The sequence below is a fragment of the Pseudomonas sp. GOM6 genome, from assembly GCF_029537485.1.
In the GTDB taxonomy this organism is placed as follows: Bacteria; Pseudomonadota; Gammaproteobacteria; order Pseudomonadales; family Pseudomonadaceae; genus Aquipseudomonas.
In genome coordinates this window covers 57,672-114,894 of the sequence record NZ_JARPUS010000009.1, presented here as the reverse complement: position 1 = coordinate 114,894, position 57,223 = coordinate 57,672, and the positions used below count along the sequence as shown (strand labels likewise).

The window sequence follows — 57,223 nt, the reverse complement described above, 5'->3', positions numbered from 1 at the left end:
GGCGCTCATGGCGCGGCGTGTGCTCGCGCACATATTGGCGGCCACTGCCAGGCGGGGCTTCGAGGTACCAGCCCAGCGCGTTGTATTCATGGTTGCCCATGATGCACAGCGCCTGGCCGGCCTCGACCATGTCGTGCACCAGATGCAAGGCCTCGCGCACCCGAGGGCCGCGATCGATGATGTCGCCAAGAAACAGCGCCATGCGCTGCGCATGACGCCAGACCCCACCCTGCCGGTGATAGCCCATCTGTTCCAGCAGACGCTCCAGGCTGCGCGCGCAACCATGTATGTCGCCGATCAGATCGTAACCGCGGGCGGGATCGAGCAGCATGTCAGTCGTGCCCGCCGAGCCGGCTGCTCCAGCCAAGCTTGGTTCGGCAGGCCTCGTAGTAGTTGTGATCCAGCGGATGGATCAGACGCAGCTTCTGCGGTTTCTTGGCCACCGTGATGGTGTCGCCGGGCGCGCAGGTGAAGTGGTTCTGCCCGTCGCAGGACACCAGCGGGTAAACCGGCAGGTCATGCGCGACGACAATCTTCAGCTCGCTGTTGCCATCGACCACGATCGGCCGGCTGGACAGGGTATGCGGGTACATCGGCACGATGACGATGGCATCCAGTTTGGGATGCATGATCGGTCCGCCGGCGGACAGCGAATAGGCGGTGGAGCCGGTCGGCGTGGCGACGATCAGGCCGTCGGCCTTCTGACTGCTGACGAAGTGACCGTCGATATAGATCTCGAACTCGATCATCTTGGTCGACTTGCCCGGGTGCAGCACCACGTCGTTGAGTGCATCACCCTTGCCGATGGCTTCGCCATTGCGGCGTACTTCGGTTTCCAGCAGGAAGCGACTTTCCTCAAGGAAGCGCCCCTCCAGCACCTCGGCGACCTTGACCTCCAGCTCATCTGGCTTGATGTCGGTGAGAAAGCCCAGGCTGCCACGGTTGATGCCCAGTACCGGGATCTTGTGGCGGCACAGCGCTCGGGCGGCGCCGAGGATACTGCCGTCACCACCGACGACGATGACCAGGTCGCACACCTCACCGAGAATCTTGCGCGAACAGGTCTGTAAGCCATGGCCGGGCAACACTTCGGCAATGGTGTCTTCGAGAATCACATGCAGGTGGCGCTCGAGCAGGAAGGTCTTCAGGCGGCGAATGGTATCGAGCACCTGGGCGCTGCCCAGGCGGCCGATGACGCCGATATTGCGGAATTGCTCCATGGGGCGCTCTGCAACGGGGGAGAATTGCCCGAATTATGGGCGAAACGCCGCTACAGCGGCAAACCGAGCTATTGCCCCAGCGCCAGCGCGCACTATGCTCGGCCCATGCACAACCTCGATACCCTGCTCGATCAACTGCGCCAGCCCAGCGTCCGCGACTTGGCCTGGACGCTACTCTCCCCCGGACTGCTCAAGCACGGAGCCCTGCCCCTGCGCCACCCGCTGGCGGCCAGTCGCTGGTGGCATGAGCCGCCACTTCTGGTCGACTGGCTACTGCAGCAGGAGCACGACAGCACGCTGCTACGCCATTACCTTGCTCAGGGTTCCAGTCGCCTGGGCCGCTATTACGAGCGGCTCTGGCAATTTGCCCTGCACGCAGCGCCGGACATTGAGGTGCTGGCCGCCAACCTGCCGATACGTCAGGGCGGCCATACCCTGGGCGAACTGGATCTGCTGCTGCGCGACGCCGAGGGCTGCCATCATCTGGAACTGGCGATCAAGCTCTACCTGGGTCCCGCTGAGCAAGCTGGCGAAGATGCCGAACACTGGCTGGGACCCGCCAGCGAAGATCGCCTGGGGCTGAAACTGTCCCACCTGCGTAATCATCAGCTGCCACTCTCCAGCAGCCCTGCGGGCCAAACCACTCTGCCCCCCCTGGGTCGTGGCGCACCCAAGGCCGCCGGTTGGCTTGGCGGCTATCTCTTCTATCCCTGGCACATCGCCTGCGCCAGCCCAGCCGTCAGCGCAGCCGAACACTTACGCGGACGCTGGCTGCGGCATTCGGACTGGCATCGACTGGAGCCCCAGCACAACCATTGGCAGCCACTGCCGCGCCAGGCCTGGCTGGCGCCAGCCCGCATCGAGGAACAACAACGCTGGCCCACTGAACGGCTGAAGCTGTGGCGGCAGCAACTGGATGAGTGGGCGCCCGCTCAGTTGCTGGTCAGGTTACAACCGCGGGATAACGGTGACTGGTACGAGCGCGAGCGAGTCTTTCTGGTCAACGATCACTGGCCGCACGCTCCGCTCATGCGCCAGTCTCAGTGACTGCGTTCGGTACGCCCACCAGAGCGGGCCAGGTAACCCGGACCACTCTCGCTCAGCAGAGCGCCTCGCTGAACGGGCGGCAAGGCATCCAGACCATCGCGCAGGGCGTAAGCAGAGAAACCCAGCTGCGACAGCAGAAACACTGCGCTGGCGCTGCGCTTGCCACTGTCGCAATAGCACAGGTAAGTGCGCGCCTGATCCAGCAGACGCGTCTTCAATCGCAGCAGGTGCAAGGGCATGTTGAGTGCCTGCTGGGCATGGGCCTGCTCGTACTCCGCTTGTAGGCGCACATCCAGCCACTGGGCGCCGTTCGACAGCAGGCGTGCGGCCTCGCCGAACGACACTTCGTCGACCACCGGCGCCTTGAGCAAGGCAAAGAAGTCCTGGCGATCCAGGCGCAGCACTACCCCCTCTTCGATCAGCGTCACCGTGGCATTGCGTGGCTGGTCGGACAACAGGGCCTCCTCGCCAAAACAGGCACCCACTTCCAGCTCCGCCAATACCTGACGCCCATTGTCGGCGCCACGGAACACCTCGGCCCGGCCGCTTTTGAGAAAGTAGCAGCAGTCGCCTGCCTCGCCTTCAACCAGCACGCGACTACCCGCTGGCAGATCAATGGGACTCAGACGCTCGAGCATGGCCCGTACATTGGTCGGCGGAACCTTGGCAAACAGGGGGTTCTCCAGCAACCGCTCCAGCCACTCCACATCCTCACCACTGGCCTGCAGGTCGAGCAGCAGATCCTGGTAAGACAGGCGCCAGGTCAGCAGGCGATTGAGCGTTGCGCTATCCAGCGCCAGAACGCTGACATCCGTCAGCGCACGGGCCTCATGCAGGCGCGGCAGACTCGGTGATACGGGATGGCAGCTGGCCTCGCTGCCGGCGCTCAGGTGTATCTCGCCACCGGCCGCATCGCGTAACGAAAGCTCGCCGGACAGCAGGTAATAAGTGGTGCGGGCCTGGTCGCCCTGGCGAAACAACAGCTGCCCGGCGAGAAGAGGTTGCGGCACCAACTGGCTGCGCAACTCTTTCCACTGCTGCTCGGACAGCACGTTGAGCGGAGTAAAACTGCGCAGCTGTTCAGGATTCAGCGGCTCGGTCATCGCAACCAGTCCTTGCATTGTTCTTATGGGTTCAACCGGCGACAAGCGCCTGCAGACGCGGCGCCATAGCCCGGCATCCCTGCAACCCACCACTGTGCAAAAACAGCAGGCGGGTACCGGCAGCAAAGTAACCGGCCTCGACATGATCGCGCAATGCCAGCAGTGCCTTGCCGGTATACAGCGGATCAAGCGGCAACTGCCCGTGCTGTTCGCAGTCCACCATGAAACGCGCCAGCACGGTGTCCACCCGACCGAAGCCACCCCGACTCGCATCGAACAGGCGGTAGCCCGCATCGGCCCGCCCGGCCTCCTGCAGCAACCCAGCCAGTTGCCGCCCCACACCATGGCTGGCAGGTACGGCACTGGCCACATGCGCCAGTCGCTTCCCAGCCTCGGCCAGCACGATACCCGCCGCCGTGGTGCCAGTGCCAGCAGCCAGCCACCACCCGTGGAAATCATCCCAGCCCAGGTTGGCCAGTTGCTCGCGCGCCTGGCTGACTATCGCCCTGCAGCTCGATGCCGCCGCCAGCCCCAAACCGCCTTCTGCCACCGGGAGAAGATGCGGATACTGCGCCTGCCAGGGCGCCCAGAAACCGGCCTGCTGCCGCGCGCGGTAACCGCCGTAGCCAAGCCAGTGCAACTGCATGCCGAAGGCGTACAGATCACGCACCGTCGGCGTGTCGTGCGGTTCGCCACGCAGTAGCCCAACGGTTGGGAAGGAAAATCGCTGACCGGCAGCGGCCAGCGCATGCAAATGATTGGAGTGTGCGCCACCCAGGCTGATCAAACCCTCAGCCCCCTGCGCTGCTGCGGCTTCGATATGCGCTGTAAGCTTGAACCACTTGTTGCCGGACAGCAGCGGGTCGAGCAGGTCCAGACGCAGCACGGCCAGTTCGATACCGGCGCGCGTCAACCAGGGCAATGAGAGAAGCTGTAGAGGCGCACGAGGCTGCCAGTCGGGAAGAGAAATAGGCATTGCGGCCATAGCTGAACAAACAACGGACCGCACATCATAGCGGGCGTGGTTTCACTGCGCGCAGATGGTTAACCCACGGTCCGCAGACGTGCTCCCGCCCGATGCCGGGCGCAGCAGTTGGACTCGCCGACCACGAAGCGACTGGGTGTCTCGACCCTATCGATAGGCATGGCGCAACGCTCGCCGGACGGCAGACTGGCCTCACAGGTGGGCTGCTGGTAGTGAGCCAGCCACTGACGGTATTGCTCCTCGGAAACGAAGCATTTGGCCGCCGCATAACTCATGGGGTTGTCCTGGTAGCGAGCGATATCCTGCAAAGGGATGGTCAGGTGCCCAGCGCCAGGATGGTAGACGACAAATACCACGCCCAGCTTGGCCAGGCGCGCGAGGATCTGCTCACTATCCTCTGCAGTCAGGCGCTCACGCTCCTGTGCAAGGCGTTCCAGCTCACGCTGCAGCTGTGCTTCCTGCTCAGCGCGGTAGGCCAGCTCGACATCGCGAATGGCCACCTGCTCCTTGAACTCGGCCACGGCAGCGGCCACCTTGGCCTGTAACTCGGCATCAAACTGGGCACGCAGGATATCGGCCTCGGTGCGGCCATGCTTTTCCAGCTCCTGCAGCTGCCTGGAGAGTTCTTCACGGGTCTTCTGCACGCTGTCGGCCTGGGCATTGAGCTCGGCCTTGAGGCTGGCATTGAGCTCTTCCTGCTGGCGCAGCGCCTGGTGCAGGCCATGGATTTCCGCCTGCAGGACGCGCTTACCCTCTTCGGCAGCCAGCTTGGTGCGAGCCAGCTCCTCTTCGTATTGCTTGCCCAGAGTGCTGATGCGCAGACGCTGCTGCTTGATCAGCTGGGCCGTTTTCAGGCGGTGCTCCTGCTCTTTTTCTTCTGCCTGTTTGGCCGCAGCCTCGCGTGCAGGGTCGGGCGCCTTCCATTTTTCTTCATCGGCTACCTGCAGGCGTTCAGGCAGCACAACAGGTGCATCCTCTTCCACCAGCAGGCCCAGGCTGTTGCGTTTTATAAGATCGCGAATCAGCACCAGGTCATTCTTGCCCGGCGCCAGGCTCGGATCCCACAGGTGCATCTGATGCCAGGACACCGGGCACTGGCTGCGGCAGGCCAGACGAATCGGCCCCGCCCCCAGATCCGGCCCACGCCCGGCATTGTCGGCCAGATGGCGCAGAGGCAGGTTCCAACCCGGGTCAGCCGAGCCGCGCTCATCGAAATCGAGATAGAAGAACACCGCAGCTCGCACCATCAGTCGCGGATTGATCAGGACATAGACCAGGCGCATCTGCTCGTCGGCAAACTCGGGCATGTTCACCACGCTGTCGAGCAACGCCTCGAATTCAGGGAAAAGCATCTGCTTGCAGATGCCGCGCTCGTTAAAGAACAGCACGGCTTCGGTCATCTGCGCTTTGTTCTGCATGCTCATGAATTTCCCTCAGGCCATCAGGATCACAACCGGCACGCTGCGGGGTTGCCCCGCGCGGGCGCACAACCTGCCAGGCAGGCGCAATCCCTTGTTTCGAGCAAGTCTAGGGGAAAAAGCAACAGGGGCAATGTGACTGGGTTGGCAGCCGTTCCGTACCCTTGGCAAGTCCGGAACGGCAAGCGGATAAAACTGTGACACGGTTGGGCGAATCAGGCCTTGGCGGCAGCCAGGAAGGGCGCCAGACGCCGGCCCATTTCCTCGCCCAGAGCGGCCAGACCACTCATCGGGCGCACCATCACCTCGAACTCGACGATCTTGCCGTCCTCATCGAAGCGGATCATGTCGATGCCCTTGAGCTCACGCCCGCCCACCTTGGCGCTGAACTCCAGCACCACGTTGAGGCCGTCTGCCGTCGCCAGCTCACGGTGATAGGCGAAGTCCTGGAATACCTTGAGCACGGTATTGAGGATCAGGTTGACCACCTGTGCCCCCGGATAGGGGGTGTGCGCCATGGGCGAGCGGAACACCGCCTGCGGGTGCAGCAGTTCCGGCAGCGGGCTCAGGTCCTGGGCGGCGACGAACTGGTGCCAGCGCTGCAGGCTGGCGGCTGCGGCCGGTTGCAATTGAAGATTGGTGGACATGGGCTTCTCCTTATTGTTGTGAGCCACAAAGAAAACGCCCCGCACTGGGCGGGGCGTCTGTCGATCAGAGTTCGGCGGCGAGGCGCGAGCCCTGGTTGATCGCGCGCTTGGCGTCCAGCTCGGCGGCCACATCGGCACCGCCGATCAGGTGCACCTTCTGCCCGGCGGCCTCCAGGCCTTCCTGCAGCTCACGCAGCGGGTCCTGTCCGGCGCAGACGATCACGGTATCCACCGGCAGCACCTGCGGCTCGCCCTCGGCGATACGGATGTGCAGGCCGGCGTCGTCGACCTTGAGGTACTCGACCGAATTGAGCATCTGCACGTTCTTGTTCTTCAGGCCCGTGCGGTGAATCCAGCCGGTGGTCTTGCCCAGGCCATCGCCGACCTTGGACTTCTTGCGCTGCAGCAGGAACACCTCGCGCGCCGCCGGGTGTACCTGAGCCTTGATCCCGGCGATGCCGCCACGGGCATCCAGCGCGGTGTCGATGCCCCACTCCTTCCAGAAGGCTTCGCGGCTCTGGCTGGTGGCCTCGCCGGCATGGGTGATGAACTCGGAGACGTCGAAGCCGATGCCGCCGGCGCCGATCACCGCGACCTTCTGGCCAACCGGCTTGCGCTGCAGGATGGCGTCCAGATAGCTGATCACCTTGGCATTGTCGATGCCTTCGATGGCCGGGGTGCGCGGCACGATGCCGGTGGCCAGGATGATCTCGTCGAAGCCACCCTTGACCAGGTCGTCGACCGAGACGCGGGTGTTCAGGCGCAGGTCGACGCCAGTGGTTTCCAGCTTTTTCTTGAAGTAACGCAGGGTCTCGTAGAACTCTTCCTTGCCCGGCACGCGCTTGGCTACGTTGAACTGGCCGCCGATCTCGCCGGCGGCGTCGAACAGGGTCACGCTGTGGCCACGCTCGGCGGCCACGGTGGCGGCGGAAAGGCCGGCCGGGCCGGCGCCGACCACGGCGATCTTCTTCACCGTGGTGGTCGGGATGTAGTTCAGCTCGGTCTCATGGCAGGCACGCGGGTTGACCAGGCAGCTGGTCAGCTTGCCGCCGAAGGTGTGGTCCAGGCAGGCCTGGTTGCAGCCGATGCAGGTGTTGATCTCGTCGGCACGACCGGCGGCCGCCTTGTTGACGAAGTCCGGGTCGGCGAGGAACGGGCGGGCCATGGACACCATGTCGGCGTCACCTTCGGCCAGTACCTGCTCGGCGACTTCCGGCGTGTTGATACGGTTGGTGGTGCACAGCGGGATGCTCACTTCGCCCTTGAGCTTGGCGGTGACCTTGGTGAAGGCCGCACGCGGCACCTTGGTGGCGATGGTCGGGATGCGCGCCTCGTGCCAGCCGATGCCGGTATTGATGATGGTGGCGCCGGCCTTCTCGATGGCCTTGGCCAGGGTCACGATCTCGTCCCAGGTGCTGCCGCCCTCGACCAGGTCAAGCATGGACAGACGGTAGATGATGATGAAGTTCGGGCCGACGGCCTCGCGAATGCGGCTGACGATTTCCACCGGCAGGCGCATGCGATTCTCGTAGCTGCCACCCCAGCGGTCGGTACGGTGGTTGGTGTGGGCCACCAGGAACTGGTTGATGAAGTAGCCTTCCGAACCCATCACCTCGACGCCGTCATACTCGGCCTGCTGGGCCAGCTTGGCGCAGTTGACGAAGTCATTGATCTGCTTCTGGATGCCGTCCTCGTCCAGTTCGTTGGGCTTGAACGGGTTGATCGGCGCCTGGATGGCGCTGGGCGCGACCAGCTTCGGGCTGTAGGCGTAGCGACCGGCATGCAGGATCTGCATGGCGATCTTGCCGCCGGCCTCGTGCACCGCGCGGGTGACGATCTTGTGCTTCTCGGCCTCTTCCGGGGTGGTCAGCTTGGCCGCGCCGGAGTAGACACCGCCTTCCTCGTTCGGGCCGATGCCGCCGGTGACCATCAGGCCGACACCGCCACGGGCACGCTCGGCGAAGTAGGCCGCCATGCGTTCGAAGCCATTGGGCTTCTCTTCCAGACCGGTGTGCATGGAGCCCATCAGGGTACGGTTCTTGAGGGTGGTGAAACCCAGGTCCAGCGGGGCCAGCAGGTTCGGGTAGGCGTTGCTCATGATCATCTCCACGGCATCGGACTTGTCACGGAAGTCGCCGCACCTCGTTGGGCACGGTCGTTGTTGCGCCAGACGATAAATAGCTCGCCCAGCCGGCTCAATGATCAAAAATTACAACTTACTGATCATAACTAACAGAAGCACTGGGCAGCCGGGCACCTTTGCCCTAATCTGGACAGCATCATCCACTCTCGTATTCCGCCATGTCACGCCTGATCCGTCGCGGCCTGCTACTTGCTCTCGTCTTCGCCCTCACCGGCTACGCCGCCTGGACCCAGTGGCGGCCCGCCAGCCATTACCAGAGCGACCTGTACAGTGATCTAGCACTGAACCTGGGCAACGATCAGGGCCGCGGCAATCTGTTGGGCATCCAGCCCGAGTTGTTCGGCGCCGACTACCGCAGCGTCCTGCACCTGCAGCGCAAGCTGTCGGCCTATCTCGACCAGGCACGCCAGAACAGCCTGCTCAACACCAAGACCATTGTGATACTGCCCGAGCATATCGGTACCTGGCTGGTAGCCGCCGGCGAGAAGCCCGAAGTGTTTAGCGCCAGTCATCTGCAACAAGCCATGCTCTGGCTGGCACTCAGCCACCCGCTGGATCTGGGGTTGGCCTTGCTCCAGGCCCAGGGCGCAGAGCGCCTGAGCGACGCGCTGTTCCGCATGAAGGCCGAGCAGATGGCCGCCGACTACCAGAGCCTGTTTGGCGGCCTGGCCGAAAGCTACGGTGTGACCCTAGTGGCTGGCTCCATCGAGCTGCCCGAGCCGCGCGTAGAAGAAGGCGTACTGCACGCCGGAGAGGGCCCGCTGTACAACGTCAGTCTGGTATTCGGCCCGAATGGTCTGCCGCTTGGCCAGCCGCAGCGCAAGGCGTTCCCTATTCCCTCGGAAACCGGCTTCACCGCCGCAGCGCCCAGCTCGGCGCTGCGCGTGGTGGATACCCCGGCCGGACGCCTGGGCGTGCTGATCTGCGCCGACAGCTGGTACCCACAGAGCTATGCCGCGCTGGCCGAGCAAGGCGTGGAGTTGCTGGTCGTGCCAGCCTTTCTCACCGGCAACGGCCTGTGGCAACAGCCCTGGGGCGGCTACACCACATTCGCCGGCACACCCGCGGATGTCGCCACGCGCGCCGGCGAGCTGAGCGAGGGCGATGCCTGGCTGCGTCACTCGCTGCCTGGACGTCTGTCGAGTACCCAGGCCCGCGCCGGTATGACCGTGTTTATGCGAGGCCAGCTATGGGACCTGGGCAGCGATGGGCAAAGCGTGGTGGCGCAGCCCGAAGGGCACCACCTTATCAATGAAGGCCGCGGCGCCCGCCTGCTGAACCTGTGGCTGTGAGATGAAAGGTCCGCGCGTACGCCTGGGCGAGCTGTCTGTCGGCTTCGTCCACAGCCTGGCGGATGCCCTGCAGGAACGAGGCATCGCCGCCAGCGCATTGCTGGAGCAGTTCGGCCTGGACAGTGAACGCCTGGCCCAACCCCAGGGACGCCTGTCGATTCCGCGCTACATGCGCCTGGGGCACGCGGCCATTCAGCTGACCAGCAATCCTGCCCTGGGTCTGGAGATGGGCCACCTCAATCGCCTGAACCAGCTCGGCCTGGTCGGCGTCACCGCAGCCCAGGCGCCCAATCTGCGCGAAGCGGCACGGGTCATCACCCGCTTCGAGCCGCTCTACGCACAGAACTACCGTGGCCAGTCCAGTTTCCACGAGGACAGCCGCGGCGCCTGGCTGCGCTTCTACTCCATCAGCCCCTACAACGCCTACAACCGCTTTGTGGTGGATTCGGTGCTGGCCGGTTGGCACAGCCACCTCTGCCAACTGAGTGGCAACCGGGTGGCACTGGATAAAGTGGAGATCGAATTTCCCGCCCCGGACTACGCCGAGCGCTATGGCGCGGCCTTTGGCTGCACCGTGGAATTCGGTGCAACCACCAATCAGCTACGCCTGAGCCAGGCGACGCTGGCCATTCGCAATACCGCACACTGCCCGAGCACCTGGCATCAGCTGCTGGAGTTGTGTGAACGAGAACTGGAACAGCGCACCCGCACCCACAGTCTGCGCGAACGCATTACCCGCCTGCTGGGGCCGTTGCTGCACGGCCATGAGCCAGATCTGGAAGAAGTCGCAGCACGCCTGCAGCTACCGGTGTGGACACTGCGGCGCAAGCTGGCGGAAGAAGGCACACAGTACCGGGCGATCCTCAATGACACCCGCCACGACCTGGCCATGGCCTATATCCGCGATACCGAGCTGGCTTTTGGCGAGATCGCCTATCTGCTCGGCTTCGCCTCAGCGGAAGCCTTCCAACGCGCGTTCAAGCGCTGGAACGGCCAGACCCCGGGGGAATTCCGCCGCAGCCAGCGCCTGCAGAGGGGTTAAAGCTCTGTAGCGTCCTCGGCCGGATCGAGCGAATCCTGATCCAGAGCGTGCGCTTCCAACAGTTCTTCTACGTAGTCATCCATTGGGTCTTCCTCCTGTTGCTGAGCATGGTCTAAACAAAGACCGTGCCAGAATCCTGAAGATTCCCGATGACAACCCTGTGACAACCGATTTTTCCGGCCCATGCGAAAAGCCCCCAGCTCTTGCGAGCTGAGGGCTTCTCTTGATATGGCGCAGCGGACGGGACTCGAACCCGCGACCCCCGGCGTGACAGGCCGGTATTCTAACCGACTGAACTACCGCTGCGCGTCGGTTCTCGCAAGAGGCTTGGTGGGTGATGACGGGATCGAACCGCCGACCCTCTGCTTGTAAGGCAGATGCTCTCCCGGCTGAGCTAATCACCCGATGTAGCCTTGCGAGGTGGCGCAATTTACGCAGGCGCCTTTGCTAAGTCAACACCCGGCTTGGATTTTTTTACTGCAAGGTAATCTCCAGGGGAATACGGCAGTGCACGATTCGAAGGCACAAGCCTCTATTCGGTGCACCATGCCTAGTTGGAACTGAGCAACAAACGACTGTTGACCAGTCCCTGATCGCCACGCTCCAGCCCCGCTTCCGCCACGCGCACGCCCTGCTCCTCCAGACTCACCAGCCAGCGCAGCAGGCGGGCGAACTCCGTGGGTTGCAGGCTGACCTGCAGACTACCATCGCCCTGATTGTCCAAACGCTCGACGTTCAGGCCCTGACTGGCCGCACTGGCGGTCACCAGACCTTGCAGCCGCGCCGGGTCGAGACTGACCTGCGGCCGGCCCTGCATGGCCCGCACGTCGGCAGCATGGGCCTGCATGTAGCTGTTGAGCGTGCGCTGTTGCAGGAGAAAGCTGTGCGCCTGCTCCAGGTTCTGGCTAACCGGGCGCCAGGCCAGCAGGTAGAGCAGCACCACCAGCAGGAAACCGCCGAGCAGGCTCAGTGCCAGGCGGTCGCGCGGCGGCATGGCCTGCCAGCGGGTACCCAGCGGACTCTGTGCCAGGCGTTGCGACCATTGCATGTACAACTTGCTCATCCGTTGCCTCCAATCACCAAGCGGGCACTGACGCCATTATCCTCCCGGCTCGCCGAACCCATATCCACAGCCAACCCGGCCTCCTGTAGCTGGCCACGCAGGGTTTCCAGCGCGGCGAAGTCGCTGGCCAACAGGTTGAACGCCAGTTCTCCGCGCTGGGCACTGAAGTCCAGCTGCTCCACCTGCACCTGCGCGCCCTGCTGATTAAGCGCCGTCGCCGCCTGTTCGAGCAGCGCCAGCAACTGGCTCTGCCCGCCGCTTTCGGCCGCCCTTAGATGCTGATCGAACTGAGCCCGCAGGTTGATCAGCTTGCTGTCCTGAGGAAACAGCTCGCGGTAGAGCTCTCGATTGGCCTCGGCGTAGCGCTCGCCTTCGCGTTGCAGATGCCAGCCCCGAGCCAGGTCGAAGCCCCACTGCAAGACCACGCAGAATGCCAGCAGCGCCGCCAAAGGCCGCCAGCGCCGCCACTCGCCGGAAGGTTCACGTACGGCGAACGGCCCCTGCGCCAGGTTGCAGTCGGCCGTGCGCGCAGCCAGCCAGGGCAGTGCCCGGTCGATTTCGTGCACCTCGTCCATATCCGCAGGCACGGGCTGCCCCGCCTCGACAAGGGCCACCCGCGGCTGCGCACAAAGCGGCGCCAGCATCGCCCAATCGCCAGCACGCACAGCCATACGCGCCTCGCCGCTGCCGCCCAACAGCCAGCGCTCGCTGGCACAGAGCAATTGACTGCCCTCCCCCGTCAGCAGGTCGGCATCCACTTCGATACGCCGCGGTGGATTGACCTCGCACAGGGCCAGCCAGCGGCTCAGCCATTCGCGCTTGACCGCGTGCACCCGATGACGACCGTCAGCCAGCGGCGCGCCGACACACAGGTGAAACTGCTCGACGTCTTCCGCCAGCAGCTCTTCCACGGCAAACGGCAGGGCCTTGGCCAACCAGCGCGCCTTGGTGGTCGGTAGCTGCACCGTACACAGGGTCACCGCCTCGACCGGCACAATCAGGCGCCAGGTGCCCTGATGCGGCACAGCGTCGGCGAACGCCTGCTGCACACAGGCATCGCCCTCCACCCGCCACACCAGCAGCTCGGCGGACACCTCGGCACAGGCCTGCGGCGGAAGAAACAGGGTAGGACTCATCACTCGGACTCCTCATCGGGCTCGGGCCCCAGGCCCTCCTGCCCCAGATCGCGTGCCATCAGGCGCACGTACTTGTCATTACCGCGTTGCAGATAACTGGTCAGCACCTGGCGCCGATCGCCCAGCAACACTTCGGTGGTGACACGGAAATACTGGCTGCCGATGCCCAGCCCCTGGGCGCTGACGTCATAGGCAGACCATTGCTGGACGAAGCGCCCCAGATCGGTATAGCCACTGCGCCCACGCCCCTCGATGGCCGACTGCAGTGCCGAGGCGGGAATACCCTCGCCCAGACATGCCAACACTTCGGCACTGGCGGTATTGATGTTGAGCTCGGTCTGGCTGGGCAAGGCCGCCACGAAAGGCGCCAAACGCCGATAATCGGCATCGGTCATGCCCAGCAGCAGGCGCAGCTCGGAGGTATCGGCGATGCGCCCCGTACCCGTCCGGTATGGCGGGTCGAGCAGCAGGTACTGGTCGTCCTCGGCGCCATTCGAACCGCTGGCCTCCTGGTCGGCATCCAGCCAGTCCTGTAGACGGTCGGCGTAAGCCAGGCTGAGCTGCAGATGCTGTAACAGGCGGCGAAAGCGCAGTGCGGCCAGATCGCCCTCTTCACCGACGATGGCCAGACTGTTGAGGTTGAATCGCCCGGCCAGATCTTCGATGCGCAGGCGCACCTCGCCACCCTCATCGAGCGGGAACTGCAGCCGCGGGTTGGCCCAGGGCTCGGCCAGGTGGTCCACCACGCCTTGTTCCTGGTCACGACGCAGCAGGGCCTGGGCCAGCAACTCGCCGCCCTCGGCGTAGTATTGAGCCTGGCGCACCAGAAGCTGATTGCCGGTGCTGCGGATCGCCAGCTGCTGACGCAACAGCAGCGCGGCACAGATCACTGTGACCAGTGCCACCACCAGCAACACGGTAATCAGGGCGACCCCACGCTGTCGCTTCATTGCGTCAGGGCCTCGCCGGTATCGGGACTCGGTTCTTCGGGCAACAGGCTGTCAGTACCCTGCTCCTCACCACCCGGAACATTCAACTGCTCCTGCTGGGCCATCTCCGGCAGGCGCCAGAGCCGGCGCAGCTCACCGTAGCGGCGGTGTTCGATGATCAGTTCGACCGCACGCGGCAACTGGGTCAGAGCTTCGTCGGCATTGCTGGTCGGTGCCGGCCAGTTCTGCAGCCAGCGTCCGTCGCCATCGAGAAAGCGCAGCTCGAAGCGACTGACGCCATCGAGTGCCTGCTGGATTCGCGGCTGGCTGTCCGCGGCCTGATCCAGCACCGGCCAGTAGGCGCGCTGCCAGCGCTCGCCCTGCAGTTGCCAGCGCACTCGCTGCAGCGTGGAGCGCGGCTGCCCCAGTGGATTACGCCAGCCACTGCGGGTGAACTCCAGCACCGTATTACGCCCACTGTCGCCGCGCATCACCGGGACGGGGTCGCCCAGGGGGTCACGTACCGGGCGCGAGCGCACCTGCAGCAAATCCCGTTCGAACGCCGCCATGGCCCGCGTCAGCTCACGCAGGCGCTGCTCCTGCTCGCGCTGGCCACGGTCGGTCTGCATCACGCTGTCGAGCATGCGATAGGTGGCCATGGCCAGCAGGGCAAAGATGGCGATGGCGATCAGCACTTCCAGCAGAGTGAAACCCTGCATGCGTCTCATGGCGCAACCCCGACGAAGCCGGACAGGGTCACCAGCGCGTTATCCTCGACCTTGCCGGCCAGCCCGCGCTCGGGCCGCGGCGCCACGCGTATGGTGATGCGCAGCATCTCCGGCTCGCTGGTTGCCTGCACGTCGCTTTCCCATAGCCAGCGGCGCCCGGCATAGGTTTCCTCGCCCTGCTCGCGGCCCTCGCCGGGTGGCGTATCGGCCAGCTGCATTTCCTGCAGACGATTGTCTGCCAGCCAGCTGGCGAAGGTCTTGTCCTCCAGCCGCGCGGCGGTCTTTAGCGAGCGGGCGCTGGCGCTGAGCACGCTGGCGGCGACCACGGCGAAGATCGCCAGGGCCACCAGCACTTCCAGCAGGGTGAAACCGCGCACACGCTTCACCTGGCCTTCTCCGTGGTCAGCTGCGGCTCGGCGAAGCCGTCGCTGCTCAGCAGTAGCACCGGGGCATCACGGCCACGACCACCAGCCAAACGCAGCGTGAATGGCGTCAGTTCGCCACTGGACAGAATCAGCAACTGCGGGGGCTTGACCGACGAAGCCTTCTTTTCATCCTTGGCACCGAGCAGACCGATGTCCTGCTCCTCCACCTTGATGCTCAGCTCGGCCCACTCCGGCAATTCATGCACCTTGTCGTCCAACGGCACCCAGCGTGCCTGGCGTGGATCGAAGCGCAGCACCTGATAGCGGTGCTGATCGAAACGCACGCCGTATTCGCGGTTGTCCAGCACTGCCTCGTCGAGCAGCACGCGCAATACGCTGTTGAGGCGCTCGGCCTCATCCTGGAGTTTGCGTGCCGGGCTGCTGGCGATACCACTGCCGAGCACGGCGAGGCTGGTCAGCACGCCGAGCAGCACCAGGACCACCAGCAGTTCGATCAGCGTGAAGCCGCGCGCGGATTGGCTGTGCGTCGGAAAAACCGCGTTGAGAGCGGCTTCGGACTGCTCATTTACCCCCTGTAAACTGCGCATCCTCAGCCGCTCTCGCCTGGTTTTTCTCTAGCTCGCTGCATCCGTAACAAAGCGGATTACAGATCCCAGTTACCAATATCGGCATTGGTACCGTCGCCGCCTTCCTGACCATCAGCGCCGAGGGAGTACAGGTCGACCTTGCCGCGGGTGCCCGGCGACAGGTACAGGTACTGGTTGCCCCACGGGTCGGTCGGCAGGCGCTTGAGGTAGCCGTCGGCGTTCCAGTTCTTCGGCGGCGGGTTGCCGCTGGGCTTCTTCACCAGCGCTTCCAGGCCCTGCTGGGTGCTCGGGTAGTTCTGGTTGTCCAGCTTGTACATATCCAGCGCCGCGCCGATGGCGCGGATGTCATTCTGCGCGGCGGTGACCTTGGCCTGGTCCGGGCGGCCCATCACCTGCGGCACCACCAGCGCTGCGAGGATGCCGAGGATGACCACCACCACCATGATTTCGATCAGCGTGAAGCCTTTCTGTTTGTACATCGCTATCAACCCACCAGTTGGTTCAGAGAAAGAATCGGCAGCAGGATGGCCAGCACGATCACCAGCACCACCGCCCCCATGAAGACCAGCATGAACGGCTCGAACAGCCCCACCAGCAGACCGATGGTGGCCGCCAGGTCGTTCTCCTGATTGCGCGCCGTACGTGCCAGCATCTGGTCCAGCTCGCCCGAGCGCTCGCCGCTGGCGATCATGTGCAGCATCATCGGCGGGAACTGCCGGCTGGCCTCCAGCGCCCTTGAGAGGCTGCCGCCCTCGCGCACACGCTGAGTGGCCTGGGCTACATCGGCGCGGATAATCAGGTTGGAGATCACCTCGGCGCCAATGCCCAGCGCTTCGACCAACGGCACACCACTGCGCACCAGAATGGCCAGGGTCGAGGCAAACCGTGCAGTCTCGGTGGCGGCGATCAGCCCGCCGACCAGAGGCACGCGTAGCAAAAAAGCATGCCAGCGCCGCCGCACGTCCTCGTTGCGCAAGGCGCGACGGAAGGCGAACACTGCCAGGCCGATCAGCAGCAGCGCCAGCGCGCCCCAGGACTTGACCAGCTCACTGAGGAAGATCAGACCGCGGGTTAGCGCCGGCAGGGTCTGCCCGGAGTCGACGAATACCCGCACCACATCCGGCACCACATAGCCGAGCAGAAAGCCGACGATGCCCAGCGAGGCGAGCATCAGGATCACCGGGTAGAGCAGCGCCATCTGCACCTTCTGCCGCGACTGCTGACGTTGCTCGGTGTAGTCGGCCAGCTGTTCCAGCACCGGCGCCAGGTGCCCGGCATGCTCGCCCGCCGCCACGGTGGCGCGGTACAGCTCGGGAAAGGCCGCCGGGAAGGCGCCCAGTGCGCTGGCCAGGCCATGACCCTCCAGCACCTTGGCGCGCACGGCAATCAGCATCGACTGGATGCGCGGCTGACGCGACTGTGCGGCAGCCGCGCGCAGCGCCTCCTCGATAGGCAGCGCGGCGCCGATCAGGGTCGCCAGCTGGCGGGTAACCAGAGCCAGGTCGCGCGCCGACAGGCCACGGCGCAGGCTGAAGCTGCCGCCGCCGGCGGCCTGCTCCTTGCGGTGCGCGGGCTCGACCTGGAGCGGCGAGAGCTGCTTCTCGCGCAGCAACTGGCGTACCTGGCGCGCGCTGTCGGCCTCCAGAACACCTTTCTGCTGGCGGCCTCGGGCATCCAGGGCAATGTATTCGAAGGCGGCCATCTATCCCCTCTCCCCGGCCCTCTCCCCCATGGGGAGAGGGAGCATGACTGCTTGCATCAATCCTCCCGCGTCACGCGCAACACTTCTTCCAGGGTGGTCACCCCTTCCAGCACCTTGCGCCGGCCGTCATCGCGGATGCTTGGGCCGAGGCTGCGGGCATGGCGCAGCAGTTCCTGCTCGCCGACGCCGTTGTGCACCAGGGTGCGCATCTTGTCGTCGAAGATCACCAGCTCATAGATGCCAGTACGGCCGCGATAGCCCTGCTGGTGGCATTCCGCGCAGCCCTTGGCGTGGAAGATGAGCGGATGGCTCTGTGCGTCGAGACCGAGCAGGTTGCACTCTGCCTCGTCGGCCGGTCGTGCCTCGCGACAATGCGTACACAGCACCCTTACCAGGCGCTGGGCCAGCACACCAAGCAGGGACGAAGACAACAGGAACGGCTCGACGCCCATGTCCACCAGACGGGTCACGGCGCCGACGGCGCTATTGGTGTGCAGGGTCGACAGCACCAGGTGGCCGGTCAGCGAGGCCTGCACGGCGATGTCGGCGGTTTCCTGGTCGCGGATCTCGCCGACCATCACCACGTCCGGATCCTGACGCAGAATGGCGCGCAGGCCACGGGCGAAAGTCATGTCTACGCGCGGATTGACCTGGGTCTGGCCGATACCTTCCAGGTAGTACTCGATCGGGTCTTCCACCGTGAGGATGTTGCGCGAACGGTCGTTGAGGGTGGTCAGGCCGGCGTACAGGGTGGTGGTCTTGCCCGAGCCGGTGGGGCCGGTGACCAAAATGATGCCGTGCGGTTTGCGCAGGTTCTCATCCAGCAGGCGACGGTCGCGCTCACTCATGCCCAGGTGCACCAGTGACAGGCGCCCGGCCTGCTTGTCGAGCAGACGCAGCACTACGCGCTCGCCGTTGGCCGACGGCAGGGTCGAGACGCGGATATCCACCTCGCGACCGCCGACTTTCAGGGAAATCCGTCCATCCTGCGGCACGCGCTTTTCGGCGATGTCCAACCGTGCCATGACCTTGACCCGCGAGACCAGCAACGCCGCCAGCTCGCGGCGCGGCTCGATCACTTCACGCAGGATGCCGTCGACGCGAAAGCGCACGACCAGGCGTTTTTCGAAGGTTTCCAGGTGGATATCCGAGGCGCCGGCCTTGATTGCCTCGCTGAGGATGGCATTGATCAGGCGGATGATCGGCGCGTCGTCTTCCTGCTCCAGCAGGTCGCCGGATTCCGGCGTCAGCTCGGCCAGGCTGGCCAGATCCATTTCCGCACCCAGGCCTTCGGCCATCTGACGGACTTCCGAGGAGTCGCGCTGGTAGGCCAGGGACAGCTGTTGCTCGAAGGCCTCGGTCTCCAGCCACTCCAGCGGCAATACGCGACCGGCGAAGCGCTGGGCTTCCTGCACGGCGGTCAGGCTGGCGCCACGGCGCACCTGCAGGCCGTGCTCGCGCAGCAGTACACCATGGCGCTTGGCGAAAGCGAAAGGCAGCGAGCGCAGCGGCGCAGCTGCCGGAGCCGTCAGGGCGGCGTGGATATCGGTAGACATAGGCGGCCAGTTCCCGAAACAGCAGATCCATCTGGCTGTTAGTTCTTGTTGTTATACGGCACGTTGATCGCGCCAAGTTAACGGATTTGCGCAAAGACTGCAGTGATGATTTCGCAGGTCGAACCTAAGTGCGACAAGCCTGCCTGGCAAATGTTTAGCCTGTGCGACAGGTAACACAAATGAGAAAGCCCCGGCACGGGCCGGGGCTTTCGTTCGGCGCACGGCGGTTACTTGTCTTCGCTGCGCTGGTGCTTGAAGAACACGCCACTGTCGCCAAATGCCGAGGCGATGAATGGCGACGTCAGTTCCAGCTCACCGATCTTCACCGCGCTGTTGCGCCGCTGCTGGGCGTAGGTGCGGCTGATGGACGGTATCAGCGACGTCTTGACCGTCATCGAGGTGGCATAGACGTCATACAACTTGGTGCCGGCGTTGAGCGTCAGCAGATCGTTACGAAAGTCATGGGCAGCGCTGGAGAACAGGTTGCGCACCTCCGACCTGGGCACGAAATAGATCTGCGTCGGCGCCTTGACCGAACCGACGACCTGACCGGTCTGGGTCACTTCGGCCATGTCGTCGACTCTTAGCTGAGTCGGCTTGAGGGTCACTGCGGCGAACAGCACCTGCAGACCGAAATTATCAGTGCCTTCCGGCAGGACGATCTGCGACATCTCGTTGGCAAAGAAGTTGTGGTTCTGCCCCTGTCCGCTCCAGCTGGCCAGCGCCGAGACGTTGCGCGACGGCTTGCCATCGACGAAGGCCTTCCAGGCCAGACCCGGCTGGAAGCTGCCGCCGGACGGGTTCTCCGCCAGCGACAGGCGCAGCAGGCCGCTGTCCGAGCCCTGGAACAGACCGGTGTAGGGATTACCGGCGACGGCGTTGAATTTGACCTTGGCCATCACGCCATGCTGGTGCATCCCCTTCTCGTAATCGGCCGGCACCACGTCGCCTTCTTCGCGCACCTTCTTCCACAGGGTATTGGCCAGCAGCGCCGAGGTGTCGATGCCCTGCAGCGGCGGCAGCTCACCCTCGGCGTACTGGGTACGCATGGCGCCGTTGACCCACAGGTTGTCCTGCTTGGCCTTGGCCGGCCAGCTCTGGTAATCCGCCGGGATGTTCAGCCCCCAGGGTTTGAAGGCGTTTTGCACGCCCACCAGACTGCTGTCGAGCTGCGGATTGTGACGCTTGATCACGTCGACCATGGTGGTGTTTTCGACCCAGGCCAGACCTTCCGGGGTGTAGATCTCCGGGCGGTAGTCCTTGGTGTAGAAGCGGTCGGTCATCAGGCGGCGCGAGGCGTTCATGATGAAGATCTGGAACGCCGTCTCGCCGAAGGCGAAGCCGTCCGGGCGCACGGTTTCGGCGAGCATGCCGACCAGGGTGTCGATCTGCTCGATATCGTTGCTGTAGATACGCTTGAGATTGGCCAGGGTGGCCGCGTCCTGGGTCAGGTCCTCGAACTTGGTGATCGGGTTGAGGCCGATCTGCCGGCGAAACTCGTTGTAGCGCGGCACGCCCCGCTCGCGATCACGCAGCACGTCGATGGTGGCCAGGTCGATATTGCCGACCAGCGGCATCGACAGGTTGCGCAGGAAGCCTGGGTAGTTGTTGAGGGTCAGCGAGCCGGGATTGGTGATACCGAAGGAGTACCACAGACGATCCGCCTGTTCCTCGGCCAGCAGGTCCTCGGCATCGCCGTCGCGAGTGTCCTGCAGCAGCACCGAGCGGGAAATGCTGTTGGTGCCGATGTCGTAAACGTCGACCTTGTCGCGCATCAGCGGGTGCATGCGGTACACGGCGACGAACTCTTCGGTGAGGGTATAGGGCACACCGTAATTGTTCGGGTTGGTCGAACCGACGATGCCGCTCAGGGCGTGGGAGATGGTGGCGCTGCCGACGTTCTGCGGGTCGATGCCGAGAATGCGCAGGATGAAGGGATTGCTGCCGGCCAGGTCCTCCTGCAGCATGCGCGCCTCTTCCTGGTACTTGTCACGCTCCGGCCCGGAGCCCAGCAGCCCCCACCAGTTGGCGTACATGGCGCGCTCGGTGACCGGATTGGCGATCACCGCCGGGGTCCATTCCACGGTGTGGATCTTGGCCATCAGCGCCGAGGTGACCAGGCGCGCGCGGTCGTACAGCCACTGGTCGTCCTTGTCCGGGTACTTCTGCTTGAGCATGGCCGCGACGGCGTTGTGCTCCTTGGTGAACAGCTGGTGCAGCATGCTCAGGCCGACCCACCAGTTCTCGTTGAAGCCGGTGACCGGTTTGCCGCTGAGCAGCTCGTGCGGCAGGGTGCCGTCGGCATTGATCTTCAGCTTGCCGTCGACGAAGGCACGCACCTTGTCGTTGGTGGCCTTGTCGCTGCCGTACAGCTGCGAGCCGTCCCACCAGTGGGTGTTGTGGTTGCGGAACGTAGCCGGCTTGCCGGCTTCGGCGGCAGTGCGGGTCGGGTCGGGCTGGGTGCGGCGCACGGCCAGACTGCCGCTGCCGAAGCTGTCGCCGGCCGGCAGCGGTACCTGGATAGGGTTATCCGCGGTGTTGGGGCCATGTTCCACCCAGTCGTGCACCATGAACTGAATCCACGAGGCGGCGATGAAGTTGAGGCTGGGCGCCGGTTTGAACTCGCCGCGGGCCATCAGCACATTGCTCACCTCCCGCGGGTTGGGCGTGAGCAGGGTGTCGGCCTCGGTCTCGCCGTGGGTGACGCTGGGGTCGACGTTGCGCCCGAAGCGGCGGTACACCGAGCCTTCGGCCGGATTGCTGAGGATGTTGCAGGTACCGTCCTCGGTACGCGCCACCTGGCTGCGCGCATCGCAGGTAATGCTGGCATTGGCGGCGGGCAGGTTGTCGACGTCGAACAGGTTGTTCTTGAACAGCACATCGCGCTCCAGCGCGAGGGTTATCAGGCCGGCGTAAATGCCCAGGGTGCCGAACTTGACCAGGCTAGGCCAGGTGACCCAAACAGACATGGCGGTATCTCCCGATTCTTCTTGTAGTCATAGGGTGGGCGCCGGCGGTTGTCCGGCAGACGGGAGACTAAGGGTTTGCATGCCACCCTCCCCCCTCCCGCAGGAGGGGGACCGGGCAATCAGGACAACCGTTGGTCGCTGCCGCGCGGCTGCATGGCGAGGATGGCCTCGGTGCGGCCGGAGAGATTGAGCTTCGAGTAGATGTTCTTCAGGTGCCACTTGGTCGTCGACAGGGCGATGCCGGCGCTGGCGCTAATCTCGCTATTGGACTGGCCCTTGAGCAGGCAGGCGAAGACCTCAGCTTCCTTGTCGGTAAGCAGGCCGAGCAGGTCGACCGCCGGCGTGTTTTCGCCGCTCCGAAAAAATTCGGCATAGGCCTCGCTGTAAGCCTCTGGCGCCTGCAACTGTCCGGAGCGCAGCAGGTCGAATACCGCCTCGGCAAAGCCCGGCGCCTCATCGAACACAGAACGGTTGATATTGACGATGCCAAAGCGCTCGACCAGCTGCAGCAGCGCCTGGTTACGCTGCTCATCCGTTTGCCCGGCACGTTCCAGCACCAGCAGATTGGCCTCGACCACCAGCGCCCGCGCCACCATCTCGCTGTGCTGCAGCGACTGCGCCAGCACCTTGAGAATGCGGCAGGCTCGTGGCTGGGCGCCACGCCGGGTCAACCAGTACACGGCTGCCAGGCCATAGCGCTCCCAGCATTCGTCATAAGGCCTCACCCGCTCCCACTCCCCCGCATCCAGGCGCTCTTCCAGGCCAAGCCTGTGGGCCAGGGCGTCCAGTTGCGCCGGACGGGCATCGAGGCAGGCCTGGCGCATGCTTTCCTGGGCTGCCTGGCTGGCAAAGCGGGCGTAGTTGCCCAGCTGCAGGATGCGCGACAGGCGCTCCAGCAGACGCGTTGCCCGGCCCTGCTCCTGGCGCCGCTGCAGCAGGCGGGCCAGGGTGATGTGCACGGTGGCGATGGTTTCGGTGGCCGAGGACGAGGTGACCATGGCCATCAGGTCCTCGCACAGCTGCTGGGCGGCCGCCAGCTGATTCTGCTCGTACAGCGCCACCACCATGGCTGTGGCCCGGTTGACCCAGGCCGGCGAGCTACGCTCGGTGCGCTGGTAGTCCTGGCACACATCCTTGCGCGCACAGGTGGCGCGACCGGCGTTGCGATTGCACAGGGCGATGATCAGGTCGGCGTAGCTTTCCAGAAACACCTGACCGATCTGCCCCAGCAGCGCCTTGGCCTCCAGCGCCAGGCCGATGGAGTGCTGCAGACGACCGTGCATGAGGTGGTAATAAGCGAGGATGGTCAGGGTCAGCGCGCGGATATCGCTGGACAGCCCCGGGGCCAGCAACTCGGCCCAGCGCTCGCCGGGATCGAACGCCAGGTCGTGCTGGAACAGCTCCAGGTTGAGGGCCAGTAGCTGGCGGGTCGGCGCCTCCAGTCCGGGCTCGTCGCGGCAGCGCGCCACCAGCTCATCCAGGCAGTAACGGGCCTGATGAAAGCGCCGCGACAGGGTCAGTGCATAAGTCATCGGCACCAGCAGGCGCGGTTGGCCGCACAGCTCGGGCTCGCTCAAAGGCTCCAGCCACTTGAGCACCTCGGCGTAATGACCGCTGCGCACCCACTGCTCGCACACCTCCTCCAGCAAGGCGGCAAAGAAGGCTTTATCAGCACTGCGCTGGGCATGCTGCAGCGCTTGTTCAAGCTCGCCCCGCTGGCGCAAGGCCTGTGCCGCGCGGCGATGCAGTTCGGGCATCTGCTGGGGCTTGTACAGGGCCAGGCGCCGGGCCAGAAAATCGTGCAGCAGCGCGTGATAGCGGTATGACCCAGGCTGATCCGGCACCGAGAGCAAAAACAGCTCGCGCGCGGCCAGTTCCTCCAGCAGCAGCGCCGAACCCTCGCGCCCCAGCACCTCGTCGCACAGTGCGCCATCGAAACGTTCGAAGACCGCACTGCACAAGAGGAAGTCGTGCAGCGGCGGTGCCAGACGCTTGAGCACCACGTGGCCGAAATAGTCGACGATCTCCGGATGGCCGCCACCGAAGCGCTCCAGGGCCTCGGTGCCGAAACGCGCGTAGGCCAGCAGCGCCATCTTTACTCCGGCCATCCAACCCTCGGTCATCGCAATCAGCGTATCGACATAGGCCGGGTTGAGTTCGGAGCCGCCGAGGTGGCGGTTGAACTGCTGGATCTGCGCGGGGCTAAGGCGCAGGTCGTGCTGGTCGATGCACAGCAGCTTGTTCTCCAGCTTCAGGCTGCTGAGGGAGAAACCGGGATGATTGCGGCTCGACAGCACCACACACACTCCCGAGGCCAGGCGTTCGAGCATGCTCGCCAGGGTATCGAGGATGGTTGGCTGAACAATGTGCTGGAAGTCGTCGAGCACCAGATACAAACGCCCGTCGATGCGATTGAGGGCGTCGGCCAGGTATTCGCCCAGGATCTCGGGGGCCTGGTGCATCTCGGCGGCGAAGGGGTTGAACCAGGAGATATCGAAGCCTTCGACCTGACTGCGGATGCTTTCGGCGAGGTGTCGAAAGAAGCGCACCGGGTCATTGTCACGCGCCTGCAGTGGATAGTGCACCACACTGCTGCACGGCAGGCCGGCCTGCCAGTGGGCCAGCAGGGTCGACTTGCCGGAACCGGCGGGGGCCAGCAACAAAGTCAGCGGGTATTGCTCGCAGCGGCACAGCAGGGCCAGTAGTTCTGCGCGAGCAAAGCCGTGAGGGGGCTTGAGCTCTTCCATCGCGGATATCCGTCAGGCTTGTTTTTATTGTTGTTCGGCATGCAGATGGCGCGATGATAGTCGCTCACTGCGCGGATGTTTCGACACGAATCACGCTTCCGGCAGCAGGAATGATGTGCCAGTACGCAAAAAGTATGATGCAAGGAGGCATCATGGCCGGGGGGCTTGCTTTAACGCGACCGCCAACCGCAGACTGCGGGCCGGGTCGATGCGGGCCGAGCAGAGCCTGCACGAATAAAAAGAATACCGGGGGATCATGGCCTTGAGTGCGACCAATACCCGCCTCTTCGCATGGCTGCGCCAGCATGGCGTAACTTGCCTATGCCTGCTGGCCGTGGTGGGTATGAGTCTGAGCCTGACCCGACAGAGCATTGATCACCTACGGCTGCTGCGCAGCGAGCCCAGCGCTGCTACCGACAACCCCCAGCGCGAACAGCAGCGTCCGCTTGCCCTCGAACAGCTGCATGGCCTGTTTGGCACGCCAAGCCGAGCCGCCGGTGACCAGCCACCGCCCACCACCAACCAGCAGATGACCTTGCTGGCCAGCTTCGTCCATCCGGATACCCAGCGCTCTGCCGCCATCATCCAGACCGCAGGCGGCCAACCCAAGCGCATCGAAGTCGGCGGCGCGATCAACGCCAGTACCCACCTTAAGGCAGTCCACCCGGATCACGTCATCCTTGAGCGCAGTGGCGTCGAGGAAAGCCTCAACTTCCCAGCCATGCGCGTGCCATCCGCCCAGCGCCATATGCCGGACTACGCCACCGAGCAGCTGGAACAGTTGCAGGACGAAGACGTGCAGGCCCTGCAACAACGCATCGACAGCTTGCAAGAACAACTGGAAACCAATGGCAGCGAGCCGTTGCCGAACGACCCGTCCGGAGCCGAAGTAGCCCAATGAGCCCATTCAAACTCAAAGCCCTGCCCCTCGCCCTGACGCTGGTCATGAGTGCCCTGGCCGCGCCCCTGCCGGTCTTCGCCGCGCAGCCGGTAGCGACGGCCAATCAGGGCGCCGAGACCTGGACCATCAACATGAAGGACGCGGATATCCGTGAATTCATCGACCAGGTGGCAGCCATCACGGGTGAAACCTTCGTCGTCGACCCTCGGGTCAAGGGCCAGGTCACCGTGATCTCCCGCTCGGCACTGAGCCTGGACGAGGTCTACCAGCTGTTTCTCTCGGTCATGAGCACTCATGGTTTTACCGTGCTGGCCCAGGGCGACCAGGCCCGCATTGTGCCGGGCACCGAGGCCCGCAGTAGCGCCAATAGCGGCCGCGCGGCGCCGGACGACATCGAAACCGAGCTGATCCAGGTGCAGCACAGTTCGGTCAACGAGCTGATTCCCCTGCTACGCCCCATGGTGCCGCAGAACGGCCACCTGGCCGCGATCAACGCCTCCAATGCCCTGATCATCAGCGACCGGCGCTCGAACATCGAACGCATCCGCCAGCTGATCGCAGATCTCGACCAGGGCGGCAACGCCGATTACAGCGTGATCAACCTGCAGCATGCCTGGGTGCTGGATGCGGCCGAAGCGCTGAACAGTTCGGTGATGCGCAACGAGAAGAATAACGGCACTGGCACCCGGGTCATCGCCGATGCTCGCACTAACCGCCTGATCCTGCTCGGCCCACCTGCCGCACGTCAGCGCCTGGCCAACCTGGCCCGCTCGCTGGATACCCCCAGCACACGCTCGGCGAATGCCCGCGTAATTCGCCTGCGCCACAGCGACGCCAAAAGCCTGGCGGAAACCCTCGGCGACATTTCCGAAGGCCTGAAGAACACTGAAGGTGGCGGCGAAAGCACCACCACCAAGCCGCAGAACATCCTTATCCGCGCCGACGAAAGCCTTAACGCTCTGGTCCTGCTGGCTGACCCGGATACCGTGGCGACCCTGGAAGACATCGTGCGCAACCTCGACGTGCCACGCGCCCAGGTCATGGTCGAGGCAGCCATCGTCGAGTTCTCCGGTGATATCAGCGATGCCCTTGGCGTGCAGTGGGCGGTAGATGCCCGTGGCGGCACCGGCGGGCTCGGCGGGGTCAATTTCAGCGGCACCGGGCTGTCGGTCGGTACCGTGCTGCAGGCCATTCAGGACGGCGCGATTCCCGAAAACACCACCCTGCCGGACGGCGCCATCATTGGTATCGGCACCGACAGCTTCGGCGCGCTGATCACCGCGCTGTCGTCCAACAGCAAGAGCAACCTGCTGTCGACACCCAGCCTGCTGACCCTGGACAACCAGGAAGCGGAAATTCTGGTCGGCCAGAACGTACCGTTCCAGACCGGCTCCTACACCACGGATGCAGCCGGTTCGAGCAACCCCTTCACCACCATCGAGCGCGAGGATATCGGCGTGACGCTCAAGGTCACCCCGCACATCAACGATGGGGCCACCCTACGCCTGGAAGTGGAGCAGGAGATCTCCTCCATCGCACCCAGCGCCGGGGTCAACGCCCAGGCCGTAGACCTGGTGACCAACAAACGCTCGATCAAGAGCGTGATCCTCGCTGACGACGGTCAGGTCATCGTACTCGGTGGCCTGATTCAGGACGATGTCACCAGCACCGTGTCCAAGGTGCCGCTGCTCGGTGATATCCCGCTGATCGGTGGCCTGTTCCGCTCGACCAAGGATACCCACGTCAAACGCAACCTGATGGTGTTCCTGCGCCCGACCGTGGTGCGCGATCGTGCTGGCATGGCTTCGCTGTCCGGCAAGAAGTACAGCGACATCAGCGTGGTGGGCTATGACGACGATGGCCAGCAGATTCTGATCGGCACCGACCCGCAGCGCCTGTTCGACAAACCCGGCGCCAGCGCTATCGATCTGCGCAAATCCGAATAAGCGCTGGAGACATAAAAAACGCCGCTCAGTGAGCGGCGTTTTTGTTTCAAAGCGCAGCCAGGCCGCGCGCCAGATCGGCCTTCAAATCCGCGACATCCTCCAGCCCCACCGCGACGCGAATCAGGTTGTCGCGGATGCCGGCATTGGCCCGCTCCTGCGGCGACAGGCGGCCATGGGAGGTAGTGGCCGGATGGGCAATGGTGCTCTTGGTATCGCCCAGGTTGGTGGTGATGGAGATCACCCGGGTCGCGTCGATAAAGCGCCAGGCCGCCTCCTTGCCACCCTTGACCTCGAAACTCAGCACCGCACCGAAAGCACTCTGCTGACGCTTGGCCAACTCGTGCTGCGGGTGGCTGGGCAAGCCGGCGTAATACACCTGCTCGACGCCCTCCTGAGTCTGCAGCCACTGCGCCAACTCCAACGCCGCAGCGCTTTGCGCCTGCATGCGCACCTTGAGCGTTTCCAGGCCCTTGAGGAACATCCAGGCATTGAACGGGCTCAGGGTCGGTCCAGCGGTACGCAGGAAACCCACTAACAGCTCCATCTGCGCCTTGCGTCCGGCTACTACACCGCCCAGACCACGGCCCTGGCCATCGATGAATTTGGTCGCCGAATGCATGACGATATCCGCACCGAGCTTCAGCGGCTGCTGCAGCGCCGGGGTACAGAAGCAGTTGTCGACCACCAGCAAGGCATCGCGCGCATGGGCAATTTCGGCCAGCGCAGCGATATCGACCAGTTCAGCCAGCGGGTTGGACGGCGACTCGACGAACAGCAGCTTGGTAGTGGGCTTGAACGCCGCCTGCCAGGCCTCCAGATCAGCCAGCGGTGGATAGTCCACTTCAATGCCAAAGCGCTTGAGGTACTTCTCGAACAGGCTGATGGTCGAGCCGAACACGCTGCGCGACACCAGCACATGATCACCGGCACTGCACAGGCTCATGACAATAGCCAGGATGGCCGCCATGCCGGAAGCCGTGGCGACCGCCTGTTCGGCGCCTTCCAGCGCCGCGATGCGCTGCTCGAAAGCACGCACCGTCGGGTTGGTATAACGCGAGTAAACGTTGCCCGGCTGCTCGCCGGCGAAGCGCGCGGCGGCATCGGCGGCACTGCGGAACACATAGCTGGACGTGAGGAACATGGCCTCGCCATGCTCGCCTTCCGGCGTGCGCTGCTGCCCCGCGCGCACCGCCAGGGTGTCAAAACCGACACCATCAAGGTCGCTATCCAGTCTGCCCGCGTCCCATTCCAGGCTCATGTGCATATTCCTCAGTCGTTGTGCAGATCGATGATGGCGCTGACCACCGGGTTGCCGGCCTTGGCCGCATCGTTGCGCGCCTGCTCGATCTTGTTCAGATAGTGCTCGTTGACGTCACCGGTGACGTACTGGCCGTCGAAAACAGCGCAGTCGAAGTGCTCGATCTTGATCTTGCCACCGCCGACCGCCTCTACCAGATCGTCCAGATCCTGGTACACCAGCCAGTCGGCGCCGATCAGCTCGGCCACTTCCTCGGTGCTGCGACCATGAGCGATCAGCTCGTGAGCGCTGGGCATGTCGATGCCATAGACGTTCGGATAACGCACAGCCGGCGCAGCGGAGCAGAAGTAGACCTTCTTGGCGCCGGCCTCACGGGCCATCTGAATGATCTGCTTGCAGGTGGTGCCACGGACGATGGAGTCGTCCACCAGCATCACGTTCTTGCCACGGAACTCCAGGTCGATGGCATTGAGCTTCTGCCGCACCGATTTCTTGCGCGCGGCCTGGCCCGGCATGATGAAGGTACGACCGATGTAGCGGTTCTTGACGAAACCCTCACGGAACTTCACACCCAGCTGGTTAGCCAGCTCCAGAGCGGAAGTGCGGCTGGTATCGGGAATCGGGATGACCACGTCGATGTCGTGCTCGGGACGTTCACGCTGGATCTTCTCGGCGAGTTTCTCACCCATGCGCAAACGTGCCTTGTACACCGAGACACCGTCCATGATCGAATCAGGACGGGCCAGATAGACATGTTCGAAGATGCACGGCTTGAGCTGCGGGCTCTGCGCGCACTGGCGGGTGTGTAGCTTGCCGTCCTCGGTGATGTACACCGCCTCGCCCGGCGCCAGATCGCGGATCAGGCTGAAGCCGAGTACATCGAGCGCCACGCTCTCGGAGGCGATCATGTACTCCACGCCTTCATCGGTATGGCGCTGGCCGAAGACGATCGGGCGGATCGCATGCGGGTCGCGGAAACCGACCACGCCGTAGCCGGTGATCATCGCCACCACCGCGTAGCCGCCTCGGCAGCGCGCATGCACGCCGGCCACAGCGGCGAACACGTCCTCTTCAGAAGGCTGCAGCTTGTTACGTACCGCCAGCTCATGGGCGAACACGTTGAGCAGCACTTCAGAGTCGGAGTTGGTGTTGACGTGACGCAGGTCGGATTCGTAGATCTCGCGCGACAGCTGCTCGACGTTGGTCAGGTTGCCGTTGTGCGCCAGAGTGATGCCATACGGCGAGTTGACGTAGAACGGCTGCGCCTCGGCAGAGCTGGAGCTGCCGGCAGTCGGGTAGCGCACGTGGCCGATGCCGACGTTACCCACCAGGCGCTGCATGTGGCGCTGCTGGAACACATCGCGCACCAGACCGTTGTCCTTGCGTAGGAACAGCCGCCCGCCGTGGCTGGTGACGATGCCGGCAGCGTCCTGGCCGCGATGCTGGAGCACGGTAAGGGCGTCATACAGGGACTGATTGACGTTGGACTTACCGACAATACCGACGATGCCGCACATGTGACGCAACCTCTGTGTAGTGAATCAGGAAACTATGGACGCTCGGGCAAAACTGGCTGCGAGAACGCCTCTTGGAACGGCAATTGCGGGGTTTCCGTAATGCCGCTGGCAAGCCACTGGCTGGACAGGCTCAGAATGAGGTTCTTCGACCAGTCCGCCACCATCAGAAAGTGTGGCAGCAGGGTCGACTGCTGCCACCACTGATCCTGTTGCACGGGCGCAAGGCTCACCAGCCCAACCAGCACCACGACCAGCAAGGCCCCACGCGCAGCGCCAAAAACCATGCCGAGAAAACGGTCGGTGCCCGACAGACCGGTTACCCGGATCAGCTCACCGATAAGAAAATTGATCAGCGCCCCGACCAGCAGGGTCACGACGAAAAGAATGGCGCAGGCAGCGATGACGCGCATCGAAGGCGTCTCTATAAAAGCATCCAGATGCTGCGAGAGGGCTCCACCAAACATCCAGGCGACGACACCTGCAACTATCCAGGTCAGCAGCGACAGGGCTTCCTTGAAGAAGCCGCGGCGCAGGCTGATCAGGCTGGAAATGGCGATGACGGCGATGATCGCCCAGTCGACCCAAGTGAATGCCACGTTGCTGCCTACAGACGGGAAAGGCGGCGGATTTTACCAGAGCGGGCCCGAGCCGGTAAGCCAGAGCCGCCAGATGGGTGAAATAGAGGAAATCAGCCGTTTTCCGGCTGGAAGCGCACCACGAAACCCTTGAGGTTCTGCTGCCGATTGAGCAGATCACGTAGGCGATCTGCCTCGGCACGCTCGATCACCGGCCCGACGAAGACCCGGTTCATGCCATCGAAGGTGCGGATATAGGCGTTGTAGCCACCACTGCGCAGAGTCTGCTGCAGCTTCTCGGCGCCAGTGCGGCTGGACAGACTGGCCAACTGCACTGACCAGCTGACCGGCAGGTTGTTGGCATCCAGCTCACTGGCAGGCTTTTCGGCAACTTGCTCTACAGGCTTGGCCGCCGCGGGCGCCTCAACCTTGGGCGCAGTAGCAGCTGGTGTCGGTGCCTCAGCAACCGTCTCGACAGGAGCCTGTGGCACTGGCTCTACCGGCGGCACTTCGTCCTGTGCTACAGGCTCTGGCACCTCGACCGGTTCCAGCTCAACCTCGGGCATCACGGGTTTATCCGGCATTGCCGGAGCGTCAACGACCACCTGACGCAGTTCATCTTCTCGGGAAAACAGCATGGGCAGGAAAATCACAGCCAGCGCCACCAGCACCAATGCGCCAACGATGCGCTGCTTGAGCCCCTTATCCAGTACTGCCATCACCTGTCTCCGCCTGCTGGTCGAGCCACTCCAGGGCCTCGGCCACACAATAGAAAGATCCGAACACGAGGATCTCGTCCCCTTCGCTCGCCCGGCCACACTGTACCAGCAAAGCTTCGGCAATGCTGCCACAGCCCTGCACAGATGCGCCCAGGTTACGTAACGCCGCTTCCAGTTCGCCGGCAGGACGGGTTCGTGAAGTAGCCAGCGGCGCCACGGCCCAGTCCTGCACTTCAAGCTGCAGGGGGGCCAGCACACCGTCCAGATCCTTGTCGGCCAGCAGACCGAATACCGCCAGCCGGCGACCACTGACCGGACGCGCCGCCAGGCGCACTGCCAGATACTCGGCAGCGTGCGGGTTGTGCCCTACGTCCAGCAGCAAGGCCAGCGTCTTGCCTTGCCAATGCAGATGACGACGCTCCAGTCGCCCACTCACTCGCGCACGCTGCAGGGCTGCAGCCAGCTGCTCGGGATGCCAGGGCAGATCCAGAGAGGCATAGGCCTGCAGCGCCAACGCCGCATTTTCCATGGGCAGATCGAGCAATGGCAGATCATGCAGCTCCAGCACTTGACCAGCAGCAGTCAGGCCGCGCCAGTGCCAGCCATCTTCGGCAAGTGCCAGATCATAATCGCGCCCACGCAGAAACAGCGGGCAGTCCAGCTCAGCCACCCGCTGCAGCAGCGGCAATGGCGGATCGAGATCACCACACAGGGCTGGCTTGCCCTGGCGCAGGATACCGGCCTTCTCAAAGGCGACCGACTCGCGGGTATTGCCAAGCCATTCGGCATGATCGAGACCAATGCTGGTTACCAGCGCCAGATCAGCATCGACCAGATTGACCGCATCCAGCCGCCCGCCAAGGCCGACCTCCAATACCACTGCATCCAGCTGAGCACGCTCGAACAGCCAGAAGGCCGCCAGGGTGCCCATTTCGAAATAGGTCAGTGATATCTCAGCGCGAGCGGACTCGACCGCAGCAAAGGCTTCGCACAGCTCGGAGTCGGTCGCTTCACGGCCATCGAACTGCACGCGCTCGTTGTAGCGCAACAGGTGCGGTGAGCTGTAGACGCCAACTTTCAAGCCCTGCTCGCGCAACAAGGCAGCAAGCAGCGCGCAGGTAGAACCCTTGCCATTGGTGCCAGTCACCGTGACGACCAGCGGCGCAGGCTTGCCCAAGCCGAGGCGTTCGGCTACCTGGCGCGAACGCTCCAGCCCCATGTCGATGGCGCTGGGGTGGAGTTGTTCGAGGTAGCTCAGCCAATCGGCGAGGGAACGCTGGCTCATGCGCTGGCTGCAGGAGTCGGCAGGTGCTGGAACTGGGCCAGCAGGCGTGCCAGACGCGGACGCAGGTCCTGACGATGAATGATCATGTCGATGGCGCCGTGCTCCAGCAGGAACTCACTACGCTGGAAGCCTTCCGGCAGTTTCTCGCGCACGGTCTGCTCGATCACACGCGGACCGGCAAAGCCAATCAGAGCCTTAGGTTCGGCGACTATCACGTCACCGAGCATGGCCAGACTGGCGGAAACACCGCCGTAGACCGGATCGGTCAGCACCGAAACGAAGGGAATGCCCTCCTCGCGCAGGCGTGCCAGCACGGCGCTGGTCTTGGCCATCTGCATCAGCGAAATCAGGGCTTCTTGCATGCGTGCGCCACCGGAAGCGGCAAAGCACACCAGCGGGCAACGCTTTTCCAGCGCCACGTTGGCGGCGCGAACAAATCGCTCACCGACCACAGCGCCCATGGAGCCGCCCATGAAGTTGAACTCAAAGGCGCACGCCACAATAGGCATACCCTGCAGCTGGCCACTCATGGACACCAGCGCATCCTTCTCGCCCGTATCTTTCTGGGCTGCTGCGATACGATCCTTATACTTCTTGCTGTCACGGAATTTCAGGCGGTCAACCGGCTCCAGCTCGGCGCCCAGTTCCTCGCGCCCTTCGGCATCGAGGAACAGGTCAAGGCGAGTGCGTGCATCGATACGCATGTGGTGATGGCACTTGGGGCAGACATCGAGGGTCTTTTCCAGCTCGGGACGGTAAAGCACTGCGTCGCAAGACGGGCACTTGTGCCACAACCCCTCGGGCACCGAGCTCTTCTTGACCTCGGATCGCATGATCGAAGGGATCAGCTTTTCACGTAACCAGTTGCTCATGCTTATTCTCCGTAGCTGTTCGGGACACTGCCCCGGCAAATCTGACTCAAGCCCGTCGAGAACCGGCCCGGGCACAATGGCTTATGGACGGCAGGCGGGGGGTCGCCGTCACATCAAACGCCACGCGCGGCCTGAATGAAGGCAGCGATCTTCTGTGCATCCTTGATGCCCTTGCTCGCCTCGACACCACCACTGACATCCACGGCATAAGGGCGTAACTGCCGCACGGCTTCGGCAACATTCCCGGGCTGCAAACCACCGGCGAGAATGACCGGCTTGTTCAGCCCCGTTGGCACCAGAGACCAGTCGAAAGCCTCCCCCGTTCCGCCCGGGACACCTTCGACATAAGTGTCCAGCAAAACTCCGCTGGCGCTTGGGTACTCATTCACACGTGCGGCGATATCGTCGCCAGGCTTAACCCGTAACGCCTTGATATAGGGACGACCAAAACCTTCGCACTGGGTTACGGATTCATCACCGTGAAACTGCAGGAGATCCAGAGGCACACGGGAAAGAACACCTTGCAGCTCATCGCGCGCCATGTTGACGAACAACCCCACCGTGGTCACGAACGGCGGCAGAGCAGCAATGATCGCTTCAGCCTGCTCGACATCAACGGCGCGCGGACTCTTTGCATAGAAGACAAAACCAATGGCGTCGGCTCCGGCAGACGCAGCCACCAGAGCATCCTCGACACGGGTTATTCCGCAGATCTTGACGCGAACAGCTGTCAACGTGAAGGCACCTTCAACAAATAAAACCGATGGTAGCAAAGGCTGCCGGCAGTTTCAGCCGAAGGACTGCGGCAGGGCGGAGAGAAAATGTGGCCCCAGATAACGCTGAGGCAGCTCGAACTCGGGCGGATATTCCACCTGCACCAGATACAGGCCGTAGGGATGCGCCGTTACTCCGCCGGCCCTGCGGTCGCGTGCCGCCAGCGCGTCAAGCACCCAGCCCGGCTCACGCTCTCCGGCACCGATAGTCATCAGCACACCGGCAAAGTTGCGCACCATGTGGTGCAGGAAAGCATTGGCACGCACATCCATGACGATAAAACGGCCATGCTCGATCAGTTGCAGATGATGAACCGTCTTGATCGGCGACTTGGCCTGGCACTGCACGGCACGGAACGAGGTAAAGTCGTGAGTCCCCACCAGATGAGACGCGGCCTCCCGCATGCGCGCTATATCCAGCGGACGATGGTTCCAGGTCACTTCTTCGGCCAGATGCGCAGGCCGCACCGGATCGTTGTAGATCACGTAGCGATAACGCCGCGCGCAAGCCTTGAACCTCGCATGAAAGTCCGCCGGCATGACCTTGGCCCAGGTCACGCTGATATCGGCCGGCAGATTGGCGTTGCTACCCATGACCCAAGCCTTGAGCGGGCGCTCAACCACCGTATCGAAGTGCACCACCTGGCCACTGGCATGCACACCCGCATCGGTACGCCCCGCACACATCAGGTTGACGGGCTCGTTCGCCACTTCCGATAACGCCTTCTCCAGCATGCCCTGAACAGTAGGCACACCATTCTCCTGGCGCTGCCAGCCACGATAACGAGAGCCCTTGTACTCGACACCGAGGGCTATTCTGAAAACGCCAGCGGCGGCCATTTCGGCCGCCGCTGATGGTATTGCCTGGGACATGAATCAGCTCAGTTTAGAGATCAGCTCGCGAGCTTCCTGCTGCTGGCCTTCGCTACCTTCAGCGATAACCTCATCCAGAATGTCACGGGCGCCTTCACTGTCACCCATATCGATATAGGCACGCGCCAGATCCAGCTTGGTAGCCGTCTCATCAGTACCCGAAAGGAAGTCGAAATCGTCATCCACATCCAGCCCTGTCGCAGGCACAGCGGCTTCCGGCTGAGCAGCGGGCAACTCATCATCCAGAGAGCCGCTCAACTCATCCAGTTCAGCGGAAACCTCATCCAGTTGCGCAGCAAAACTGTCCGCCGCAGGAGTTTCGTCAGCCAGAGACAAATCGAAATCGGACGGCATGCTCAGATCACCCTCGGCACTCGGCGCTGTCGGCTCGTCATCCAGGCTAAGCATGAAACCTTCCTCGGACTCTGTCGGCTTGCTCTCGGACTCCAGATCCAGACTGAAATCAGCCAGGTCATCTTCCAGGGACAGCGTCGAGTCAACGGCTTCACCACCTAGATCGAGATCGAAGTCCATCTCGCTGCTGGTCGGAGCCTCGCTGGCCGGGGTTTCAAAATCCAGTCCTGCATCCAGCTCAAGCTCGTCGAGAGTCGCTTCTGCTGCCGGAGCAGAGGCAGCCGGCTCATCGAGATTGACATCAAGATCATCCAGACTCAGATCGAAAGAGTCATCCAGATCCTCTGCTGGCTTGGTCGCAGCAGCAGGTTCATCGAGAGCCAGATCGTCGAGACTGAAGTCACCCAGATCATCGTCAGCAGCGGCTGCAGCGGCCAAACCGCCTGCAACAGCGGCAGCTGCCATGGTTGGGTACTTGGCCTTAAGCTGATCGACCGCACCCGCGGAGCCGCCAATTTCACGCAGCTCCTGCTCCTGACGGGCAAAGCCATCGCGATCGCCTAGTTCGGCATACACTTCCATCAGCTTGAGGCGAAGATCGCTACGCTGCGGCTCGTCGTTGATGGCATTGTGCAGCAGCTCTGCCGCCTGAGTGAACTTGCCGTAAGCAATGTAGATATCGGCCTCCCCCAGCGCATCGGCTGTTTGCGGCGCAACGCGCTCATCAGCCTGTTCGCGCACCTGGGTCGCATCGGACGCATCGTCCAAACCGGCAAAGCTGTCATCCGGCAGATCCATGTCGCTGGCAAAACTGCCTGCCTCATCGACATCCAGGCTTTCTTGCAGCTCAGCTTCTTTCATGGCGTTGCGGCGCGACAGCACCATCAGACCGATCAGCAGGACCAGCAGAGCACCACCACCGACGGCGCCAAGCAACATAGGGTTGCCCAGCAGCTCATCAATGAAGCTTTGAGGCTCAGGTTGAGGTGCCGGAGTGGTAGGCTTGGCCGGTGTCGGCTTGGCTGCTTCCGGTTTGGGAGCCGGCACTACTGGCTTGGCCGCAGGCGCTTCGACAGCCGGCTTAGCCGGCTCGGTCTTTGGGGCTGCTTCCTCGCTGTAATTGAAGTCCGTGGTCGCCGGTTTACTTTCCACCGGGGCTGCTTCCACAGGCTTGCTCTCTACAGCAGGAGCATTGACCTCGGCAGGCTTACTTTCCGGGCTAGCTGCCGGGACAGGTGCCGCAGGAGTGGCAGCGCCCTGCTTGGCCAGATCGGCCTGCAACTTGGCCAACTGGTTGTCTTTCAGCTCAATCAGACGTTGGAGTTTATCCAGCTGACCTTGCAGGTCGCCCACGCGCCCCTTGAGTTCTTCATTCTCACGTCGGCTGGAATCCAGGCTTTCCTTAGTAACAGCCAGCTGGTCACTGAGCGCCTTGCTGTCACCTTTAGCCGTGTCGCTGCCAGCAGTTGCCTTGCCTGTCTCGGCAGAAACCAGTTTCAGACTGTCCTTGACCTCGGTCGTGGCTGGGGCTGCGCCTGCACTCGAGCGCTTGGTCGCATCGAGCTGGCGCGAGCCTGCCGCCACGCTGCGTCCTTCACGCCAGGCATTGTTCTGTTCGGTGACCTGGGCGATGGCCTCCGCCTGGCTGCGACTCTTGATCTGCTCGTCCGTAGGCAGACGCAGCACCTGGCCACTCTTCAAGCGATTGATGTTGCCATCGAGAAACGCGTTAGGGTTGAGGTCCTGGATGGCCAGCATGGCCTGATGCACGCTACCGCCCTGACGACTGCGCTGAGCAATCTCCCACAGCGTGTCGCTGGAAGTGGTCTTGTACTGATCGCCGTCGATCCTGCTAGCAGCCGGAGCACTCGGCGCAGCCGGACGGCTAGGCGCGCTCACCACCGGAGCGGCGGGACGCGGCGCCGGAGCGGTTACCGGGCGAGGGACCGGAGCAGCCGCCACAGGCATGCGCGGAGCAGTCACTGGCTGCGGGCTATAAAGAGGCGGATCCAGCAGCAGGGTGTATTCGCGCAGCAGACGGCCGTTTGGCCACAGCACTTCGACCAGGAAATTCAGGTAAGGCTCGCGCACCGGCTTGGTCGAGGTGATGCGAATCACGCTCCTGCCGTTGGGCTTGATCACCGGAGTGAACTTGAGATCTGTGAGGAAATACTGGCGATCGACGCCAGCCTTGTTGAACTCTTCGGGCGAAGCCAGGGTCGGAATCACCTCGGTCGATGCCAGATCACGCACTTCGAGCAGCTCGATCTCCGCAACCAGAGGCTGGCTCAGCGAGGACTGCAGGTCGATTTCCCCCAGCCCCAGTGCGTGTGCTGTACCGGAAGTCAGTGCGGATGCTGCCGCAATAGCCAGTACCAGTTTGCGAACCCGAACCATAGCGTAATCCCTTGTTTTATCTTTTTTTCTCGTTAGACGAGAGGATTTTGAAGCGCACTGCCTGCACCACCCTGCGGCGGCTCCCCGTCAGCGAACTACCAAACCAGTATTGCCAAGCTAGAAAAATTCTTCAAATTTGGGGCTAAGTATCTTTTACAGATAGTGTTTTATCAACAACTCACCAATTTGCACAGCATTGAGCGCAGAGCCTTTTCGCGCATTATCTGACGCAATCCACAAATTGAGCTCCGCCGGATCGTCCATCCCGCCACGCAAGCGGCCAACATACAGTTCATCCTGGCCCACCGCATCCCCCACGACGCTCGGATAATCCCCCGCCTCGACCAACTCCAAACCAGCCTGCTGATCCAGCACCCCTGCAACCTGCTTGAGATCCACAGTGCACTCTGTATCCACAGTAACGGCCAGGCTATCACCAAAGAACACCGGGGCCAGGCAACAGCTGACTGCAACTTTCAGCCCCTCGATACCCAGCAGTACTTTCAGCTCACGTGCAATGCGCTGCTCCAGCAGAGCATGACCGCTCTCCCCAACGACACCTGCCTGAGCCAGGACATTGAAGGCGATCTGCCGGTCAAACAACTGCGGCTCCAAGGGACGCATATTGAGTAACTCCGTGGTCTGCCGCGCCAACTCAGCGACACCCTCGCGACCGAACTGGGAAACCGCCAGAGCTGCCAGCACAGTGACCTTGTGCATCTGCAGAGCTGTTCGCAGCGGCGCCAGCACAGCAGCCAGAGCAGTGGCGACCGGCGCAGGACTGCACAACAGATATGGCGCCGACAGCGTCGCCAACACGTCGGCATTGGCCTCCGGCACGACTGGCAACGCCCCATCGAGTACGCCACTGAGATCGATCAGCGAACAGCCCGCAGCTTGCGCACGCGGCGCGTGCTCGCGACTGACCGACTCACCCGCCGCAAAGAACACCAACTGCACTTGGGAAAAATCGAAGCCTGCCAGTTCGCGCACACGCAGATTCATGCCACGGAAGGCAACAGACTGACCGGAGGAAGCACTGCCCGCCAGCAGGTGCAGGTTCGCCACCGGAAACTCCCGCTCCTCCAGCACCTGGACCAGCGTTTCACCTACCGTACCGGTAGCACCGACAACGGCCACATTGAAGCTTTTGGTCATCACAACGCCTTGCCTAAGTAAACCCATCGACCCGGCACTTTAACTGCCGACCCAGAAAAACGAAAAGGGCCGGTCATGGACCGGCCCTTTGAGCACCGCTAGTGCGATCAGCGCTCCAACAGGATACGCAGCATGCGGCGCAGCGGTTCGGCCGCACCCCACAGCAGCTGATCACCGACAGTGAAGGCGCCCAGATACTGCGAGCCCATGTTGAGCTTGCGCAGACGCCCGACCGGCACGCTCAGGGTGCCGGTAACGGCAGTCGGACCGAGCTCACGAATGCTGGCTTCGCGAGTGTTCGGCACCAGTTTGACCCAGGGATTGTGCTGACTGATCAAGCCTTCGATGTCACCCATCGGCACATCCTTGTTCAGCTTGATGGTCAGTGCCTGGCTATGGCAACGCATAGCACCGATGCGCACACACAGGCCGTCGACCGGGATCGGGCTCTTGAAGCGGCCGAGGATCTTGTTGGTTTCGGCCTGCCCCTTCCACTCTTCACGGCTCTGACCATTGGGCAGTTCCTTGTCGATGTAGGGGATCAAACTGCCGGCCAGCGGCACACCGAAGTTGTCGACCGGGAAGGCTTCGCCACGCATGGTTTCAGCCACCTTGCGGTCGATGTCGAGGATGGCGCTGGCCGGGTTGACCAGATCGTCGGCCACGGAGGCGTTGATCGCGCCCATCTGCTTGATCAGCTCGCGCATGTTTTGCGCACCAGCGCCGGAGGCCGCCTGGTAGGTCATGGCGCTCATCCACTCGACCAGACCAGCCTCGTACAGACCACCCAACGCCATCAGCATCAGGCTGACGGTGCAGTTGCCGCCAATGTAGTTTTTGGTGCCGGCATCCAGCGACTGGTCGATCACCTTGCGGTTGACCGGATCGAGCACAATGACCGAGTCATCGGCCATGCGCAGGCTGGAAGCCGCATCGATCCAGTAGCCATTCCAGCCGGCTTCGCGCAGCTTGGGGAAGACTTCATTGGTGTAGTCGCCACCCTGACAGGTCAGGATCACATCCAGGCCTTTCAGCTCGTCAATGCTGTAGGCGTCCTTCAGCGGGGCAATGTCCTTGCCAATCGCCGGCCCCTGGCCGCCGACATTGGAGGTGGTGAAGAACACCGGCTCGATCAGGTCGAAGTCACGCTCTTCCAGCATGCGCTGCATGAGCACGGAACCGACCATACCGCGCCAACCGATCAGACCTACACGTTTCATAACGACTACACCTATATAAACAGCCTGCCGGCACGATTCCGGCGGGGCTGGAAAGATTACAGACTACGCAGCGCTTCGACCACCGCATCGCCCATGCCGGCAGTACCGACCTTGGTCTTGCCTTCCGACCAGATATCGCCGGTGCGCAGGCCCTGATCCAGCACCTTGCTCACAGCCAGTTCGATGGCATCGGCGGCCTGGGTCTGACCGAAGCTGTAACGCAGCATCATCGACACAGAGAGGATGGTCGCCAGCGGGTTGGCAATGCCTTTGCCGGCGATGTCCGGCGCCGAACCATGACACGGCTCGTACATGCCCTTGTTGTTGGCGTCCAGCGAAGCCGACGGCAGCATGCCGATGGAACCGGTGAGCATGGAGGCCTCGTCCGAGAGGATGTCGCCAAACATGTTGTCGGTCACCATCACGTCGAACTGCTTGGGCGCGCGCACCAGCTGCATGGCGGCGTTGTCGACGTACATGTGCGACAGCTCGACCTCTGGATAATCCTTGGCCACTTCCTCGACCACGGCGCGCCACAGCTGGCTGGAGGCCAGCACGTTGGCCTTGTCCACCGAGCAGAGCTTCTTGTTGCGCACCATAGCCATGTCAAAACCGACCTTGGCGATACGGCGGATCTCGCTCTCGCTGTATGGCAGGGTGTCGTAGGCCATGCGCTCGCCGTTTTCCAGCACCTTGCTCTCGCGCGGCTGACCAAAGTAGATACCACCGGTCAGCTCACGAACGATCAGGATATCCAGGCCAGCAACCACTTCCGGCTTGAGGCTGGACGCCTCGGCCAGCTGCGGATAGAGGATGGCCGGACGCAGGTTGCCGAACAGGCCCAGCTGCGAGCGGATCTTCAGCAGGCCGCGCTCCGGGCGGATAGCCGGATCGATGGTGTCCCACTTCGGCCCGCCCACGGCGCCGAGCAGCACGGCATCGGCGGCACGGGCGCGCTCCAGGGTCTCGTCGGCCAGCGGCACGCCGTAACGGTCGATGGCCGCGCCACCCAGGTCATCGAAGCTCAGCTCGAAACCCAGGGCGTACTTGTCATTGGCCAGGTTCAGCACCTTGACCGCCTCGGCCATGATCTCCGGGCCGATACCGTCGCCCGGGAGAACCAGAATCTGCTTGCTCATTACATTCCTCATTTATTCAGCAAGACCCGGCACTTTGCCCGCCGGGCCTCTGTCCGCTGGGTTACGGCCTGCGGCCTAACCCAGACTACGAATTACTTGATGGCGCCGAACAGCCACGGGCTGCTCTGCTGATGTTTGCTCTCGAAGGCCTTGATTGCCTCGGCGTCCTGCAGGGTCAGGCCGATGTCGTCCAGACCATTGAGCAGGCAGTGCTTGCGGAAGGCGTCCACCTCGAAGCTGTATTGCTTGCCGTCCGGGCGGGTTACGGTCTGCGCCTCGAGGTCAACAGTCAACTGATAGCCCTCGGTCGCCTCGCACTGGGCGAACAGCTCATCCATTTCTTCATCCTTGAGGATGATGGGCAGCAGGCCGTTCTTGAAACTGTTGTTGAAGAAGATGTCGGCAAAGCTCGGCGCGATCACCGTGCGGAAGCCGTACTCGTCCAGCGCCCAGGGTGCATGCTCGCGGGAGGAGCCGCAACCGAAGTTCTCGCGGGCCAGCAGCACGCTGGCGCCCTGGTAGCGCGGGAAGTTCAGCACGAAATCCTTGTTGATCGGGCGACCCGAGCAGTCCTGATTCGGCTGACCGACATCCAGGTAGCGCCACTCGTCGAACAGGTTCGGGCCGAAGCCGGTGCGCTTGATCGACTTGAGAAACTGCTTGGGAATGATCTGGTCGGTGTCGACGTTGGCGCGATCGAGCGGGCAAACCAGGCCGGTATGTTGGGTAAAGGCTTTCATCTGTCTATTCCTCAGGCCTGGATCAATTCGCGCACATCAATGAAACGACCGGTCACCGCCGCAGCGGCAGCCATGGCCGGGCTGACCAGGTGGGTACGACCACCCGCGCCCTGACGGCCTTCGAAGTTGCGGTTGGAAGTGGACGCACAATGCTCGCCGCTACCCAGCTTGTCCGGGTTCATCGCCAGGCACATGGAGCAGCCCGGCTCGCGCCACTCAAAGCCAGCCTCGATGAAAATCTTGTCCAGGCCTTCCTGCTCGGCCTGCGCCTTGACCAGACCGGAACCCGGCACCACCAGCGCCTGCTTGACGGTAGCCGCGACCTTGCGCCCCTTGGCCACCTCGGCGGCGGCGCGCAGGTCTTCGATACGCGAGTTGGTGCAGGAGCCGATGAACACGCGATCAAGCTGGATATCGGTGATCGCCTGATTGGCGTTCAGGCCCATGTATTTGAGCGCGCGGACGATGGAGTCGCGCTTGACCGGGTCGGTCTCGGCGGCCGGATCCGGCACATTTTCGTCGACGGCCAGAACCATCTCCGGCGAAGTGCCCCAGCTGACCTGCGGCTTGATGTCTTCGGCGCGCAGTTCGACGATGGTGTCGAAGTGAGCATCGGCGTCCGACACCAGACCTTTCCACTGCTCGACAGCCAGATCCCAGTCTGCACCTTTCGGGGCAAACGGACGGTTGCGCACGTACTCGATGGTCTTCTCGTCCACCGCCACCATTCCGACCCGAGCACCGGCCTCGATGGACATGTTGCAGATGGTCATGCGCCCTTCCAGCGACAGGTCACGAATGGCACTGCCGGCGAACTCCAGCGCATGACCATTGCCACCGGCGGTGCCGATCTTGCCGATCACAGCCAGGACGATGTCCTTGGCAGTGACGCCGAACGGCAGCTTGCCCTCGACGCGCACCTGCATGTTCTTCATCTTCTTGGCCACCAGGCACTGGGTGGCAAGCACGTGCTCGACCTCGGAGGTGCCGATGCCGTGAGCCAGGGCACCGAAGGCACCGTGGGTGGAGGTGTGCGAGTCGCCGCAGACCACGGTCATGCCCGGCAAGGTAGCCCCTTGCTCCGGACCGACCACGTGGACGATACCCTGGCGCACGTCGTTCATCTTGAACTCGAGGATGCCAAAGTCATCGCAATTCTCGTCCAGGGTCTGTACCTGGATGCGCGAGACTTCGTCGGCAATCGACTCCAGGCCACCCTGGCGCTCGGCCTTGGTGGTCGGCACGTTGTGATCCGGCGTAGCGATGTTGGCGTCGATGCGCCACGGCTTGCGCCCGGCCAGACGCAAGCCCTCGAAGGCCTGCGGCGAGGTCACTTCGTGGAGGATCTGCCGATCGATGTAGATCAGCGACGAACCATCGTCGCGGCGCTTCACCTCGTGCATGTCCCAGAGCTTGTCGTAGAGCGTCTTGCCGGCCATTGAACAATCCTCATCAGCGGTTCAGGAGGCGAAGGGTCTATAGCCCTTCTACCGATGAGGAGATGCTAAGGATTTCGCTCAAATAACTCCAATTCATATTTTTTATTCAAAAGATTCCACAGAGGAATCCAAAGCCATTAGGCTGGCCACTCCCGCCGTTCAGATCGAGCCAACGCATGATGGACCTCGCCAACCTCAACGCTTTCATCGCCATCGCCGAAGTCGGCAGCTTCTCGGAGGCCGCCGAGCGCCTGCACCTGACCCAGCCAGCAGTGAGCAAACGCATCGCCGGGCTGGAGCAGCAACTCAAGGTGCGCCTGTTCGATCGCCTCGGCCGCGAAGTGAGCCTCACCGAGGCCGGCCGTGCCCTGCTGCCACGCGCCTACCAGATCCTCAACGTGCTGGACGACACCCGACGCGCCCTGACCAACCTCAGCGGCGAGATTTCCGGCCGACTGACCCTGGCCACCAGCCACCACATCGGCCTGCACCGGCTGCCCCCGTTGCTGCGCGCCTTTACCCGTGCCCACCCACAGGTGGCACTGGACATCCAGTTTCTCGACTCGGAAGTGGCTTATGAGGAAGTCCTGCACGGCCGCGCCGAGCTGGCCGTGATCACCCTGGCACCGGAAGCCCGCGAGCCGGTGAGGGCCGTACCCGTGTGGGATGATCCCCTGGACTTCGTCGCCGCACCCGAGCACCCACTGGCACGCATGCCAGCCATCAGCCTGGCCGACGTCGCCCAGCACCCGGCCGTGTTCCCCGGCGACAACACCTTCACCCACCACATCGTGCGCCGCCTGTTCGAAGCCCAGGAGCTGACACCGAACATCGGCATGAGCACCAACTACCTGGAAACCATCAAGATGATGGTTTCCATCGGCCTGGCCTGGAGCGTACTGCCACGCACCATGCTCGACGAGCAGGTTGAGCGCCTGCCGCTACCCGGGATTCAACTGCGCCGTCAGCTGGGCTACATCCTGCATAAGGAACGAACCCTGTCCAACGCAGCCAAAGCCTTCATGGCCCTGCTGGACGAACAACGCTGCTTGCCTTGAAGACAGAACAGCGGCTAACGTGAGGCCATAACGATAAGAAAAGTCGCCAGCGTGCCTCTACGATGCCCCTTTCCAGCAGGTGGCCGAGAGTCGCCGAGTGCCGGACGAGAACAGTATGTCCAAACCGTCTAAACAGCCGCCCTTCCCTTTTATTCCCGCCCTGGATCCCGCCGAGTTCGAGAAGACCTGGCAGGACGCATCGCACCTTCTCGCCGCACTCAACGGCGCCCATCTCGGCGTCTGGTACTGGGATACAGCCAGTGGCAAGGTGAGTTGGTCACGGGGAGCACAAGCGCTGTTCGGCCTAGACCCGAAAAAACCGCTGCAACGTCAGGTCGACTACATCGAACTGATTCCCGAGGAAGACCGCGAGCAAGTCCGCCAACGGTTTCAAAAAGTCCTGAGCGGCATCCCCAACCCCGAACCCTTGCAGCACCGTATTCGCTGGCCAGACGGCAGCCTGCATTGGCTGGAAATCAGCGGCCGCCCGCGAACCGACCAGGATGGCCGCACCCTGGTATTTGGTGTCATCCGCGACATCACCGCGCAACGAGACCAGGAGCAGGCCCTGCGCGATAGCCAGGAGCGCCTGACCCTGGCCCTGGATTCCGCCAACCTGGGCACCTGGGACTGGCACATCCCCAGCGGCATGCTCTATGGATCCGACCGCGCCGCCAGCCTGCACGGCCTTCCGGCAGCGTCTTTTCATGGCGACTTCACCTACTTTTTCCGCCAGGTGCCAGACGAGGATCGCCAGCACATGCGCCAGGTCTACACCGATCTGGTAGAGGGGCGACGCGAAGATTATCAACTGACCTATCGGGTGCTCCTGGAGAGTAATGAGCAGCGCTACCTGGAAAGTACCGCCAAGCTCTACCGAGACGCTCAGGGCGCGCCACTGCGCATGGCCGGCATCCTCATGGACATTACCGAGCGGGTTCAGCGTGAGCAGCGCCTGGCCTCCTCGGAGGAAAAGTTCGTCACCCTGTTCCAGGCCAGCCCCGAGCCGATCTGCGTCTCCCGCGCACCGGACGGCGCCTTCCTGGAAATAAACCCGAGCTTTACTCAGACCTTCGGCTGGGAGCCCGCCGAGCTCATCGGCCGTAACGCCCTGGATGTGGGTTTCTGGGTCGACCCGCAGCAACGTGAAGCACTCGCCAAGAAGCTCATTCGCGATAAACAGCTGAACAACGAGATCGCCCACTTTCGTAGCAAAGACGGCCGCGAGCTGATCTGCATCATCTCCAATCGCTACATACACGTGCAGGGGCAACGCTGCCTGACCACCACCTTCCGAGACATCACCGAGCGCCAGGCCGCCGAAGCCGCACTAAAGGCCAGCCAGGAGAAGTTCGCCAAGGCCTTCCACTCCAGCCCCGACGCCATCACCATCACCGAGCGCGACAGCGGCCGCTACATCGAGGTCAACGAAGGCTTCTGCCGCCTCACCGGCTATCGGGCCGAAGAAGTCATCGGTCGCAGTGCTATGGAGCTGCAGGTCTGGGCCCGCCCCGAAGAGCGCGCTCGCATGGTTGAAACCATCATGCGCGAAGGCCGCGTCTACCACATGGAGATGCACGGCCAGCACCGCGACGGCAGCATCAAGCTGGTCGAGGTCTCCGTGCAATCAATCGAGCTGAACGACACTCCCTGCCTGCTGCTCACCGCTCGCGATATCAGCGAGCTGAAGGAGGCCCAGGCCCAAGTCCAGCACCTGGCTTACCATGACTCGCTGACCAATCTACCCAACCGCGCGCTCTTGATGGATCGCCTGACCCAGCAGATCGCCCTGCTCAAGCGCCACAACCTGCATGGCGCCCTGCTGTTCCTCGATCTCGATCATTTCAAACACATCAACGACTCGCTCGGCCACCCACTGGGCGACGCTGTACTAAAAATGGTTACCGCTCGCCTGGAAGCCAGCGTGCGCCAGGAAGACACCGTGGCACGCCTGGGTGGCGATGAATTTGTCGTGTTGATTTCCGGACTGGAGGGTAAGCGCGCGGAAATCACCCGACAGGTACGCCAGGTCGCAGAAAAACTGCGCTGTCTATTGGCCGAGCCCATGCTGCTGGACGGCCATCGGCTGCAGGTCACACCGAGCATCGGCATCGCTCTCATACCGGATCACGGCGACAACCCGACCGACCTGCTCAAGCGCGCCGACATCGCGCTCTACCGCGCCAAGGACTCGGGGCGCAATACCCTGCAGATCTTCCGCAACTCCATGCAGGATGCCGCCAGCGAGCGCCTGCGCCTGGAAAATGACCTGCGCCTGGCCCTGGCCCGCGGCGAATTCGAGCTGTATTTCCAGCCCCAGGTGGACGCCCGCGACACGCGCGTGATTGGCAGCGAAGCCTTACTGCGCTGGAGCCACCCCAGCCTCGGCCCACAGTCTCCTGCGCAGTTCATCCAGGTGCTCGAAGAAAGCGGCCTGATTCTCGACGTGGGCGCGTGGGTGCTCAGTGAAGCCTGCCACGCCGGCTCACGCCTGTTGCGTGACGGTCTGGTGCGTAGTCATGACTTCCAACTGTGCGTCAACATCAGTCCCCGCCAGTTTCGCCAGGGCGATTTCGTCGAACGGGTGGAACGCTGCCTCAACCAGAGCGAACTACCTGCCAACATGCTCAAGCTGGAGATCACCGAAGGTATCGTGATCCAGAACCTGGACGACACCATCGCCAAGATGCATCGCCTGAAAAAGCTCGGCCTGAGCTTCGCCATGGACGACTTCGGCACCGGCTACAGCTCACTGACTTATCTCAAGCGCCTACCGGTTGATGTGCTGAAGATCGATCAATCCTTCGTCCGCGATGCGACCCACGACCCCAACGACGCGGAAATCATCCGCGCGATTGTTGCCATGGCCCGCAGCCTCAACCTGCAGATAATCGCCGAGGGCGTTGAGCAGCACGAGCAACTGGAGTTCCTGCAGCAGCAAGGTTGCCACCAGTACCAGGGTTATTTGTTCAGCAAACCACTGCCGCTACTGGATTTCCGCAACCTGCTGCTGGCGCATCGCTGAAACGAAGAAGGGCACCCTGAGGTGCCCTTCTGCAAGTGTCGCGGCTATCAGCCTTCCAGTGCCGGCTTCTCGCCGCCGATGGGAATGCGCTTGGGCTTGGCCTCTTCCGGCACGATGCGCACCAGGTCGATATTCAACAGACCATGGGCAAGCGCTGCAGCCTTGACCTCGATATGGTCGGCCAGACGGAATGACAGCTTGAAGCCGCGCTGAGCAATACCCTGATGCAGATAGGTCACGCTCTCGGCCGCACGCTCGCGCTTGCCGCCGGTGACGGTCAGCACGCCACGCTCGACCTGCAGTTCAAGGTCGTCTTCACGCAAGCCAGCCGCCGCAACGACGATGCGATACTGATCCTCGCCATGCTTCTCGACATTGTAGGGCGGGTAGGAACTGCCGCTCTCGCTGCTACGCAGCGCCGATTCGAACAGGTCATTGAAACGGTCAAAACCGACGGACTGGCGGAACAGAGGAGCCAGGGAAAGGACGTTGCTCATGATGCATCTCCTGAATAATCAGCAAGTGTTTGATCGCGGGACCCGACTTCGGCATCCCACACTCAGTACATGCGGACGTTCAGCAGGATTTCAAGAGGCCTCGATAGTCGAGAGCTCACGTCTGAAAGCCTCATGACCAGAGCCTTTGCCTGCAGGCTCAAGCACCGGGCAGCCATTGAGCAATGCATCGATGCGCTCGCAGTCATTTTCCCGACGAATCTTGGCAAACAGCGCCACCGCCTCCGGGTAACTGCGGGTAAGCATGGCCAGCCACTGCTTGAGGCGTCCCGGCGCGTAGCGCGGCGCCAGCTTGCGCCGCGCCTGCAGCCAGAAATCCTGCAGCAGTGGGTGCAATTCGCCCCAGCTCATCGGCACCACCTCCTGACCGGCTCTAGCGGCGGCGATCTGCCGCGCCAGATCCGGGCGCGAAACCAGACCGCGCCCGAGCATGATGTCCTCGGCACCACTGACTTCGCGGCAGCGCCGCCAATCCTCCACGCTCCAGATCTCGCCATTGGCGTAGACCGGCACCTTGACCACCTCCTGCACACGCGCAACCCACTCCCAGTGCGCGGGAGGCTTGTAGCCGTCGACCTTGGTCCGCGCATGCACCACCAACTGATCAGCACCGCCCTCGGCCAAGGCACGGGCGCAGTCCAACGCGCCATCCGGACTGTCGAAGCCCAGACGCATCTTCGCCGTCACCGGGATATGCGCCGGAACGGTACGGCGCACTTCACGCACGATGGCGTGCAGCAGCTCCGGCTCCCTGAGCAGCACGGCACCACCACGGGACTTGTTCACCGTTTTGGCCGGACAGCCGAAGTTGAGGTCGATCACGGGAGCGCCCAGACCGCAGGCAAAAGCAGCGTTATCCGCCAGGCAAAGCGGATCGGAGCCCAGCAGCTGCAAGCGCATGGGCGTACCGGCACGGGTCTGCGCGCCATCGGCCAGCTCGGGAGCCAGCTTGTAAAAAGCGGATGCTGGCAGCAGCCGGTCGCAGATGCGGATAAACTCGGTGACGCACCAGTCGATGCCGCCGACACGGGTCAGCACATCGCGCAGGATTTCGTCGACCAGCCCCTCCATGGGAGCCAGGGCGATTTGCACGACAGAAGTCTCGAAAAATGGGGCGCGTAGTGTAAGGCGCCAACATCAGGGATTCATACCGGCCGTCGCGGCAGTTCCGCCAAGGCCATCAGGAGGTCATCATGCTGCGCCCACTACTGATCGCCCTCACGCTGGTCAGCACCGCGGTCCAGGCCGGTCCGCCGCCACGCGGCGTGCACCATGTCCCGAAGAATCCGGCCAGCGAAAGCCCGTCCCGCCTAATCTTCACCCGCGACAGCAATGCGCCGAATGCTTGCGACGTGGAGCTATACGTCAACCAACAAGTGGTAGGCACCCTGGGCCCTGGCAAAAGCACCAGCCTGGATCTCCCCAACGGCCCCTTCAGCATCGCCGTGGCCATCTCGCCCCAGGGCTACTGCGGGGGACAGGGTCCAGGACCAGCGCAGTCGGTACTGCTGGCCCCCGGAGAAACGCGTCAATTCGCAGTGATCGTCAAGCCGGGCGAGGTGTTTATCGCGCCCATGCTCAACTGATCCGTCACAGCTGCAGCGGATAAGGCTCCAGCACCGCCTTGCCATAACCCTCGACGAATTCGGCCGGCATACGCTTGGGCCGGCCACTCGACAGCTCGATGCAAACGAAGGTGGTCTGGGCTCGCAGCAGCGTGCTGGCATCGGCCGGTCGCCACAACTGGAAACGCCGGTTCATCTTCAGCTTGTGATCGCTTTCGACGATCCAGGTCGCCATCTGCAACCGCTCGCCCTCGTAGGCGCTGGCCAGATAGTCGATCTCATGCCGGAGCACCGCCATGGCGCGGTCCAGCCGACGATACTCGGCCAGGTCCAGACCCAGGTGCTGCGAGTGACGCCAGGCACAGCGTTCCAGCCAGCTGACATAGACCGCGTTGTTGGCGTGCCCCAAGCCATCGATATCGTCTGCCGCGACCTGCAGATCGATGACAAAAGGCTGCGGAAAGTCCCAGCTCATGACCTGACCTCCACGCTGGCCGCCAGCGCACGCGCCTCACCTGCCAACTGGGTGATCTGATCCCAGGCACGGGCACGGATCAGGTTGTCCGGCGCAATCCAGGTACCACCGACACAGGCCACGTTAGGCAAACGCAGGAAGTTCAGCAGGTTGTCGGCAGTAATACCGCCGGTCGGGCAAAAACGGATGCCCGTAAAGGGCCCCTTGAAGCTCTTCAGCATCTTCACGCTGGTATTGCCGTTGGCCGGGAAGAGCTTGAGCGAGCGGTAACCATACTCCAGCGCCAGCAGCACTTCAGACGGCGTCATCACCGCCGGCAGGTAAGGCAGACCGGAGTCGTCCGCCGCCGCCGCCAGGCGCTCGGTACAGCCGGGACTGACGGCGAACTGCGCGCCGGCATCGCGCGCTTCCAAAAACTGCTCGGCATGGATCACGGTCCCCGCCCCAACCAGCAGATCAGGCAGCGCCTGACGGATAGCCGCCAGAGCATCCAGGGCGCGCGGAGTACGCAGGGTCACTTCCAGCACCTCAACACCGCCAGCGTGCAGGGCGCGGGCCAGGTCCACCGCCAGCGCACAATCCTCAATCACCAACACCGGCAATACCGGGCGCGCTCGCTGCAGCACCGCATCCATCGTCAGCCCCATGTCCTCTCCCCCTATCGCGAACGGCATACGGCTGCTGTGACGGCACCCAGCCAGCCCGAAGCACACCTTCGGTCAATTGATACAGACAGAGAGTGTAACGCCTGAACGCGCTCAGCAGAGCGGCCGACCCGCAATACGGCGGCGACAGACTAAAGACATGAGAATAGAAAGAAGCCAGAAAAACAAAAGGGCCACTCCTGAGAGTGACCCTTTTAAGTCCGCAAAACGCGGAAAGAAAGTGGCGTCCCCTAGGGGACTCGAACCCCTGTTACCGCCGTGAAAGGGCGGTGTCCTAGGCCACTAGACGAAGGGGACGTGGCCCGGAGCTTACAACAGCTTTCCGGCTTTCAACTTATTTGCTTGCGCCAATACGCTGAAAGTGGCGCGCATTCTATGGAGCCTTTCAAGGAGCGTCAACCTCCATTCAAAACTTTTTTTAAATCAAAGACTTCGGAACAGAAATTGACACCATGCTATGAGCATGAGCACCAAGGCACTACACTCGGGGAAAAAATAGCGTCCGGGAGATTCACAGGTGTCCCCACTCGTCATCACCGCCTTGATTATCAGCGGCATAGTGGTGCTGTTCGCCATCGGTTACATCAACCATCTGGTGGAGAACAGCAAACTGGAGAAAGCCCGACTCAAGGCAGACCTGAATGACCGGGTACGTCGCAGTCGCGATGTTTCCGAGAACATGCCAGGCCAGCTGATGACGCCAGCACTGAAACTGCTGCTCAGCCGCTTCGAACTGCAACACGGCGAACGCCTGCTCTCGCTGGACAAACAGAACGCCAACCTGCGCAATCGTATCGCCGAACTCCGCGAATGGGTCGCCAAGGGCGACGACATCCCCGTACGCAACCCGCCACAGCAGATCACGACCGAGGCCATGGCCAAGGACATCCGCTACCTGCTGGAAAACTTCCACGGCCAAATCACTCGCGCCGCCCAGGAACGCCTCCTACCAGCCAACGACGCTAAACGCTGGCTGGGCGAAATTCGCCACATGCTGGTGCAGGTGCATACCGAGTTTTTCAGCAACCTGGGGCAACAGTTCATGCAGCAAAGCCAGCCGGGGCAAGCCCGCCTGGCCTATGAACGCGGCGTGCAATACCTGCGCAAGCAACCGGACACCGAGCGTTACAAGGCGCAGTTGCAGAAATTCGAGCAACTCCTGGCCCGTGCCAACGCTGTAGTACTGGAAAAAGCCAAACCTGCTGACGACGAGCCCAGCGAGCTGACCGAAGGACTCAAGTCGCTCGAAGAAAACGACTGGAAGAAAAAGAATATCTACGACTGAACACAAGGAGTCCCGATGAGCCTGATCGTTTACGGCGCCCCGCTCTCGCCGTTCGTACGCAAGCTGCGCCTGTGCCTGCTGGAGAAAGGCCTGGAATACCAACTGGACATCGTCACCCCTTTCGGCCAACCGGACTGGTATCGCGATCTCAACCCGCTGGGACGCATCCCGGCCCTGCGCGACGGCGATTTCACCCTGGCCGACTCCAGCGTGATATGCCAGTACCTGGAAGAGAAATACCCGGAACGTCCAGCCCTGTTCGGTCAGCACGCCGAGGGCAAAGCCCGGATTCGCTGGCTGGAAAAATACGCCGACTATGAGCTGGCACCGCTGTGCACCTTTGGCGTATTCCGCAACCGCTTGCTCAAGCCTATGCAGGGCCAGGTCTGCGACGAAGAAAGCGTACAAACAGCACTGCACGACAAGCTGCCCAAGCATTTCGACTATCTGGAACAGTGCCTGGGAGAAAACACGTATTTTGTGGGAGAGCAGCTGAGCCAGGCTGACCTGGCCGTCTACTGCCAGCTACAGAACATGGAGCACGGCGGCGAACTAGTGGATGCCAGCCGTTGGCCCGCTCTCGCCGCCCACTATGCCAGAGTCAAGAGCCGTGACTCGGTGCAGAGCGTGCTGCCTGGCGAGCTCAAAGTCATCGCCAAGATGACTGCCAAGGCGTGAAGCAGCCGCAAATGGAAAGGCCCGGCAAACGCCGGGCCTTTCCATTCTCAACACCTCAACAGTCGGTCAGGCGCAGGAAAACCTCCGCCAGGCGCTCGACACCCACCTGATCGTCAGCACTGAAACGCCCCAGCAGAGGGCTATCCAGGTCGAGCACAGCGATCAACCTGCCGCCCTTGACCAGCGGTACTACCAACTCGCTATTGGAGGCGCTGTCGCACGCAATATGCCCGGCAAAGGCATGCACATCCTCTACCCGCTGCGTCTGCCGCGTACTTGCCGCAGCACCGCACACTCCGCGCCCAAAGGGAATACGCACACAAGCCACCTTGCCCTGAAACGGCCCCAGCACCAACTCTTCGCCGCGCGCCAGATAGAAACCCGCCCAGTTCAGATCACCCAGCTCATGAAAGAGGAACGCCGCAAACTGCGCGGCATTGGCAATGAAATCGCGCTCATCCGCCAGCAGCGCCTCTAACTGTGCAGTCATCAGCGCATAGCCCTCGCGGCCCTGACCGGCACTCTGCAGATCAATCACCTGCCACCTCCAACAATTGCTGACCAACCCAGCTACGGGCGAACTGATAGGCACAGCGGCCGTTACGATTACCGCGCCCCAACGCCCAGCGGATGGCCAGAACCTCCAGCTCGTGGCTCCACTGCCAATGCAATCCCGCCTGCCCGGCAAGGACCTCGATCCAATGCCGTACGACGGCCAGGAAATGATCCTGGGTAAAGGGGTAAAACGACAGCCACAGCCCGAAACGATCAGACAGGGCAATCTTGTCCTCTACAGCTTCGCTCGGATGCAGCTCGCCTTCGACACGCTGCCAGTTGTCATTGTCGCTTTCCTTCTCCGGCACCAGGTGGCGGCGGTTGGAGGTCGCATAGAGCAACAGGTTGTCGGGCGCCCGCTCCAGCGAGCCGTCGAGGACAGTCTTTAGCACCCGGTAGTCGCCCTCACCGGACTCAAAGGAGAGATCGTCACAGAACAGCACGAAACGCTGCGGCAGACCGGCCAGCGCCTCGACCACCTTGGGCAGATCGGCCAGGTGGTCACGCTCGATTTCGATCAGGCGCAATCCGGCCTGAGCATGCTCGGCCAGCAGCGCCCGCACCAGCGAGGACTTACCCGTGCCGCGCGCACCCCAGAGCAGTGCATGGTTGGCCGGCAGACCCTTGACGAACTGCCGGGTGTTACGCGCCAACTGCTCGCGCTGGGCATCCACACCCACTAGGTCGGTCAGGCTCAGATCGAGACTGACGTTGAGCGGCTGCAGATAACCGCCACGTCCCTCACGCTGCCAGCGCGCCGCGATGACGTGCTGCCAGTCCAACGCCACACGCTCCGCCGGCAACAGCGGTTCAATCCGTGCCAAGGCCGCCTCGGCACGTTGCAAAAAATGGTTCAACTGGGAATCCACGAATCACTCCTCATATCTGGCCAGCCCCTGCCAGAGCCAGTATCCGATGGGCTATGCTTGGCGGGCGCCTTATCAAGGACCAGATCGCCACCCCATGGATATATCCCTCACCCACCGCCTGTCATTCAAACAGGCCAGTCTTACGGTGCTGGTGGCCTTTATCCTGGGAATGCTGCTCAGCCTGATCCAGATCGGCGTGGATTATGCCAGCGAAGACGCCTCCATCGACCGGGAAATCCACTCCCTGCTGGAAATCAGCCATAACCCGGCCGCCCGCATTTCCTACAACATCGACGCAGAACTGGCCCAGGAACTGGTGCTGGGACTGCTGCGCTCACCCGCCGTCATGCGTGCCGAAATCATCGACAACAGCGGCCTGGTGCTGGCCTCGGTGGATCGCCCTGCCACACAAAGCGACTATCGTTTTCTCAGCGACGCGTTATTCGGCGAGCGCCGCCAGTTCGAAGATCCACTGTTCGTCGATCACGCCCCCAGCGAGGCCCTGGGGGTACTGCGCCTGGAGGTCGACACCTTCGCCTTCGGCAGCGACTTCCTGCGCCGCGCCCTGCTTACCCTGCTGACCGGCTTCGCCCGCAGCCTGCTGCTGTCGCTGATTCTGCTGGTGCTGTTCTACGCCATGCTGACCAAGCCCGTGGTCGAAATCATTCGTGCCCTCAGCGACCGCGACCCGCGCCGCGACCTTGCGCCTGTGCCTTGCCCACCCGGCCATGAGCGCGATGAAATTGGCATTCTGGTGGCGGTCACCAATCAGCAACTGGTCAACACCCACCAGGAAATCAGCCAGCGCCGTGAAGCCGAAGACCGCCTGACTCAGTATCTGGCCGAGCTGGAGAACATCGTCTCGGCCCGTACCGCCGAGCTCAAGGCCACCAACGCCCGGCTGACCCTGTCCAACCGCGAACTGGAACAGGCACGTGCTACCGCTCTGGAAATGGCCCAGGCGCGCGCAGCCTTTCTCGCGTACATGAGCCATGAAATTCGCACCCCGCTCAACGGCCTGCTGGGTATGCTGGCCTTGTCGCTGGACGGCCCGCTGAGCAGCGAGCAACGCCAGCAGCTCTCCATTGCCCACGACTCTGGCAAAGTGCTGGTGGACCTGCTCAACGACATCCTCGACCTGTCCAAATTCGAGGCCGGCCAACTGGAGCTGGAACAGATCCCCTTCGACCTCGGCGCATTGGCCGAAGAAACCGCCAGCCTGCTGTCGCAGAACGCCGGCAGCAATGTTGAGCTGACCTGCCTGATCGACCCGCAGCTGCCGGCACAGCTGCTGGGCGACCCCACTCGGGTACGTCAGGTGGTCAGCAACCTACTGTCCAATGCCCTCAAATTCACCCGTTTCGGCCGCGTCGACCTGCGGGTCGAACCTACGGCCAAGGGTGTTCGCATCACCGTCAGCGATACCGGTATTGGCATTCCCGAGGAAGCGCAGCAGCGCATCTTCCAACCCTTTACCCAGGCGGGTGCAGGCATTACCCGCCAGTTCGGCGGCACCGGCCTGGGCCTGGCCCTGACTCGTCGCCTGTGTGAAACCATGCAGGGCGAGCTGACCTTCAACTCCCAGGAAGGCTTCGGCAGCCAGTTTTGCGCCGAACTACCGCTGCGCAGCCATGCACCGGCGACTGACTGGCTGCAACTGGAGGGCCGCGTGCTGACCCTGTGTGCCCCCGGGAGCGGCCTGGCAGAGCAATTGGCCTGCTGGCTGCCGCGCTGGGGCCTGCAGCAACAGCACCGTAATCCGGATACACCCGCCAGCGAACTGCTAGCCGATCTACTGATCTGCGACAGTCCCGAGCGCCTGACTCCGTTGCGCCAACAACTGTCGATACCGCTACTGCTGGTATCGCCCTATGGAGCCTTCATCCATTCAGACCAGGCCAACAGGCTGGAACCGTTTGCGCAACTGGCCCGCCCTCTTGCCCGCGCCACCCTGCATCAGACCCTGAAGGAGCTGTTGGCACCACTCCCCAAACACGCGCAGGACACTGCGCAGACGAGCAACGGGCACGCCATCAAGGCACGCGTGCTGCTGGTAGAAGACAACGCGGTCAATCAGCTGGTCGCCAAAGGCATGCTCGGCAAGTTGGGTTGCGAGGTCACCGTCGCCGCGCACGGCGCCGAGGCCCTCGACTATCTGGAACGCAATGCCGTGGATCTGGTGCTGATGGACTGCAACATGCCGATCATGGACGGCTATGAGGCCAGTCGGCGTATTCGCCAAAGCGGGCGCTGGCCGGAGCTACCGATCATCGCCCTGACAGCGAACGCGCTACCCGACGAACGCGAGCGCTGCCAAGCCGCCGGCATGAACGATTACCTGGCAAAGCCATTTCGCCGCGAAGATTTGGCCAGTCTGCTGAACAACTGGCTTAACCTCACGCGCGCGGACTGACCAACTGCAACAGCTGCTCCAATCCCTCGCGCAAGCTTTCGAGCTGCTCCAGATCGACACCGCTCTCACACAGCAGGCGACGCTTGAGCGGTAGAACACAGGTTTTCAGCCTTCCGCCTTCTGCAGTCAGCGCCAGGTGCAGCTCTCGCTCGTCCGTGACTGAACGACGGCGCTGCACCAGACCCAACTGCTCCAGGCGCTTGAGCAAAGGGGTCAAGGTGCCTGAATCAAGCATCAGTCGCTCGCCCAAGGCC

General features: G+C 62.9%; 50 protein-coding genes and 3 tRNA genes (2 of these 53 only partly in view). 11 read left to right on the top strand and 42 right to left on the bottom strand.

All coding sequences use genetic code 11. The features are described from left to right. Both P7A97_RS12600 and P7A97_RS12595 read right to left on the bottom strand, forming a co-directional pair. Nucleotides 1-328, bottom strand: partial view of a metallophosphoesterase gene (locus tag P7A97_RS12600; RefSeq protein ID WP_277690356.1) — the 5' portion only. The gene continues 644 nt to the left of window position 1, outside the view; the window shows 328 of its 972 coding nt (coding positions 1-328); its start codon is at nucleotides 326-328; its stop codon lies off the left edge, out of view. Between the two features lie 4 nt (nucleotides 329-332). Continuing rightward, nucleotides 333-1,220, bottom strand: a complete 888-nt coding sequence (locus P7A97_RS12595; protein WP_277690297.1) for an NAD(+) kinase — start codon at nucleotides 1,218-1,220, stop codon at nucleotides 333-335. A 105-nt stretch (nucleotides 1,221-1,325) separates the two neighbouring features. On the opposite strand from P7A97_RS12595, the gene P7A97_RS12590 reads away from it, so the two are divergent. Then, entirely contained in the window at nucleotides 1,326-2,267 is a 942-nt protein-coding gene (locus P7A97_RS12590) for a DUF1853 family protein (RefSeq protein WP_277690296.1), read from the top strand. Here the strand turns inward: P7A97_RS12590 and P7A97_RS12585 are convergent. From P7A97_RS12585 to P7A97_RS12565, 5 genes are all read right to left on the bottom strand, one after another. Continuing rightward, nucleotides 2,261-3,370: a cyclic nucleotide-binding domain-containing protein gene (locus P7A97_RS12585; RefSeq protein ID WP_277690295.1), complete on the bottom strand. Its 1,110-nt coding sequence runs from the start codon at nucleotides 3,368-3,370 to the stop codon at nucleotides 2,261-2,263. The two genes, P7A97_RS12590 and P7A97_RS12585, sit on opposite strands and share 7 nt — an antisense overlap. A gap of 31 nt (nucleotides 3,371-3,401) precedes the next feature. Then, a complete protein-coding gene (locus P7A97_RS12580; RefSeq protein WP_277690294.1) occupies nucleotides 3,402-4,346 on the bottom strand; it encodes a 1-aminocyclopropane-1-carboxylate deaminase in 945 nt (314 codons plus the stop codon). 68 nt (nucleotides 4,347-4,414) lie between these two features. Then, complete coding sequence (locus tag P7A97_RS12575; protein ID WP_277690293.1) at nucleotides 4,415-5,779, bottom strand: chromosome partitioning protein ParA; 1,365 nt, start codon at nucleotides 5,777-5,779, stop codon at nucleotides 4,415-4,417. Between the two features lie 209 nt (nucleotides 5,780-5,988). Beyond that, nucleotides 5,989-6,420, bottom strand: coding sequence for a nuclear transport factor 2 family protein (locus P7A97_RS12570; protein WP_277690292.1), 432 nt, complete (start codon nucleotides 6,418-6,420; stop codon nucleotides 5,989-5,991). A gap of 64 nt (nucleotides 6,421-6,484) precedes the next feature. Beyond that, complete coding sequence (locus P7A97_RS12565) at nucleotides 6,485-8,518, bottom strand: NADPH-dependent 2,4-dienoyl-CoA reductase (RefSeq protein WP_277690291.1); 2,034 nt, start codon at nucleotides 8,516-8,518, stop codon at nucleotides 6,485-6,487. A 203-nt stretch (nucleotides 8,519-8,721) separates the two neighbouring features. Here P7A97_RS12565 and P7A97_RS12560 point away from each other — a divergent pair, with 203 nt between their 5' ends. Together P7A97_RS12560 and P7A97_RS12555 are read left to right on the top strand one after the other, a co-directional pair. After that, complete coding sequence (locus tag P7A97_RS12560; protein ID WP_277690290.1) at nucleotides 8,722-9,855, top strand: carbon-nitrogen hydrolase family protein; 1,134 nt, start codon at nucleotides 8,722-8,724, stop codon at nucleotides 9,853-9,855. Between the two features lies 1 nt (nucleotide 9,856). Then, on the top strand, nucleotides 9,857-10,897 hold the full coding sequence (locus tag P7A97_RS12555) for an AraC family transcriptional regulator (protein WP_277690289.1): 1,041 nt from the start codon (nucleotides 9,857-9,859) through the stop codon (nucleotides 10,895-10,897). A gap of 229 nt (nucleotides 10,898-11,126) precedes the next feature. Here the strand turns inward: P7A97_RS12555 and P7A97_RS12550 are convergent. From P7A97_RS12550 to P7A97_RS12490, 13 genes are all read right to left on the bottom strand, one after another. After that, nucleotides 11,127-11,203 (bottom strand) — tRNA-Asp (locus P7A97_RS12550). Between the two features lie 22 nt (nucleotides 11,204-11,225). After that, nucleotides 11,226-11,301 (bottom strand) — tRNA-Val (locus P7A97_RS12545). Nucleotides 11,302-11,447: 146 nt separating this feature from the next. Further along, the gene (locus P7A97_RS12540; RefSeq protein WP_277690288.1) at nucleotides 11,448-11,960 is read right to left on the bottom strand and encodes a type II secretion system protein M; all 513 of its coding nucleotides are present in this window, start codon (nucleotides 11,958-11,960) and stop codon (nucleotides 11,448-11,450) included. Next, entirely contained in the window at nucleotides 11,957-13,096 is a 1,140-nt protein-coding gene (gene gspL, locus P7A97_RS12535) for a type II secretion system protein GspL (RefSeq protein ID WP_277690287.1), read from the bottom strand. Before gspL ends, P7A97_RS12540 begins: the two co-directional genes overlap by 4 nt. Further along, nucleotides 13,096-14,046, bottom strand: a complete 951-nt coding sequence (gspK, locus tag P7A97_RS12530; RefSeq protein WP_277690286.1) for a type II secretion system minor pseudopilin GspK — start codon at nucleotides 14,044-14,046, stop codon at nucleotides 13,096-13,098. Before gspK ends, gspL begins: the two co-directional genes overlap by 1 nt. Continuing rightward, entirely contained in the window at nucleotides 14,043-14,753 is a 711-nt protein-coding gene (gspJ, locus tag P7A97_RS12525; RefSeq protein WP_277690285.1) for a type II secretion system minor pseudopilin GspJ, read from the bottom strand. Before gspJ ends, gspK begins: the two co-directional genes overlap by 4 nt. Then, nucleotides 14,750-15,139, bottom strand: coding sequence for a type II secretion system minor pseudopilin GspI (gene gspI / locus P7A97_RS12520; protein WP_277690284.1), 390 nt, complete (start codon nucleotides 15,137-15,139; stop codon nucleotides 14,750-14,752). The genes gspJ and gspI overlap by 4 nt, the downstream gene beginning before the upstream one ends. After that, nucleotides 15,136-15,726, bottom strand: a complete 591-nt coding sequence (gene gspH, locus P7A97_RS12515) for a type II secretion system minor pseudopilin GspH (protein WP_277690283.1) — start codon at nucleotides 15,724-15,726, stop codon at nucleotides 15,136-15,138. Before gspH ends, gspI begins: the two co-directional genes overlap by 4 nt. A gap of 56 nt (nucleotides 15,727-15,782) precedes the next feature. Next, on the bottom strand, nucleotides 15,783-16,205 hold the full coding sequence (gspG, locus tag P7A97_RS12510) for a type II secretion system major pseudopilin GspG (protein ID WP_277690282.1): 423 nt from the start codon (nucleotides 16,203-16,205) through the stop codon (nucleotides 15,783-15,785). A 5-nt stretch (nucleotides 16,206-16,210) separates the two neighbouring features. Next, entirely contained in the window at nucleotides 16,211-17,428 is a 1,218-nt protein-coding gene (gene xcpS, locus P7A97_RS12505; RefSeq protein WP_277690281.1) for a GspF family T2SS innner membrane protein variant XcpS, read from the bottom strand. 56 nt (nucleotides 17,429-17,484) lie between these two features. Next, on the bottom strand, nucleotides 17,485-18,984 hold the full coding sequence (gspE, locus tag P7A97_RS12500; protein WP_277690280.1) for a type II secretion system ATPase GspE: 1,500 nt from the start codon (nucleotides 18,982-18,984) through the stop codon (nucleotides 17,485-17,487). Nucleotides 18,985-19,211: 227 nt separating this feature from the next. Next, entirely contained in the window at nucleotides 19,212-21,953 is a 2,742-nt protein-coding gene (locus P7A97_RS12495) for a peroxidase family protein (RefSeq protein WP_277690279.1), read from the bottom strand. A gap of 119 nt (nucleotides 21,954-22,072) precedes the next feature. Next, complete coding sequence (locus tag P7A97_RS12490; RefSeq protein ID WP_277690278.1) at nucleotides 22,073-24,700, bottom strand: LuxR C-terminal-related transcriptional regulator; 2,628 nt, start codon at nucleotides 24,698-24,700, stop codon at nucleotides 22,073-22,075. A gap of 262 nt (nucleotides 24,701-24,962) precedes the next feature. On the opposite strand from P7A97_RS12490, the gene P7A97_RS12485 reads away from it, so the two are divergent. Both P7A97_RS12485 and gspD read left to right on the top strand, forming a co-directional pair. Further along, complete coding sequence (locus P7A97_RS12485; protein WP_277690277.1) at nucleotides 24,963-25,601, top strand: type II secretion system protein N; 639 nt, start codon at nucleotides 24,963-24,965, stop codon at nucleotides 25,599-25,601. Beyond that, nucleotides 25,598-27,547 (top strand): type II secretion system secretin GspD, encoded by a 1,950-nt coding sequence (gene gspD / locus P7A97_RS12480; protein WP_277690276.1) that lies wholly within the window; start codon nucleotides 25,598-25,600, stop codon nucleotides 27,545-27,547. The genes P7A97_RS12485 and gspD overlap by 4 nt, the downstream gene beginning before the upstream one ends. A 46-nt stretch (nucleotides 27,548-27,593) precedes the next feature. On the opposite strand, the gene P7A97_RS12475 is transcribed toward gspD, so the two are convergent. The 14 genes from P7A97_RS12475 to leuC form a co-directional block, all read right to left on the bottom strand. Continuing rightward, nucleotides 27,594-28,805 carry an O-succinylhomoserine sulfhydrylase gene (locus P7A97_RS12475; protein ID WP_277690275.1) on the bottom strand — a complete coding sequence of 404 codons (1,212 nt, stop codon included), beginning with the start codon at nucleotides 28,803-28,805 and terminating at the stop codon, nucleotides 27,594-27,596. Between the two features lie 11 nt (nucleotides 28,806-28,816). Next, the gene (gene purF / locus P7A97_RS12470) at nucleotides 28,817-30,322 is read right to left on the bottom strand and encodes an amidophosphoribosyltransferase (RefSeq protein ID WP_277690274.1); all 1,506 of its coding nucleotides are present in this window, start codon (nucleotides 30,320-30,322) and stop codon (nucleotides 28,817-28,819) included. 32 nt (nucleotides 30,323-30,354) lie between these two features. Next, complete coding sequence (locus P7A97_RS12465; RefSeq protein WP_277690273.1) at nucleotides 30,355-30,918, bottom strand: CvpA family protein; 564 nt, start codon at nucleotides 30,916-30,918, stop codon at nucleotides 30,355-30,357. 92 nt (nucleotides 30,919-31,010) lie between these two features. Beyond that, nucleotides 31,011-31,616 (bottom strand): SPOR domain-containing protein, encoded by a 606-nt coding sequence (locus P7A97_RS12460; protein WP_277690272.1) that lies wholly within the window; start codon nucleotides 31,614-31,616, stop codon nucleotides 31,011-31,013. After that, complete coding sequence (gene folC / locus P7A97_RS12455) at nucleotides 31,600-32,901, bottom strand: bifunctional tetrahydrofolate synthase/dihydrofolate synthase (RefSeq protein WP_277690271.1); 1,302 nt, start codon at nucleotides 32,899-32,901, stop codon at nucleotides 31,600-31,602. The genes P7A97_RS12460 and folC overlap by 17 nt, the downstream gene beginning before the upstream one ends. Then, on the bottom strand, nucleotides 32,898-33,773 hold the full coding sequence (accD, locus tag P7A97_RS12450; RefSeq protein ID WP_277690270.1) for an acetyl-CoA carboxylase, carboxyltransferase subunit beta: 876 nt from the start codon (nucleotides 33,771-33,773) through the stop codon (nucleotides 32,898-32,900). Before accD ends, folC begins: the two co-directional genes overlap by 4 nt. A 113-nt stretch (nucleotides 33,774-33,886) precedes the next feature. After that, nucleotides 33,887-34,507 carry a phosphoribosylanthranilate isomerase gene (locus P7A97_RS12445; protein WP_277690269.1) on the bottom strand — a complete coding sequence of 207 codons (621 nt, stop codon included), beginning with the start codon at nucleotides 34,505-34,507 and terminating at the stop codon, nucleotides 33,887-33,889. A 54-nt stretch (nucleotides 34,508-34,561) separates the two neighbouring features. Further along, nucleotides 34,562-35,419, bottom strand: coding sequence for a tRNA pseudouridine(38-40) synthase TruA (truA, locus tag P7A97_RS12440; RefSeq protein WP_277690268.1), 858 nt, complete (start codon nucleotides 35,417-35,419; stop codon nucleotides 34,562-34,564). Between the two features lie 3 nt (nucleotides 35,420-35,422). Further along, the gene (locus P7A97_RS12435) at nucleotides 35,423-38,170 is read right to left on the bottom strand and encodes a FimV/HubP family polar landmark protein (protein ID WP_277690267.1); all 2,748 of its coding nucleotides are present in this window, start codon (nucleotides 38,168-38,170) and stop codon (nucleotides 35,423-35,425) included. Nucleotides 38,171-38,323: 153 nt separating this feature from the next. Next, nucleotides 38,324-39,328 carry an aspartate-semialdehyde dehydrogenase gene (locus P7A97_RS12430; protein ID WP_277690266.1) on the bottom strand — a complete coding sequence of 335 codons (1,005 nt, stop codon included), beginning with the start codon at nucleotides 39,326-39,328 and terminating at the stop codon, nucleotides 38,324-38,326. Between the two features lie 107 nt (nucleotides 39,329-39,435). Continuing rightward, nucleotides 39,436-40,548, bottom strand: a complete 1,113-nt coding sequence (gene asd / locus P7A97_RS12425; RefSeq protein ID WP_277690265.1) for an aspartate-semialdehyde dehydrogenase — start codon at nucleotides 40,546-40,548, stop codon at nucleotides 39,436-39,438. Nucleotides 40,549-40,604: 56 nt separating this feature from the next. Continuing rightward, a complete protein-coding gene (gene leuB / locus P7A97_RS12420) occupies nucleotides 40,605-41,687 on the bottom strand; it encodes a 3-isopropylmalate dehydrogenase (RefSeq protein WP_277690264.1) in 1,083 nt (360 codons plus the stop codon). Between the two features lie 92 nt (nucleotides 41,688-41,779). Continuing rightward, a complete protein-coding gene (gene leuD / locus P7A97_RS12415) occupies nucleotides 41,780-42,427 on the bottom strand; it encodes a 3-isopropylmalate dehydratase small subunit (protein ID WP_277690263.1) in 648 nt (215 codons plus the stop codon). Between the two features lie 11 nt (nucleotides 42,428-42,438). Beyond that, a complete protein-coding gene (gene leuC, locus P7A97_RS12410; protein WP_277690262.1) occupies nucleotides 42,439-43,866 on the bottom strand; it encodes a 3-isopropylmalate dehydratase large subunit in 1,428 nt (475 codons plus the stop codon). Between the two features lie 179 nt (nucleotides 43,867-44,045). Here leuC and P7A97_RS12405 point away from each other — a divergent pair, with 179 nt between their 5' ends. Together P7A97_RS12405 and P7A97_RS12400 are read left to right on the top strand one after the other, a co-directional pair. Further along, on the top strand, nucleotides 44,046-44,924 hold the full coding sequence (locus tag P7A97_RS12405) for a LysR family transcriptional regulator (protein WP_277690355.1): 879 nt from the start codon (nucleotides 44,046-44,048) through the stop codon (nucleotides 44,922-44,924). 115 nt (nucleotides 44,925-45,039) lie between these two features. Further along, nucleotides 45,040-47,949 (top strand): bifunctional diguanylate cyclase/phosphodiesterase, encoded by a 2,910-nt coding sequence (locus P7A97_RS12400; protein WP_277690261.1) that lies wholly within the window; start codon nucleotides 45,040-45,042, stop codon nucleotides 47,947-47,949. Between the two features lie 47 nt (nucleotides 47,950-47,996). On the opposite strand, the gene P7A97_RS12395 is transcribed toward P7A97_RS12400, so the two are convergent. Beyond that, nucleotides 47,997-48,446: an Hsp20 family protein gene (locus P7A97_RS12395; RefSeq protein ID WP_277690260.1), complete on the bottom strand. Its 450-nt coding sequence runs from the start codon at nucleotides 48,444-48,446 to the stop codon at nucleotides 47,997-47,999. Nucleotides 48,447-48,536: 90 nt separating this feature from the next. After that, nucleotides 48,537-49,556, bottom strand: a complete 1,020-nt coding sequence (locus P7A97_RS12390) for a tRNA-dihydrouridine synthase (RefSeq protein ID WP_277690259.1) — start codon at nucleotides 49,554-49,556, stop codon at nucleotides 48,537-48,539. Nucleotides 49,557-49,657: 101 nt separating this feature from the next. Here P7A97_RS12390 and P7A97_RS12385 point away from each other — a divergent pair, with 101 nt between their 5' ends. Further along, a complete protein-coding gene (locus P7A97_RS12385) occupies nucleotides 49,658-50,050 on the top strand; it encodes a hypothetical protein (RefSeq protein ID WP_277690258.1) in 393 nt (130 codons plus the stop codon). A gap of 4 nt (nucleotides 50,051-50,054) precedes the next feature. Here the strand turns inward: P7A97_RS12385 and P7A97_RS12380 are convergent, their stop codons facing one another. From P7A97_RS12380 to P7A97_RS12370, 3 genes are all read right to left on the bottom strand, one after another. Continuing rightward, complete coding sequence (locus P7A97_RS12380; protein WP_277690257.1) at nucleotides 50,055-50,504, bottom strand: thioesterase family protein; 450 nt, start codon at nucleotides 50,502-50,504, stop codon at nucleotides 50,055-50,057. Further along, a complete protein-coding gene (locus tag P7A97_RS12375) occupies nucleotides 50,501-51,151 on the bottom strand; it encodes a bifunctional 4-hydroxy-2-oxoglutarate aldolase/2-dehydro-3-deoxy-phosphogluconate aldolase (RefSeq protein ID WP_277690256.1) in 651 nt (216 codons plus the stop codon). Before P7A97_RS12375 ends, P7A97_RS12380 begins: the two co-directional genes overlap by 4 nt. Nucleotides 51,152-51,390: 239 nt before the next feature. Continuing rightward, nucleotides 51,391-51,466: transfer RNA gene (locus tag P7A97_RS12370), tRNA-Glu, on the bottom strand. A gap of 220 nt (nucleotides 51,467-51,686) precedes the next feature. On the opposite strand from P7A97_RS12370, the gene P7A97_RS12365 reads away from it, so the two are divergent. Further along, the gene (locus P7A97_RS12365) at nucleotides 51,687-52,454 is read left to right on the top strand and encodes a hypothetical protein (protein WP_277690255.1); all 768 of its coding nucleotides are present in this window, start codon (nucleotides 51,687-51,689) and stop codon (nucleotides 52,452-52,454) included. A 15-nt stretch (nucleotides 52,455-52,469) separates the two neighbouring features. Further along, nucleotides 52,470-53,132, top strand: coding sequence for a glutathione S-transferase family protein (locus P7A97_RS12360; RefSeq protein WP_277690254.1), 663 nt, complete (start codon nucleotides 52,470-52,472; stop codon nucleotides 53,130-53,132). A 55-nt stretch (nucleotides 53,133-53,187) separates the two neighbouring features. Here P7A97_RS12360 and P7A97_RS12355 read toward each other — a convergent pair whose 3' ends face one another. Beyond that, the gene (locus P7A97_RS12355) at nucleotides 53,188-53,670 is read right to left on the bottom strand and encodes a GAF domain-containing protein (RefSeq protein ID WP_277690253.1); all 483 of its coding nucleotides are present in this window, start codon (nucleotides 53,668-53,670) and stop codon (nucleotides 53,188-53,190) included. Next, nucleotides 53,663-54,556, bottom strand: coding sequence for an ATP-binding protein (locus P7A97_RS12350; RefSeq protein ID WP_277690252.1), 894 nt, complete (start codon nucleotides 54,554-54,556; stop codon nucleotides 53,663-53,665). Before P7A97_RS12350 ends, P7A97_RS12355 begins: the two co-directional genes overlap by 8 nt. Nucleotides 54,557-54,650: 94 nt before the next feature. On the opposite strand from P7A97_RS12350, the gene P7A97_RS12345 reads away from it, so the two are divergent. Continuing rightward, nucleotides 54,651-56,969 (top strand): ATP-binding protein, encoded by a 2,319-nt coding sequence (locus P7A97_RS12345; RefSeq protein ID WP_277690251.1) that lies wholly within the window; start codon nucleotides 54,651-54,653, stop codon nucleotides 56,967-56,969. Here the strand turns inward: P7A97_RS12345 and P7A97_RS12340 are convergent. Then, nucleotides 56,953-57,223 carry the 3' portion of a MarR family transcriptional regulator gene (locus tag P7A97_RS12340; RefSeq protein ID WP_277690250.1) on the bottom strand. Its footprint extends 197 nt past the window's final position, so only the last 271 of its 468 coding nucleotides appear in the window; its start codon lies beyond the right edge, outside the window; its stop codon occupies nucleotides 56,953-56,955. The two genes, P7A97_RS12345 and P7A97_RS12340, sit on opposite strands and share 17 nt — an antisense overlap.

Excerpts from the sequence above, each read along its gene's own strand:
- P7A97_RS12595 (WP_277690297.1), bottom strand. The coding sequence starts at position 1,220 with ATGGAGCAATTCCGCAATATCGGCGTCATCGGCCGCCTGGGCAGCGCC.
- P7A97_RS12590 (WP_277690296.1), top strand. The coding sequence starts at position 1,326 with ATGCACAACCTCGATACCCTGCTCGATCAACTGCGCCAGCCCAGCGTC.
- P7A97_RS12585 (WP_277690295.1), bottom strand. The coding sequence starts at position 3,370 with ATGACCGAGCCGCTGAATCCTGAACAGCTGCGCAGTTTTACTCCGCTC.
- P7A97_RS12580 (WP_277690294.1), bottom strand. The coding sequence starts at position 4,346 with ATGCCTATTTCTCTTCCCGACTGGCAGCCTCGTGCGCCTCTACAGCTT.
- P7A97_RS12575 (WP_277690293.1), bottom strand. The coding sequence starts at position 5,779 with ATGAGCATGCAGAACAAAGCGCAGATGACCGAAGCCGTGCTGTTCTTT.
- P7A97_RS12570 (WP_277690292.1), bottom strand. The coding sequence starts at position 6,420 with ATGTCCACCAATCTTCAATTGCAACCGGCCGCAGCCGCCAGCCTGCAG.
- P7A97_RS12565 (WP_277690291.1), bottom strand. The coding sequence starts at position 8,518 with ATGAGCAACGCCTACCCGAACCTGCTGGCCCCGCTGGACCTGGGTTTC.
- P7A97_RS12560 (WP_277690290.1), top strand. The coding sequence starts at position 8,722 with ATGTCACGCCTGATCCGTCGCGGCCTGCTACTTGCTCTCGTCTTCGCC.
- P7A97_RS12555 (WP_277690289.1), top strand. The coding sequence starts at position 9,857 with ATGAAAGGTCCGCGCGTACGCCTGGGCGAGCTGTCTGTCGGCTTCGTC.
- P7A97_RS12540 (WP_277690288.1), bottom strand. The coding sequence starts at position 11,960 with ATGAGCAAGTTGTACATGCAATGGTCGCAACGCCTGGCACAGAGTCCG.
- gspL (WP_277690287.1), bottom strand. The coding sequence starts at position 13,096 with ATGAGTCCTACCCTGTTTCTTCCGCCGCAGGCCTGTGCCGAGGTGTCC.
- gspK (WP_277690286.1), bottom strand. The coding sequence starts at position 14,046 with ATGAAGCGACAGCGTGGGGTCGCCCTGATTACCGTGTTGCTGGTGGTG.
- gspJ (WP_277690285.1), bottom strand. The coding sequence starts at position 14,753 with ATGAGACGCATGCAGGGTTTCACTCTGCTGGAAGTGCTGATCGCCATC.
- gspH (WP_277690283.1), bottom strand. The coding sequence starts at position 15,726 with ATGCGCAGTTTACAGGGGGTAAATGAGCAGTCCGAAGCCGCTCTCAAC.
- gspG (WP_277690282.1), bottom strand. The coding sequence starts at position 16,205 with ATGTACAAACAGAAAGGCTTCACGCTGATCGAAATCATGGTGGTGGTG.
- xcpS (WP_277690281.1), bottom strand. The coding sequence starts at position 17,428 with ATGGCCGCCTTCGAATACATTGCCCTGGATGCCCGAGGCCGCCAGCAG.
- gspE (WP_277690280.1), bottom strand. The coding sequence starts at position 18,984 with ATGTCTACCGATATCCACGCCGCCCTGACGGCTCCGGCAGCTGCGCCG.
- P7A97_RS12495 (WP_277690279.1), bottom strand. The coding sequence starts at position 21,953 with ATGTCTGTTTGGGTCACCTGGCCTAGCCTGGTCAAGTTCGGCACCCTG.
- P7A97_RS12490 (WP_277690278.1), bottom strand. The coding sequence starts at position 24,700 with ATGGAAGAGCTCAAGCCCCCTCACGGCTTTGCTCGCGCAGAACTACTG.
- gspD (WP_277690276.1), top strand. The coding sequence starts at position 25,598 with ATGAGCCCATTCAAACTCAAAGCCCTGCCCCTCGCCCTGACGCTGGTC.
- P7A97_RS12475 (WP_277690275.1), bottom strand. The coding sequence starts at position 28,805 with ATGAGCCTGGAATGGGACGCGGGCAGACTGGATAGCGACCTTGATGGT.
- purF (WP_277690274.1), bottom strand. The coding sequence starts at position 30,322 with ATGTGCGGCATCGTCGGTATTGTCGGTAAGTCCAACGTCAATCAGTCC.
- P7A97_RS12460 (WP_277690272.1), bottom strand. The coding sequence starts at position 31,616 with ATGGCAGTACTGGATAAGGGGCTCAAGCAGCGCATCGTTGGCGCATTG.
- folC (WP_277690271.1), bottom strand. The coding sequence starts at position 32,901 with ATGAGCCAGCGTTCCCTCGCCGATTGGCTGAGCTACCTCGAACAACTC.
- accD (WP_277690270.1), bottom strand. The coding sequence starts at position 33,773 with ATGAGCAACTGGTTACGTGAAAAGCTGATCCCTTCGATCATGCGATCC.
- truA (WP_277690268.1), bottom strand. The coding sequence starts at position 35,419 with ATGTCCCAGGCAATACCATCAGCGGCGGCCGAAATGGCCGCCGCTGGC.
- P7A97_RS12435 (WP_277690267.1), bottom strand. The coding sequence starts at position 38,170 with ATGGTTCGGGTTCGCAAACTGGTACTGGCTATTGCGGCAGCATCCGCA.
- P7A97_RS12430 (WP_277690266.1), bottom strand. The coding sequence starts at position 39,328 with ATGACCAAAAGCTTCAATGTGGCCGTTGTCGGTGCTACCGGTACGGTA.
- asd (WP_277690265.1), bottom strand. The coding sequence starts at position 40,548 with ATGAAACGTGTAGGTCTGATCGGTTGGCGCGGTATGGTCGGTTCCGTG.
- leuB (WP_277690264.1), bottom strand. The coding sequence starts at position 41,687 with ATGAGCAAGCAGATTCTGGTTCTCCCGGGCGACGGTATCGGCCCGGAG.
- leuD (WP_277690263.1), bottom strand. The coding sequence starts at position 42,427 with ATGAAAGCCTTTACCCAACATACCGGCCTGGTTTGCCCGCTCGATCGC.
- leuC (WP_277690262.1), bottom strand. The coding sequence starts at position 43,866 with ATGGCCGGCAAGACGCTCTACGACAAGCTCTGGGACATGCACGAGGTG.
- P7A97_RS12405 (WP_277690355.1), top strand. The coding sequence starts at position 44,046 with ATGGACCTCGCCAACCTCAACGCTTTCATCGCCATCGCCGAAGTCGGC.
- P7A97_RS12400 (WP_277690261.1), top strand. The coding sequence starts at position 45,040 with ATGTCCAAACCGTCTAAACAGCCGCCCTTCCCTTTTATTCCCGCCCTG.
- P7A97_RS12395 (WP_277690260.1), bottom strand. The coding sequence starts at position 48,446 with ATGAGCAACGTCCTTTCCCTGGCTCCTCTGTTCCGCCAGTCCGTCGGT.
- P7A97_RS12385 (WP_277690258.1), top strand. The coding sequence starts at position 49,658 with ATGCTGCGCCCACTACTGATCGCCCTCACGCTGGTCAGCACCGCGGTC.
- P7A97_RS12380 (WP_277690257.1), bottom strand. The coding sequence starts at position 50,504 with ATGAGCTGGGACTTTCCGCAGCCTTTTGTCATCGATCTGCAGGTCGCG.
- P7A97_RS12375 (WP_277690256.1), bottom strand. The coding sequence starts at position 51,151 with ATGGGGCTGACGATGGATGCGGTGCTGCAGCGAGCGCGCCCGGTATTG.
- P7A97_RS12360 (WP_277690254.1), top strand. The coding sequence starts at position 52,470 with ATGAGCCTGATCGTTTACGGCGCCCCGCTCTCGCCGTTCGTACGCAAG.
- P7A97_RS12345 (WP_277690251.1), top strand. The coding sequence starts at position 54,651 with ATGGATATATCCCTCACCCACCGCCTGTCATTCAAACAGGCCAGTCTT.